Raw genomic sequence first — 56932 nt, 5'->3', positions numbered from 1 at the left:
TGGTTTCGCCTTTGTAGGCATACGGCAGGTCGCGCCTGTCGCGTACCAGCGTAGCACCTCCGCATTGGGGGCATTTCATGTCATTTCTCCTTGAAGGATACGATCAGCACATCATCGACCACGGTCAGCTTGAGATAGAGCACCCCATGCCGTGTCGACGGGCGGTACACGTCCTGCCAGATGCGATGATCGTCATGCGTAGTCATGCTCTTGTAGAAGTCGCGCTTGCCCAGACTGGCCACGATGGCCACCATGCCCATCTCGTCGATACCCATAGCGGCTGCCCCCAGCAGTGCCGACGCCGTCTTGCGCACCCGCCCTTGGCGAACCAATGAATGAACGACTTCCAGCTTGCAGTGAGGCGTGTGCTTTTCCATTTGCATGATAACCATCTTGGTTATGATCGCCAAGCGGGTGATAGCGAAGAGGTTTGAGAAACGGGAGGAAATTCGTTCACCGGGCGAGGCTGATGCCCGATGCGAAGCCGCGATTCTGAAACGCACTCTGTGGTTTTGATGCATACGAATGGAAATGTCGCGCGAAACTCGTTTACTATCGTCGCTCAGCCCATCACTTCCCACACCATGCACCTGAAGCGATCCCGCATCCAGACACCCGCTGCCCTCCCGGCCGCTGGCGCCTGCATGCATGGGCTGAACACCAAAAAACGGCATCTCCGCTGACGGGGATGTCACGTCCCGTCCGGCGGAATGCCTGGCGGGACTGGATCGCAACACACCCTTCTTCCAGACCTCGCCCGGCGCGCTGCCGGTGGAACGGCTTTCTTCAACCGTTTTCCATGAGGTACACATGCACACAAGTTTTACCGGAGTCTGGGTCCCCATCGTCACTCCCTTCGCGCCGGGTGACCCGACCTGCATCGACCACGCCGCACTGGCTCGACTGGCGCAACATCTGGCCGGAGAAGGCATCAGCGGACTGGTCGTCGGCGCCACCACGGGCGAGGGCATCCTGCTGCAGCCAGGTGAACAGGAAGCGTTGCTGGCGACCCTGCGCGCCGCGGTCCCGCAGCTGCTGCTGGTGATGGGCTTGTCGAGCGCGTCCACGCACGACGCGGTACTGCGCGCACGCGCGCTGTCACCGCTGCAGCCTGATGGCTTGTTGGTGACGCCACCGCTTTACGTACGGCCATCCCAGGAAGGCATCCGTCGCCATGTGGAAGCGGTCACGGAGAGCGCGGACCTGCCGGTGCTGGTCTACAACATTCCCTATCGCACCGGCTGCCAGGTCGAGCTGGAGACACTGCAACAACTGGCGCTGGATCCGCGCGTAGTCGGCCTCAAGGAATGCGGCGGCAGCCTGGAGCGCATGCAGCGGCTGGTCAACGAGACCCCGCTGCGTATCCTCTCGGGCGATGACGCGCAGAATTTCATGGCCCTGTGCCTGGGTGCGCACGGCGTCATCGCCGCCTCAGCGCACGTGATGCCGCGCTGGCACGTGCAGATGCAGGCACTGGTCCGTGACAACCAGTGGCAGCAGGCCAGGCATATTGCCGACGCGTTGCAGCCGGTCATCCGCGATCTGTTTGCCGAACTCAGCCCGGCACCCTTGAAGGCCCTGCTGCACGCCGATGGCTGGTGCGCACCAGAGGTCCGCCTGCCCTTCCTGCCGATCAGCGCGGGCTTGCACGCGCGTCTGATGACGCAACGGCAGGCGTTGCTGTCGCATACTTTCTGAACACTGCTCTCAAGGAAAAACACAATGTCATCCATGCCCCTGCAACTCCACGTCGACGCCCAATACACCAGCCCCTACGCCATGTCGGTTTTCGTCACCCTGCGCGAGAAGGACTTGCCCTTCGCGCTGCACACGGTCGATCTAGACGCCGCCGCCCATCACGACCCCGCCTATGCCGCACTCTCCCTGACGGCACGCGTGCCGACCTTGCAGCATGGCGAGCTGGCGCTGTCCGAATCCTCGGCCATCACCGAATACCTGGAAGAGGTCTTCGGCGGGCCGCCGGTCTATCCCGCCCATCTCCCCTCACGCGCACGCGCGCGCCAGGTGCAAGCCTGGTTGCGCAGCGACCTGCTGCCCATCCGCGAAGAGCGCAATACCCAAGTGCTCTTCTATGGCGCGCGCAAGCCGCCCCTGTCGGCACAGGCAGCGGCCGCAGCGCAACGACTGTTCCGTTTCGCCGAAGCGCTGCTGCCCCAGGGAGCGGAGCACCTCTTCGGCCAGTGGTGCATCGCCGATACCGACCTGGCGTTGATGATCAATCGCCTGGCACTGCATGGCGACCCGGTGCCGCCGCGTCTGGCCGCCTATGCCAAGGCACAATGGCAGCGCCCCTCGGTGCAGGAGTGGGTCGCGATGCAGCGCCCGCCGCTGACGGCATGAACGGCATCGGCGATCACTGATCGGTGATCCCAATGAAAAAGGGCGGCGTCCCCAGACGCCGCCCCTTCGAAGCTACCCGCGCGCGAGGGCAATCAGGCGATCGCCTCGGGACGCGGACGGGCAATGGCGAACACCACCGCCACGGCCACCAGGTCGAATGCCGCCAGCAGCACGAACAAGGGACCATAGCCAATCTGTGTGACGAGAATGCCGAAGAGCAGCGTGAACAGCGTCGCGCCCAGGTAGCCGCTCATGCCGGTCAGGCCGGTGGCGGTGGCCACCTGGTTCTTGGTGAAGACGTCGGAAGTGATCGAATACAACGCGCCCGACAGCGTCTGGTGCGCAAAGCCGCCGATGGAAAGCAAGGCGATGGCCACATACGGACTATCAACGAAACCCACGCAGGCCGGACCGATCATGGCAAGGCTACCCACCAGCATCACCAGCTTGCGCGAGGTGAAGAGCGACACATTCAGGTGCTTGTGGAAGAACGGGCTCAGGTAGCCGCCCAGCACGCAACCGATATCGGCCGCCAGGAAAGGCAGCCAGGCGAACATGGCGATTTCCTTGATGTTCATGTGGCGCTCGGTAGCCATGTACAAGGGGATCCAGGCATTGAAGGTCTGCCACGCCGGTTCCGACAGGAAGCGCGGGATGGCGATCGACCAGAAATTCTGGCTGCGCACGATCTTGGTCCAGCTTTCGCGCACGACTTTTTCAGGGGTCTTTTCCTGGCCGTCGAGGATGTAGGCGCGCTCTTCCGGCGAGAGCAGCTTCTGGTCACGCGGGCTCTTGTAGAACAGCATCCACAGGAAAAACCACAACACGCCCAGCACGCCCACCACCACGAAGGACATCTTCCAGCCGCCGTGCAGGATGGTCCATACCACCAGGGGTGGTGCGCACAGCGCGCCGATGGACGAGCCGATGTTGAACCAGCCGATGGCCACCGACCGTTCCTTGGCCGGGAACCATTCGGTGGACGCCTTCACGCCGCCAGGAATGCCGGCTGCCTCGGTCATGCCCAGCAGTGCGCGGAAGAAGGCCAGGCTCTGCCAGCCGGTCGCCAGGGCCGCGGCCGCACACACCAGCGACCAGGCCAGGGCGAAGATGCCGAAACCGATCTTGGTCCCGACCACGTCGAGGATGTAGCCGGCCACCGGCTGCATGACCGCATAGCAGATCTGCCACGCCACCACGATGTAGGAGTACTGCTGGGTACTCATGTCCAGCTCTTTCATCATGGTCGGGGCGGCCACCGATAGCGTGTTGCGGGCCAGGTAATTGACGATCAGGGCCAGGGTGACCAGCGTCACCATGTACCAGCGGATTCCTCTTACGTACTTCATGGCGTCTCCAAAATGGATAGTTCTTCAAAGGGCAGGCAATGCGCGGCCCGTCGCCTGGGGGTGCGGTTGCGCGCCCGCTCTCGCGGTGGATGGCGCACAGCCGGCATCCCCGGGCGGCACGGGGCCGCCTGGTGTCAGGCAGATCGGGAATGCATGCCTGTCTCCAGATGAAGTTTTATTATCTTTTTTATCATTTCATTTATACGATGTCGTATAAGTTAAGCTGCGATTAGTCGGACTAATTCTTCATGCAGGTGGACAACTCTAATGATCGCGGCTCGGGAAGTCAACCGAATTAAATGCAGCTTCCTTCCTGGAAATGGCTTGGCAGGGCGATTTCGGAGGGGCAAGGTGAATCTTCCCGCGCGCCGGACGCCCCAGGCTTGCGCCCCGGCGCAGAACCCTTCATAGTGACCGCAGACGAACTCTTCGGCAGCAGTCATCGTACATGTCAGCATTCAACCCGCCCTCCCCTGATTCTTCACGTCGCGGCCAGCTCAGCCGGTCCGAACACATCTGCAAGCAGATCATCGCTTCCATCCTGCGCGGGGAACTGGGTGAGAACCGCAAGCTGCCCACCGAAGTGGAACTGGCGCAGCGCTACGAGGCTTCCCGCACGACGGTACGGGAAGCGCTCTCGCGCCTGCGTTCGGAAGGCATCGTGGTCTCGCGCCGGGGCTCGGGCAACTATGTGCAGCGGCTGCCCGTCCTGCAAAGCAGCGCGCCGGCGCAGATTGCCAGCATCCCTGACGTGGAGCGCTATTACGCGTTTCGGCAGTGCGTGGAAGTCGGTGCGGCAGGCATTGCGGCCACCGCCCGCGAGGAAGAGGACATCGCCCTGATGCGCCATTGCCTGCAAGCGCTGCGGCGCGCGCAACTGGAAGGACAGACCGGCGTGGAGGAAGACCTGGCGCTGCACATGGCCATCGCCCGGGCCACCCGCAATCCCTTCTTCATCTCCACCATCGAACATGCGCTGGGCCCGATCCGCCAGTGCATGGAACTGGCACAGAACCTGGGTTCACCCCAGGAGGGTGAGCGCATCCAGGTCATCGACGACGAACACCAGGCCATCATCGATGCCATCGCCCAAGGTTCGGCGCCAGACGCCGAGGCGGCCATGCGCGCCCACATCGGGCATGCGCGCCAGCGCATCTTCGAAGGCGGCTGAAGGCGGCACAAGCCGGCAGGTGACGCAACAACGCCGGGCCATGTTGCGCCCGGCGTGGCTGGATCAAAGACGGCTTAAGCGGGATTCTGCACGGCGGCCGGCAGGTCGCGGCCGTGATGCTTCTTGTAGATGGCATTGAGCTTGCCATTCTTCTGGTTGGTCTTGACCCAGTTGTCGATCCACTCCTTCAGGCGCGGCTGGTTCTTGTTGATGGCAATGCCCAGGTCAAACGCCTTCTGTTCGAACTTCATTTCCAGGTTCTTGCCCGGCGCCTTCTTCTGCATTTCCTGCAGGTTCGAAGGCGTGCTGGAGAACACTTCCACCTGGCCCGTGACCATCGAGGTGATGAGGGTTGCATCATCTTCGTAGCGCATGATCTCCGCACCCTTGGCGTTCTGCGTGGTCAGCGTATCGTTGGGCGTGGCGCGGGTGACGCCGATGCGCTTGCCGTTGAGGTCCGCATAGTCCTTGATGGCCATGCTCTTGGGCGCACCGATGATGAGGCTGATCACGGCGTAGGGCGTGGAGAAATCGATGACCTTCAAGCGCTCCGGCGTGATCGACAGCGAACCCACCACGATATCGGCGCGATTCGATTGCAGGGTCGGCACCCGCGCCGCATTGGCCACCTGGATCAGGTCGAGCTGCACGCCCAGGTCCTGCGCCAGCAGGCGCGCAGCATCGACGTCGGAGCCGGCCGGTTGCAGCTTGTCGTCGCTGTAGCCGAACAGCGGCGTACTGGACGTGGTGGCGATGCGGATCTTCCCGGCCTTCTTGATATCGTCGAGCTGGTCGGCGTGCGCGGCATGGGCGGCCAGGCCCAGGACCAGGGCCGCTATGGCGGGGCGTACGAGGTGGCGTAATGGGGTTAGTTGCATTTTGTGTCTCCGTTATTTTAGGAATGGTCAGGTCAGGCAACAGCGTTTGCGCTACAGGTCGGCGGCCAGGAAGGCTTGCAGTTCGGGGGTATGCGGGTGGTCCAGCATGTCGCCGGGACCGACTTCCCAGACTCGGCCCTGGTGCATGTAGATGATGCGGTCGGCCACGCGCTTGGCGAAGTTCATCTCGTGCGTCACCAGCAGCATGGTCATGCCATTGGCGGCCAGGTCTTCCATCACGCGCAGCACTTCGCCGGTCAGTTGCGGGTCCAGTGCCGAGGTCACTTCATCGAACAGCATCACCTTCGGCGACATCGCCAGCGAGCGCGCAATGGCCACGCGCTGCTGCTGCCCGCCGGAGAGCTGCTCGGGATAGGCATTGGCCTTTTCGTCGAGCCCCACCTGCGCCAGCGCGGCCAGGGCCACGCGGCGCGCCTCGGCCTTGTCCTGCTGCTTGACGTGGCGCAGGGCCAGCATGACGTTTTCCAGCACGTTGAGGTGAGGGAACAGGTTGTAGCTCTGGAACACGATGCCGACCTCGCGCCGCAGCTGGTGCAGGTCCACGTGTGGATCATCGACACGGATGCCGGCTACTTCGATGCTGCCGGAGTCGATGGTCTCCAGCCGGTCGATGCAACGCAGTGCCGTGGACTTGCCGGAACCGGAGGCACCGATGATGGCGATCATCTCGCCGCGCGCCACTTCAAAGGACACGCCTTTCAAGACCTGGTTGTCGCCGAAACTCTTGTAGACCTGGTCCAGCCGGACGATGACCGGCTGCGGTTCCGGGGACGCCGCCACGGCGCGCAGATGCGGTCCGGATTCGGGTTTAGCGATGGCTGACATTGAGCTTTCTCTCCATGGATGCGCTCCAGCGCGATAAGGGATAGCAGAGCAGGAAGTAGAACGACCCCACCAGCAGGAACACCAGGAAGGGCTGGAAGATGGAGTTGTTGATGATCTGCCCGGCCCGGGTCAGTTCGACGAAACCGATGACCGAGGCCAGCGAGGTCATCTTGATCAACTGCACCAGGAAGCCGATGGTCGGCGGCAGCGACAGCCGCGTGGCCTGCGGGATGATGACCAGGCGCAGGGTCTGCCAGCGCGTCAGCGACAGGCATTCGGAGGCCTCCCACTGCGGGCGCGGCATGGCTTCCACGCAACCACGCCAGATGTCGCCCAGATAGGCGCTGGCATAGATCATCATCGCCAGCCCGGCCGCCACCAGCGCCGGCAATACCAGCCCATAGACCGACAGTCCGAAATAGACGATGAAGAGCAGGATCAGCAAGGGAATGCCCTGCACGCATTCGATGAAAAGGAGGGCCGGTCGCCGCAGCCAGGCGCGTGGCGAGATGCGCGCCAGCATCACCAGGAATCCGCCGATGCCGCCGAGCACGAAGGCCAGTAGCGACAAGACCAGGGTCCAGCCGATGGACTGCACCATGAAGAAGAAATAGGTCCAGCTGAAGTTGCCCATCACGATGTGCTCCCTTCGATGCGCAGCGCAGCTGCGGTGTTGACGGCTACCGGACGTGCCGCGCCATGCACATACGGCACATGGGCCAGCGGCGCCATCCCTGCCGGATCGCTGGCGGGCAAGCGCGACACCGGACTGCGTCTGCCCTGCGCGGCCGCGCGGCGCAAGGTGCGGCGGCGCTTGAAAATAGTTTCACCGATGGAATAAGCCACCAGCTTGACCAGCACGGCCAGCACCAGGTACAAGGCAGCCACCACGAGATAGGTTTCCAATGAGCGGAAGGTATCGGACTGCACGGTATTGGCGATGGCGGTGAGCATTCCTCGGCAGAAATCTGCGAGGCCATCGCCGAGGCCTGCATCATCAGCAGGAACTGGCTGGTCAGCGCCGGATAGACGCGCTCGATGGCCGGCTGCAGCATCACGTGCCAGCGGATGCGCCAGACCGACAGGCCCAGGCATTCGGCGGCCTCGATCTGTCCGCGCGGGACCGAATCGATGCCGGCGCGGATGATCTCGGCGGCATAGGCGGCGATGTTGATGATCATGGCCAGCACCGCTGCCGCGAAGGTGGGCATGCGGATACCGAGACTGGCCAGGCCGAAATACAGCAGGAAGATCTGCACCAGGAACGGGGTATTGCGCACCACCTCGATGTAGCCGCTGCAGGTGCGGGCTACAAGGCGATTGGGACTGTTCTTGGCAAAGGCGACGAAGATGCCGATGGCTACGCCCACGATGACGGCCAGCGTCGTCATCTTCAGCGTCAGCCAGGCACCGTGCAGGAACACGGGCCAGTACGGCGCCAGTGGCGTGAAGTCGAGAGAGAAGTTCATGGGCTGCCGGGTCCATCAAGGTTTCAGGGAACCGGACATCGGTGCGGCGCGGGCGCGATCCTGCTGCGTGCGAGCGGCCCGGTGTGCCGGGTGCTGCCTTGCTGCGATTCAGGTCAAGCTGTTGCGTGCGGTGCTGCCATGCCGCGCGCTGGAGAAGGGCGTAGCGCGCGGGAAATTCAATGAACTGCGGCGATGGACTACAACGGGACTGCCGCGATGAAACGAGAAAATGCTGTGGACAACTTAAGTTAGTTCGCCAACGGATCAAAGGGTCCGGCGGCCGTGAAGGCACCGCCTTGCAGGGTCGCAACCGGATCATCGGCAGCCGGCTGCGGTTGCGCTTCCACCTTGGCGCGGAAGATCTCCGAACTGTCCTTGGGCGCATAGCCCAGGTGCGCGGCGTGGCGGTTGTCCCACCAGGTCTTGGCGTTGGCCGACATGCCGTAGACGATGGTGTGGCCCACGCCAGGAATGAACAGCGCACGGCGCAGCAGTTGCTCGAAATCGTCCATGCTCATCCAGCTGGCCAGCATGCGGCGGTTGGTCGCTTCCGGGAAGATCGAACCGATGCGGATGCTCACCGTCTCCACCCCATAGCGGTCGAAGTAGAACTGCGCCATGTCTTCGCCATAGGACTTGGACAAGCCGTAGTAGCCGTCGGGACGCTTCATGGCGTGCGCATCGATGCGCTCATCCTGGCCATAGAAACCGGTGACGTGATTGGAGCTGGCGAAGATGACGCGCTTGACGCCATGCCGGCGTGCGGCCTCGTAGATGTGGAAGACGCCCTTGATGTTGGCTTCCAGGATCTCTTCGAAGGGACGCTCCACCGACACGCCACCCAGGTGGATGATGGCCTCGCAGCCCGCCACCATGGCATCGACCGCAGCGCGATCGGCCAGGTCGCAGCCCAGCACTTCTTCATGCGCGGCCGCAGGGCCGGCGGCCTCCATGGCCACAGCCAGATCCGCTACCCGCACATGCTCGGCGAAAGACGCCAGGCGGCCACGCAATTGCCGGCCCACGCCACCGGCAGCGCCGGTCAGCAGGAGGCGGGAAAAACGGGCGGTCTGCCACGCATCACGGTCGGTGTCTGCGCTCATGCGGGCTGTCTCCTGATGGTTGCTCATCGTTGTTGTTGTCGGATCGGGTGCTGCATTCAAAGGCGGTGATGTCGCCGATCGCCCTGCGCCTGCATCGGGTCGGCAGAGCTTGTACGTCGTCGTATCACTTGGCGGATTATTCCCGGCGAGGTACGGCTTGTCAACCGGATTCGGGGGCAATTACGGCGGAGGGATATGAAGCTTCACGTAGGAAATCCTCTCAGGAATCTCACGCGATTTTGCGCTCATTTGACTCCAAAACCACGCCATATTCCATCAAATGAGACAAATATGCGCCAAACGCCGAAATGACTTGGCCGCGAAATTCTTCTCATTTACACTGATTGCCAGAAGGAAAGCAGCCTGTCACCACGTCCCTGCGACGGCCCGGCCGCCAGATCGATGCGCGGCCATTGCGGCAGGTTCCCTTCGTCCATTTCCCCGTCCGCTACGCCGCGCCGCCGGACCCATGACCAAGAAAAGCAAGAGACCCATGCACCCACTGAGCAAACTCAAGATCGGTACGCAATTGCGTATCGGCTTCGGCATCGTGATCGCACTGATGCTGGTATTGATTTCCATCGCGCTGCTGCGCATGCACGCCATTTCCGGCGCGATGCGCTACCAGGACCAGGTGACCGAAACCAGGCTGGAGCCGCTGTATGTGGCCCGCGAGGCGCTGGACCAGACCGGCATGTCCGCGCGCAACGCCTACATCTTCCGTGACGAGGCTGATGCGGCGCGCGAGCTGGCCATCGTCGATGAGCAGAAAGCCCTGTACCTGTCCGCCCTGCGCCAGCTGGAGCCGGCGATGGCCGGCAATGCCCAGTTCGAGAAGGCCAAGGCCGGGCTGCTGGCGATGGCGGAAGAACTGAAGCGCCCGCGCCACTATCGTGAACGCGGCCAGATGGAAGCCTACGGTGAGTTCCTGGTCAAGGAGTGCAGCCCGCTGCGCCGCCAGATCGTGGCCGACATCGACGTGCTGCTCAAGTCCGTACAACGCGAGAACCAGCAAGCCAGTGCTGCGGCCGATGCGCTCTTCGACAGCTCGCTGCGGGGGGTGATCCTGTGTGGTGCCGTGATCCTGGTGGTCTCGATGGCAACGGCGTGGATGATCCGCAGGAGCCTGCTGGGCCAGCTGGGCGGCGAACCGCGCTATGCAGTGGAAATTGCCGGACGCATCGCGCATGGCGAACTCTCCACGCCGGTCGACACCAAGTCGGGTGACCGCACCAGCCTGCTGTATGAAATCCGCGTGATGCGCGACAAGCTGGCCTCGCTGGTCCAGCAGGTGCGCACCGGCACCCATACGATTGCGGGGGCCTCTTCCGAAATCGCCATGGGCAACCAGAACCTGTCGGAGCGTACTGAGCAACAGGCCGAGACCCTGGAGAAAACCGTAGCCGCCATGGAAGAACTCACTGCCGCCGTGCGCCGCAATGCAGACAATGCGCGCCAGGCCAACGAACTGGCCGGCTCGGCCTCCGACATCGCCAGCCAAGGTGGCGCGGTGGTGCAGCAGGTGGTCTCCACCATGGGCCAGATCGATGCGGCCTCGCGCAAGATCGTCGACATCATCGGCGTGATCGACAGCATCGCGTTCCAGACCAACATCCTGGCGTTGAACGCGGCGGTGGAAGCAGCGCGAGCCGGTGAACAGGGCCGCGGCTTTGCCGTGGTGGCCGCGGAAGTCCGTTCACTGGCGCAGCGTTCGGCAGCGGCCGCGCATGAGATCAAGCAGCTCATCGACACTTCGGTGGCCAGCGTGAGCGACGGCAGCCGCCTCGTGCAGCAGGCAGGCGGGACCATGCAGCAAGTGGTGGCCAGCGTGCAGCGCGTGACGGCGGTGGTGGCCGAGATCAGCGATGCCAGCCAGGCGCAGACCGAGGGCATCCTCGCGGTCAATGACGCCATCGCACGGCTGGACGAGAATACCCAGCAGAATGCGGCCCTGGTGGAAGAAGCCGCTGCAGCATCGCAATCGATGAGCCAGCAGGCCGATCACCTGAGCCATCTGGTGGGCGCCTTCAAGCTCAGTGCGGCGCAGATGGAAGCCGACCCGGCTGCCAATGACGACGGCACGCTCACCATCGACATCACGCCGGCACCGCCGCGCATTGCGATGCGCTGAGCACTGCTGCCACCATCAGGACGGACTGTGCGCTGCCGCCCCAGGCTGTGCCGTCTGTTCACTCCAGCCGCCGCCCAAGACCTTGTAGAGCGTGATGCGATTGCTCTGCTCGGTCAGGCGCAGCGAGATCAGCGTCTGCTGTGCGGAGTACAGCGTACGCTGCGCCACCAGCGTGGTGAGATAGCTGTCGATGCCATTCTTGTAGCGCGCCTCGGACAAGCGGAAGGCCTTTTCGCTGGCCGCCGTGGCCCGGCCCTGCGCATCCAGCCGCTGGTCCAGCGTGGCGCGCACGGCCAGCGCATCAGCCACTTCCCGGAAGGCGGTCTGGATCGCCTTCTCGTAATTGGCCACATCGATATCGCGCGTGATCTTGGCCGAATCCAGGCTGGCGCGCAGGCTGCCCGCATTGAAGATGGGCAGGTTGATCGATGGCACGAAACTCCAGCTGCCACTGCCCGCCTTGAACAAGCCGCCCAGGGTACGGCTGGCCGTTCCGCCATCAGCGGTGAGCGAAATGCTGGGGAAGAAGGCCGCGCGCGCCGCACCGATGTCGGCATTGGCGGACTTCAAGGTATGTTCGGCCGCCAGCACATCCGGGCGACGCAGCAATACTTGCGAGGGCAAGCCCGCAGGCGTGGCAGGCAATACGCTGGCGGTGTCCGGCAAACCGGCCGGCAACAGCGCCGCATCCACATCGGCCCCGACCAGCAGGCGCAACGCGTTGATGTCCTGCGCAACCTGGCTGGTATAGCTGGCCACATCGGCGCGTGCCGCTTGCACCGTGGCTTCCTGGCTGGCAAGATCGACTCCGGAGACGGTACCGATATCGTGGCTGCGCTGGCTCAGTTCGAAGGTCCGTGACTGGCTGGCATAGGTGTCCTGCGCCAGCTTCAACAACTCACGGTCGGACGCCAGCGTGAGCCACGCGGTAGCGACTTCGGCCACCAGGCTGATGTGGGTGCTGCGACGCGTCTCGACCTGGTACTGGTAGGTTTCCAATGCTGCATCGGAGAGGTTCTTCAGGCGGCCGAAGAAATCCAGCTCGTAAGCGCTCACTCCCACCGTCACGCTCTGCTGCCGTGACACCGTGGCGCGGCCGCTGGTGGACAACTCGGCCGGCGTGCGGCTGGCCGTGCTGGTGCCCGTGGCGGAGATGGCCGGATAGCGATCGGCATCGGTGATGCGATATTGCGCGCGCGCCTTCTCGATGTTCAAGGCCGCCACCCGCAGGTCGCGGTTGTTCTCCAACGCGGCGGCGATCACCTGCTGCAGGCGGGGATCAAGGAAGAATTCGCGCCAGCCGAGCTGATCGGCATCGATCTCGCCAGCGGCCTTGCCGGCGCTGCCGCCGAGCGGCTTGCCGTCGACCTGCTGGCTCCAGCTGGCCGGCACCGGTGCGGCCGGTTGCGCGTAATCGGGCGCGAGGTTGGCGCAGCCGGCCAGCGCTGCAGCAAGCGCCAGCACCATGGCCGTACGGGTCCAGGGAATCGAAGTCTGTTGTGCGGGCCGGGTCATCACACGCCCTTCTTTTGGTTCGCGTGATCGTCATCCCGGCGTGGCTTCTTCGCCGCGCGTCGATCCAGCCAGGTGCCGATCAGGTAGTAGAACAGGGGCACGAAGAAGATGCCCAGCAAGGTCGCCGACAACATGCCGCCCAGCACGCCCGTACCAATGGCGCGGCGGCTGGCCGAGCCGGCACCGCTGGCCACGGCCAGCGGCAGCACGCCGAACATGAAGGCCAGCGAGGTCATCAGGATGGGGCGCAGGCGCAGCTGCACCGCTTCCAGGGTCGCGTCCCGCAGGCTCTTTCCGGACTCGTGCAATTGCTTGGCGAATTCCACGATGAGGATCGCGTTCTTGGCCGACAGGCCCACGGTGGTCAGCAGCCCCACCTGGAAATACACGTCGTTGGACATGCCGAAAATGCCCGTCAGCAGCACCGTCCCGACGATGCCCAGCGGCACCGCCAGGATCACCGCGAAGGGCACCGACCAGCTCTCATAGAGGGCGGCCAGGCAGAGGAACACGAAGAGGATGGAAATCGCATACAGCATCGGCGCCTGGTTGCCCGAGAGCCGCTCCTGGTAGGACGAACCGGTCCACTCGAAACCGATGCCGGCCGGCAGTTGCGCCACCAGCTTTTCCACTTCGGCCATGGCCGTGCCCGAGCTCACGCCCGCTGCCGGTTCACCGACGATCTCGAAGGAAGATACGCCGTTGTAACGCTCCAGCAGCGACGGGCCATAGGTCCACTTGCTGCTCATGAAGGCCGAGAAAGGCACCATCTGGCTGGCCGAGTTGCGCACGTACCAGCGGTTCAGGTCTTCGGCCTGCATGCGGAAGGCGGAGTCGCCCTGCACATAGACCTTCTTGACGCGTCCGTTGCTGAGGAAGTCATTGACGTAAGTGCCGCCCATGGCCGTGGCCAAGGTGGCATTGATGTCGGAGGTGGCAATCGACAGCGCATCGGCCTTGCGGTCATCGATGGCCACGCGCAATTGCGGCGTGTCGTCCAAGCCGGTGGTGCGCACGTTGGCCAGCAGCGCGTTGCTGCGCGCCAGTTGCAGGAACTGGTCACGCGCCTTCAACAGCGCATCGTGGCCCACACCGCCCACATCCTTCAATTCCAGGTCGAAGCCGGAACTCTGTCCCAGGCCGCGCACCGCAGGCGGGTTCATCAGGAACACGCGCGCGCCGCGGATCTTGGACAAGTCTGCGTTGGCCATGCGCACCAGTTCGGAAGCCGACTGCCCGGTACCGGTACGCTGGTCCCACTCCTTCAAGCGGATGAAGGCACGCGCACCGTTCTGGCTGTTGCCGCCCACACCGGCACCGACGATGGCCAGTACCGATTCGACCGACTCGGGCTTGTTCATGAAGTATTCCTGCACGGTCTTCACGACGGTCGCGGTCTGCTCGGCGGTTGCGCCCGTGGGCAACTGGATCTGGGCCATCAGCACGCCCTGGTCTTCTTCCGGCAGGAAGGACGTGGGCAGGCGCATGAACAGCACCGCCATCGCCACGGCGATCAGCGCATACATCAGCAGACCGCGCTTGCCGCGCTTGAGCAGGCCACCGACACCGCCCTGGTAGCGGGTGGCGTTGCGGTCAAAGGTGAGGTTGAACCAGGTAAAGAATTTTCCTTGCTGCACGTGGCCACTCGCATGCGGCTTGAGCAGCGTGGCGCACAGGGCCGGCGTCAGGGTCAGCGCCACCATCACCGACAAGGCCATGGCCGAGACGATGGTGATGGAGAACTGGCGATAGATCACGCCGGTCGATCCGCCGAAGAAGGCCATCGGGATGAACACCGCCGACAGCACCATGGCGATACCCACCAGCGCACCGGTGATTTCCTGCATGGACTTGCGCGTGGCTTCCTTGGGACTGAGCTTCTCTTCGCTCATCAAACGCTCGACGTTCTCCACCACCACGATGGCATCGTCCACCAGCAAGCCGATGGCCAGCACCATCCCGAACATGGTCAGGGTGTTGATGGAATAGCCGAACATGGCCAGGATGCCGAAGGTCCCCAGCAGCACCACCGGCACCGTGATGGCCGGAATGAAGGTGGCGCGGATGTTCTGCAGGAACAGGTACATGATCAGCACCACCAGCACGATGGCTTCGATCAGGGTCTTGACCACTTCTTCCAAGGACACGCGCACGAAGGGCGTGGTGTCGTAGGCGATGTTGGTCTTGAGCTTCATGGAGGCCGGGAAGTAGGGCTCCAGCTCAGCCATCTTCTTCTTGACCGCATCCGCCGTGGCCAGTGCATTGGCGCCGGTGGCCAGCTGGATCGCCAGCGCCGAGGACGGCTTGCCGTTCTGCTGCGAGGCCACCTGGTAGCTCTCGCCACCCAGCTCCACGCGGGCCACGTCAGAGAGTTTCACCACCGAACCATCGGCGGAAGACTTGACGATGATGTTGCGGAATTCATCCGGCGTGGTCAGCTTGCTGCGCGCCGTGATGGTGGCGTTGATCTGCTGCCCCGGTTGCGCCGGCAATGCGCCGATCTCGCCGGCCGACACTTCGGTGTTCTGCGCTTCGAGCGCACTGGTGACATCGGACGGCATCAGCGCGTACTTCTGCAGCTTGGCCGGATCGATCCAGATGCGCATCGCGTAATTGGTGCCGAAGGCGGTCACGTCGCCCACGCCTTCCACGCGGCTGATCTGATCGGTCAGCGTGCTGCTGATGAAGTCGCCGATGTCGATGCTGGTGATGCGCGGATCATCCGAGGTCAGCGACAGCACCATGAGGATGTCGGTCGACGCCTTGGTGACGGTCACGCCATTGTTCTGCACCGCCTGCGGCAGGCGTGCCGTGACCTGCTGCAGCTTGTTCTGCACCTGCATCTGGGCCACGTCCGGATTGGTACCGGCGGTGAAGGTCAGCGCCACCGTGGCGCTGCCGGCCGAACTGGAGCTGGCCGACATGTATTGCAGGTTGTCCAGGCCCTTCATCTGCTGCTCGATGACCTGGGTCACCGAGTCTTCCAGGGTCTTGGCCGAGGCACCGGTGTAGGTGGCCTTGATGTTGACCTTGGGAGGCGCGATGTCCGGATACTGCTCCAGCGACAGCGAGCGGATCGACATCATCCCGCCCAGCATGATGATGATGGCGATGACCCACGCGAAGATGGGCCGGTCGATAAAGAAACGTGCCATGTGTGCCTCGCTTACTTCGCCGGGGCGCTGGTGGCCGGGGCAGCGGCCGGGTCGGCATCACCGCCCAGCGAGGGATCGGCGGCCGCCGCAGCGGCTTCACGCGCCAGGTCCTTTTGCAGGCTGTCCGTGATGTCGATGGCGCGCGGTGTGTCGCCGGTGCGTACCTTCTGCAAGCCATCGACGATGAGCTTGTCGCCTTGCTGCAAGCCCTTGCTGACCCACCAGTTGTTGCCCACGGCGCGTGCCACAGTCACCAGGCGCTGCTGAACCTTGCCGTCGGCACCCAACACCAGGGCGGTGGCCGCGCCGGTCTGGTCGCGGCTGACGGCCTTCTGCGGCACCAGCAGCGCGTGTTCATCCACGCCTTCTTCCAGCACCGCACGCACGTAGGCGCCGGGCAGCAGCACCCCGTCCGGATTCGGTACCACCGCGCGCAGCGTGATCATGCCGGTGCCGGTATCGACCGACAGGCCCGTGAATTCGAGCTTGCCGGTGCGCTCATAGGTGGAGCCGTCTTCCAGCAGGATCTTGACCTGGGCGGCATTGTCACCGCTCCTTTTGATCTGGCCGCTGGCCAGTTCGCGGCGCAGGCGCAGCAGGTCCACGGTGGATTGCGTCACGTCGACGTAGATCGGATCGATCTGTTGCACCGTGGTCAGTGCGGTGGTCTGGCTGGCCGTCACCAGCGCGCCGGGGGTGACGCTGGATTTTTCGATGCGGCCCGAAATGGGCGAGAGGATCTTCGTGTGCTGCAGGTTGATGGCCGCCGTCTGCACGGCGGCCTTCTGCACTTCCACGTCGGCCTGGTTCTGGCGCAACGTACTCTGGGCGTCGTCGTTGTCCTGCTTGGAGACGGCGTCGATCTTGTTCAGCTCGGCATAACGGTCGGCCTTCAGCTTCGAGGAAGCCAGCGTGGCCTGTGCCTTGAGCAGGGAAGCCTTGGCACTGTCGTAGGCGGCCTGGTAGCTGGCCGGATCGATCTGGTACAGCGGCTGGCCGGCCTTGACGTTGCTGCCTTCCTTGAACAGGCGCTTCTGGATGATGCCGCCGACCTGCGGACGGATATCGGCCGCCAGGTAGGCCGTGGTGCGGCCGGGCAGCTCGGTGGTCAGCGCCTGGTGCTGGGCTTTGACGACGATGTAGCCGACTTCGGACTGGGCGGCAGGCTTGGGCTGGTCGCCGGATTTGGAGCAGGCGCCAAGGACGGCCACCAGCACCAGCGACAGCGCCAGGCGGGCTGCGGTGGAGGAACTGCGCCCCGGACGGCGGGCAAGGATGAGGATTTCGTGCATGATCGGGTGGCTTTCTGCCCGTCCGCCAGCCGCCACGGGCGCGGGTTCCGGGCGCAATGAGCTATCGGACCTGCGATTATCGGCAACAAATGTGAGGGAAAAATGAGCAAGCGCGGCAGTATGTCCGCCCTGCAACAGCGCGCGTCACATCGGCCCCTGATGCGCCACCACCGGCCCCGTTCTTGATAAGCTCTGGCCTGATTCCACCGACCGCCTGCTGCATCCCATGTCCATCGCCCACTCGATCGCCGAGCTGACCGACCGCTTCTTCTATCGCGCCAACATTCGCCTGAAGCTCTTCTATGCGATGCTGGCGCTGATCGTGGTGGTGATCGCAGCCATCAATGGCGCGGGGCATTACATCTTCAACCGCGACTTCCTCGGCTATCTCAACGAGCAGGCCCAGCAGCGCATGGAAGACATGGTGCCGCGCCTGGAGCAGGCCTATCGCGAGCACGGCAACTGGGAGTTCCTGCGCGACAATCCGCGCGCCTGGTTCGAATTGATGAAGCCGGCCATCGTCGAACATGGCGGTGCAGTACGCGCTTCAGGCCCCACCTTCACCCCCTCCGACCTGACCGGTGCAACCCTGCGCTTTTCGCTGCTTGATGCCCGCCGCCAATTGGTGATCGGCTATCCCGCGGTCGGTCCTGATGCGCGGCTGAGCCCGCTGCTGCAGGATGACGTCATCGTCGGCTGGGTCGCGCAGACGCCCTTCGAGAGCGTCATCGGCTCCATCGACCTGCGGTTCCAGCAAAGCCAGTTCCTGGCGCAGATCATCATTGCGGTGGTAGCCGTGATGCTGGCCGCCTTCCTGGTGGTGCGCATCTCGGGGGTGCTGACCCGTCCCCTCACCCGCGTGGCGCGTGCCACGCACCGGCTGGCCGGCGGCGATTACGCGATCCGGGTGGAAGTGGAATCGGGCGACGAAGTGGGCATGCTGGCCCAGGACTTCAACCAGCTGGCCATGACCCTGGAACGCAACGAGAAACTGCGGCGCGAGTTCATGGCTGATGTCTCGCATGAATTGCGCACCCCCTTGGGCATCCTCAACGGCCAGCTCGAAGCCCTGGAAGATGGCGTACTGCAGCCCGATGCGCAAACGCTGCGCTCGCTCAAGAGCGAGGTGGAGCATCTCAACAAGCTGGTCGGCGACCTCTACGATCTGTCGCTGGCCGATGCCGGTGCCCTCACCTATCGCCGCACCGACATCGACCTGGCGCCGCTGCTGCGCGACAGCGCGGCGATCTATGCCGAGCGCTTCAGCCAGCGCGGCATGACGCTGAGCTGCACCCTGCCCGCCGCCATGCCGGTGCATGCCGACGCAGCGCGTCTTCAGCAACTGTTCAACAACCTCTTCGAAAACAGCCTGCGCTACACCGACAGCGGGGGCCGCCTGCAGGTGCATGCGCAACTGCTGCAACAGCACTGGCACCTGGTCTTCGATGACAGCGAACCGGGCGTGCCCCCTGAGGTGATGGCGCGCCTGTTCGAGCGCTTCTTCCGGGTCGAGGCCTCGCGCAACCGCGCCAGTGGCGGCGCCGGGCTGGGCCTGGCGATCTGCCGCCGCATCGTTGATGCGCACCAGGGGACCATCGGGGCCACGGCATCCCCCCTGGGCGGACTGCGGGTCGCGGTGGTGCTGCCGGCCCGCCTGGACGATGAGGGAGACATGGCATGAGCGGGCCCAACGAAGATTTCCTGTTCACTGCGCCCGAGCGGGCCGACATCCTCATCGTCGAGGACGAGCCCAAGCTGGCTGAACTGCTGCAGAAATACCTGGCCGTGGCCGGCTATGACTCACGCCATGTGGCGCGCGGGGATGCGGCGCTGGATGCAGTCCGGGCGCAGCGGCCGGACCTGATCCTGCTCGACATCATGTTGCCGGGGATGGATGGGTGGGAAATCTGCCGCCAGTTGCGCACCTTCTCGGACGTGCCGGTACTGATGCTGACGGCCCGCGCCGAGGAAGAAGACCGCCTGCGCGGCCTGGAGCTGGGGGCCGATGACTACATCGGCAAGACACCGTTTTCGCCGCGCGAGATCGTGGCACGGGTCAAGTCCATGCTCAGGCGCAATGCATCCGTACAGCGTTCAGCACAAGCGGAACCGCCGCCGCAGGGCAGCTCGCCGCTGGTCATCGACGAGACCCGCCACCAGGCCAGCGTACGCGGCGAGCCGCTCAACCTGACGCCGCTGGAACTGCGGCTGCTCAAGACCTTCGCCGCCGCGCCGGGCCAGGTGTTTTCGCGGGAACAGCTGCTCAATCACCTGCACGATGACGACCGCCCGGTCACCGATCGCGCCATCGACACCCACATCAAGAACCTGCGCCGCAAGCTCGAACCCTGCTTCCCCGGACACAATGCCATCCAGGCGGTGTATGGCGTGGGTTATTGCTTCGCGTTTCCACCGGAATGAAAGACACCCTCCATTCATTCCGGATTGGAATGAATGGAGGGTGCGGCATATACGGTATATATGGACGGCGTAACCATGAATTACGTTCGGCGGAGCCTGCTGAAGCACGCCCCGCCGAACCCGCCTCAACGCTGGATCTTGAACACACTCACCACCTGCGACAAGCGCCCGGCCTGATCCTGCAAGGACTGCGCGGCGGCGGCGGCTTCTTCGACCAGCGCCGCATTCTGCTGGGTCACTTCATCCATCTGGGTGATGGCGCGGTTGATTTCCTCGATGCCGGTGCTCTGCTCGCTGCTGGCCGCGCTGATCTCGGCCACCACGTCGGTGACGCGCTTGACGCTGGCCACCACCTCGCTCATGGTGGCACCCGCACGCTCGACCAGCTCGCTGCCGGCACCGACCTTCTGTACCGAGTCGTCGATGAGCTGCTTGATCTCCTTGGCAGCAGACGCCGAACGCTGCGCCAGCGAACGCACTTCCGAGGCCACCACCGCAAAGCCGCGTCCCTGCTCGCCGGCACGGGCCGCTTCCACGGCGGCATTCAAGGCCAGGATGTTGGTCTGGAAGGCGATGCCGTCGATCACCGTGATGATGTCGGCAATGCGGTTCGAGCTCTCGGTGATGCCTTCCATGGTCTGCACCACCTGGCCCACCACTTCACCGCCCTGGCTGGCCACGTCCGAGGCCGAGGCGGCCAGCTGGTTGGCCTGGCGCGCGTTGTCGGCGTTCTGCTTGACGGTGGCCGTCAGTTCTTCCATGGCCGAGGCGGTTTCTTCCAGGGAGCCGGCCTGCTCTTCGGTGCGCGAGGACAGGTCCAGGTTGCCGGTGGCGATCTCCTGCGAGGCCGTGGTGATGGCATCGGTGCCATAGCGCACCTCGCTGACGATCTTGTGCAGGCTGTCGTTCATGGCGCGCAGGGAATGCATGAGCATGCCGGTTTCATCCTTGCTGTCGGAACGGATGTCCACCGTCAGGTCACCCTGTGCCACGCGCTCGGCCACGCTCACCGCCTCATTGAGCGGACGCGACACCGCGCGTGCCACTGCCAGCGCCAGCCCGAAGGCGATCACCACGATGGCGGCCAGCAGGCCGATGATCCAGGCACGCGCAGCATTGAAGACATCGGTGGCAGCCTGGTCCGAGCGCGTGCTGCCGGCGTCGTTGATCTTGATGATCTCGTCCATGCTTTCCAGCATGCTGCGGAAGGTCTTGTTGGAGTCGCCCTTGAAGATCGCGCGCGCTTCTTCTTCCTTGCCCTCACCGGAAATCTCGGCGAGCTTCTTGTCGATCTCCAGGTAGGTGGCGAAGCTCTTGGAGAACTTTTCGTAGGCCAGCTTCTCTTCCGATTCCGAAATCTGCGCTTCGTAGGTGGCGCGCTGCTTGGCCAGGATGTCCAGGCGCGACTTGATGGCCTTGAGCGCATCTTCACGCTCGGCCGGAGTGGCTGCCGTGATCATCTGCAACTCGGAAATGCGCATGCGCGGCAGCGAGGCCTGGATCGACTGCGCCGCCTTGATCGTGGGCAGCCAGTTGGTGGCCATGTCGGTGGAGGCCTGGTTCACCGCCTTCAACTCGCGAATCGCAAACACGCCGAGAATGACCGTCAGGATGATGACGGCCGCAAAGGAAAGAATGAGCTTCTTGGCGATCTTCAGGTTGTTGAACCAGTTCATGTCTGCCTCGTTGTTCTGCTGGTGATGGATTCCACCAGCGATTCTAGGCAGGTCAGGAAGCGGCCATAACGCCGATTACACGGGCGTTTACGGGGCAATTGCCCGCTTCCTGCCCGAAGCTGACAAGCCAGACAGAAAAGGCATCGGTCACGGTGCAAACTGGTCAGGCCACCTGATCACTACCTCTCTTCAGGCGATAAAGTTTTCGATTGCACAAGAGGCGTTTGCTCACGGCGCTCATGCCAGTCCCCGCCCAGCGCCTTGATCAGGAACACCGACACCAGCAGCCGCTGCCCCATCAATTGCGCGGCCTGGCGTTCGCTGTTGAGCAGGGCCTGCTGGGCGGTGATGACATCGAGATAAGGCGTGGCACCGCCTTCGTAACGGCTGGTGGCGATCTCCAGTACGCGGCGGGCACTGGCAATGGCCGATTGCGATTGCCGCCAGGCGCGGTCCAGTGAAGCGATACCGGTGATGCCGTCTTCCACTTCCTGCATCGCGGTCAGCACGGTGCGGCGATAGGTCGCCACGGTGGCGTTGTAGCCGGCCTGGGTGAAGTCCACACCGGCGCGCAGGCGACCGGCATCGAACAGGCTCTGCGAGGCCGACACGCCCAGCGACCACAGCACGCTGGGGGCATTGAAGAGCGTGGCCCAGTTGCGGCTGTCCACGCCATAACCGGGCTGCAGCATGAAACTGGGGTAGAAGGCTGCGCTGGCCACCCCGATCTGCGCATTGGCCGCGGCCATGGAGCGCTCTGCGGCAGCCACGTCCGGGCGGCGCTCCAGCACGTCCGACGGGATGCCCAGCGGAATGTCGGGCAGCGCGATGGGCGCCAGCGACGGCGGCAGGCTGAAGGCGGGCGCCGGCGTGCCGGTCAGCGTGGCGATGGCATGCTCGTATTGCGCACGCTGGCGGCCCAGCAGGTCCACCTGGGTCAACGTGTTGTCCAGCAGGGCTTGCTGCTGGGCCACGTCCAGCCCTGAGGTCGCCCCCAGGTCGTGGCGCGAAGTGGCCAGATCCAGCGCCTTGCGCTGCAGCGCGATGGCACGCCTGACCACGTCCAGCTCGATGTCCAGCTCGCGCAGGTTGAAGTAATTGCTGGCCAGTTCAGCCGTCAGCAGCAGGCGGGTATTTTCCAGGTCCGCCGCCGATTGCTGGGCCGAGGCCGTGGCCGCTTCTACCGAACGCCGCACGCGTCCGAAGAAGTCCAGTTCGTAACTGACATTCAAGCCCAGCGCGAAATCGTTTTGTACGGTCGAGAAGTTGGGCGAGTTGTAGTTGGTCAGTGGCCTGTTGGCCGAGATGCGGGCGCGTGCCGCACGCGTATTGATCCCCAGCTGGGGCAACTGCGCCGCGCCCGCCACATCGAGCTGCGCACGCGCCTGCGCCAGCCGCGCACTGGCGATGGCCAGCGTCTGGTTGCCGGCCAGGGCCTGCTGTTGCAGGGCATTGAGTTGCGCATCGTTGAAGCGCTCCCACCACGGGCCCCGCGGGGCGGCATCCTGCGGCTGCATGGCGCGCCACGGGGCTTCCGGGGTCCAGGCGGCGGGCATGTCGACCTGCGGCCGCACGTAGTCGGGACCGCTGGCGCAGGCGGCCAGCAACACGGCGGCGGCCAAGGCGATAGCGATGCTGTGGCGGCGCGGCAGGCTCATGAGGCGGCCTTCTTGTCGGCGGCCTTGTCCTTGGGCTGCTCCAGTGTGGGCTCGACCTGGTCGCCTTCAGCCAACGAATCGGAAGGATTGAGGATCAGTTTTTCATCGCCCTTCAAGCCCTCCAGCACTTCCACCGTCAGGCCGAAATTGCGCCCCAGCCTGACCTTCTTCAGGCGCACCTTGTTCTGTTCATCCACGGCCGCCACCAGCGAGCCATCACGCCGGAACATCAGCGTATCGGCCGCGACCAGCAGCGTGCCGCTGGGCTTCAACGGCAGCTCCACCTGCACGAAGGCACCAGGCAGCAGCGCGTTGTCGGCATTGGAGAGCGTGACCTCGATCTGCATCGAGCGCGTGGCAGCATCGATGGAGCCAGCGGTGCGTGCCACCTTGCCCTCGAACTTGCGTCCCCGCAGTTCGGACTGGGTCACCGTCACCTGCTGGCCCGTCTTGACCAGGTTGGCGTAGGCTTGCGGCACATTGACGTAGACCCGCAGCGGATCGGTCTGCGACAGCACGAACAGCGCACGGCCCGCGCCCGGGTCGATCAGGTCGCCCACATCCACATTGCGGCGCGTGATGATGCCCGAGAACGGTGCCACGATGCGCTTGAACCCTTCCACCTGGCGCAGCCGCTCGACGTTGGCGTCGGCCGCCGCCAGGTTGGAACTGGCCTGGGCAAAGGCGCTGCGGCGTTCATCGAGTTCCTGCTGGGAGACGGCGTCCTTCTTGCGCAGGGCTTCCCAGCGCGCCATCGAACTCCTTGCCAGCTCCATGCTGGAGGCCGCTTGTTGGCGTGCGGCCAGGGCTTGCGAGAGTTGCTGGTCGATCTCAGGCGTATCGAGTTCGGCCAGCAGTTCGCCCTTCTTCACTTCCGATCCGATGTCCTTGGTCCAGCGCTTGAGGTAGCCGCCCGAGCGTGCCGAGATGGGCGACTGCACGAAGCCCTGCAGGCTGCCCGGCAGGGCCAGCGTCTGGCCATCGGCGCTGCTGCGTGCCGGCGCTACCCGCACGAAGATCTTGGCGCGTTCAGCGGTGCCGGCCTCCAGCGCACGGGCGTTGGCCGCGCGGCTGATGAGGGTGCGCGCGGCACCGGCGGCCAGCAATACCAGCACCACGACCAGCACCAGCCGGGCGCGTTTCATCATCTGCTGGCGCTGTTGCGGCTCGCCCTCGCCGAGAGGGTGGATGCCGAGTTCGGAATGACGGTCATGCGACATGGTTCAAGACTCCTGATGCGCGGGCCCGCCCGCCAGATGACGTCGCCTTTCGGCGCGGCGGGCCAGCCGCTGATGCACACCGGCGAACACCACCGGCACGAAGAACAAGGTCGATACGGTGGCCAGCAGCAGGCCCCCGATCACGGCGCGCCCCAGCGGCGCGTTCTGCTCGGCCCCCTCGCCCAGGCCCAGGGCCATGGGGATCATGCCGATGATCATCGCCAGCGCGGTCATGAGCACCGGACGGATACGGGTGGAACCCGCTTCCAGGGCGGAGGCCAGCGGGGTCGCGCCCTCCTCGCGGCGCTGCCGGGCAAAGGCGACGATGAGGATGCTGTTGGCGGTGGCCACCCCCATGGTCATGATCGCGCCCGTCAAGGCCGGTACCGACAGCGTGGTGCCGGTAATGAAGAGCATCCACGCAATCCCCGCCAGGGCCGCCGGCAAGGCGGCGATGATGATGGCTGCATCGATCCACGACTGGAAGTTCACCACCACCAGCAGGTAGACCAGCACGATGGCCATGGCCAGGCCCACGCCCAGGCCGATGAAGGAGGACTGCATGGTCTCCACCTGGCCACGGATGACCACCTGGCTGCCGCGCGCCAGCTTGGGCTTGATCTCCTCCACCAATTTGGCGACCTTGCCGGCCACGCTGGCCAGGTCGGTGCCCTGCACGCCGACATAGACATCGATGGCCGGCGAGATGTTGTAGCGCGAGGCCACCGCCATCTGGCGTCCGGCATGCACGTCGACCAGGTTGCCCAGCAGCTGCGGCGGAGTGGTGGCGTTGGCACCGGCACCGACCGGGATGTTGAGCAGGGCATCGAGCGAATCGACCTGGTATTGCGGCGACTGCACCGCGATGCTGTAGACCACGCCATTGTTGGGATTGAGCCAGAAGGCCGGCTGTGTCTGGGAGCTGCCGGACAAGGCAATGAGCAGGTTCTGCCCGACGTTGGCCGCCGACAGGCCGAACTGCTGCAGGCGCGTGCGATCCATGCGCAGGTCCAGCGAGGGACCATCCAGGCGCTGGTGCACGTGGGCGTCGACCGCGCCCGGAATCTGGCGGATCTGCTTGGTCAGTTCGGCGGCCAGGCGCGCATTGGCTTCCATGTTGGGGCCGGTGAACTGCACGTCGATGGCCGCTGGCAGGCCGAAGTTGAGGATCTGGGTGACGATGTCGGCCGGCTGGAAGAAGAATTCGATGCCCGGGAAACGGCGCGGCAACTGTTCGCGCAACAGCGATACCAGTTCCTCGGTGGGACGATGGCCCTCCTTCAAGGCCATCAGGATCTCGCCATCGAGCGTGCCGATGGTGCCGGCGTTGCTGTAGGAGAGGTTGATGCCGGAGTTGGGCACGCCCAGGTTGTCGAGGATGGTCTCCAGCTCGGAGGCCGGGATCAGCGAGCGGATGACGCGCTCGACCTCATCGGCGGCGCGCGCGGTTTCCTCGATACGGGTACCGGTCGGCATGCGCATGTGCAGGCGGATCTGGCCGCCATCCACGTTGGGGAAGAAATCACGCCCGAGGAAAGGATAGAGCAGGCAGGACAGCAGGCAGAACCCCAGGAAGCCCAGCGCGAAACGGCGACGGTGCGCCAGCAGCGAAGACAGCACCAGCGTATAGCCATGGCGCACGCGCTCGAAGCGGTTGTCGAAGGCGCGATAGAGCCGCTGCAGCAGGCTCGCCTTGGCGCTGTCGACCTGGCCGTGACTGCCCATGAGCAGCATCACCAGGGTCGGCACCAGGGTGCGCGAGAGCAGGTAGGAAGCGGCCATGGCGAACACCACCGCTTCGGCCAGCGGGACGAACAGGAAGCGCGCCACGCCCGAGAGGAAGAACATCGGCACGAACACGATGCAGATGCACAGCGTCGCCACGAAAGCCGGTACGCCGATCTCGCCGGCCCCGACGATGATGGCGTCATGCAGCGGCTTGCCCAGGTGCAGGTGGCGCTCGATGTTCTCGATGGTGACGATGGCCTGGTCCACCAGGATGCCCACCGACAGCGCCAGGCCGCCCAGGGTCATGAGGTTGAGCGTCTCGCCCAGCGCGGCCAGCATCAGGATGGCCGCCATGATGGACAGCGGGATGGTCAGCCCGATGATGAGCGTGCTGCGCCAGTTGCCCAGGAACAGCAGCACCATGGCGGCCGTCAGCCCGGCGGCGATGAGCGCCTCGCTGATGACGCCGGTGACGGCTGCTTTCACGAACAGCGACTGGTCGAACAGCGGCGTAATCTTGATGTCGTCCGGCAGGGTCTGGGCGGCGGTGGGCAGCAACTTGCGCAGGTTGTCCACGATGTCCAGGGTGGAGGCGCCGCCATTCTTGAGGATGGACAGCAGCACGCCGCGCGCGCCATCCTGGCGCACCACGTTGGTCTGCGGCGAGAAGCCGTCGCGCACGTTGGCCACGTCCTTGAGGTAGATCGTGGCGCCGTTGGCGGTGCGCACCGGCAGTTCATTCAAGCCGGCCACCGCCTCCGGCGAGCCGTTGATCTTCACCGAATATTCGGTGCCCCCGAACTTGGCCGTACCGGAGGGCAGGATCAGGTTCTGGGTGTTGATGGCGTTGACCACGTCGATGGGAGAGAGGCCGCGCGACTGCAGCGCAGGCGTATCGAGGTCGACCGAGATCAGGCGCGTCTTGCCGCCATAGGGAAAGGGCACGGCCACGCCGGGGATGGTGATGAGCTGCGGGCGCAGCGTCTGCACGGCGGCATCGAAGACGGTTTGCTCGGGCAGCGTGGGCGAGGACAGCGCCAGTTGCATCACCGGGATGCTCGAGGCCGAATACTTGATCACCAGTGGCGGCGTGATGCCCGGCGGCAGCTGGCGCAACTGCGACTGCACCGAGGCCACCACCTGGGCGATGGCGGTCTGGATGTTGGCCTTGGGCTGGAAAAACACCTTGATCACGGCCACCCCGGCCAGGGATTGCGACTCGATGTGTTCGATGTCGCTCACCACCGTGGTCAGCCCGCGCTCGTTCTGGGCGGCGATGCGCTGGCCCATTTCCTGGGCCGACAGGCCGTTGTAGTTCCAGATCACGGAGACCACCGGGATATTGATCTCGGGGAAGATGTCGGTGGCCATGTTCTTCAGCGTCAACGGCGTGGCCAGCACGATGAGCAAGGCCATCACGATGAAGGTGTACGGGCGGCGCAAGGCCAGCGCGACCATGTTCATGAACTGCTATCCCTGTGAAACGGGCAGGCCGGACCAGGCGTGCTGTGGCTCACCCATGCCCGCGACCGGCATCCCGTGCGATGCCTGCCGTCCTCTCCCGCAATGCTGTAGTTCGTGTTGCGCGGCCTGGCGTGCTTCCCCGGTGCCCCGACCGCGTTGCCTGAATTGCGCCGTCCTGTTCCCTGTCCTGCGGCCCCGGTGTTGTTCTTCTGGGACCGTACGGCGTGGCTATTGTAACGGCCCCGCAGGCCGCGTGCAGGGGGCATTGCGACAAATCGCTTTCTGACAGAAATGTCAGCGAAACGCTTCTCGCGGGCTGCAAACCCAACCGGAAAAATGTCCATATGGCGGCGCCGGCAGGAATGCAGTCGCTATGGCACACTGCCCTTCCCTTCCGCTTTTTCTGCATCATGGAATTCCTGCGCCAGCGCATCGAAGCCAACGTCCTCGCCATCAGCCGTGGCCCCGGCAGTGCCGATTTCCTGCAGCCACCGGGCGATCCCGGCCTGTTCGGTCCGGACTCGGCGGCGTGGCAGGTCCACAGCGATTTCACCGCCATGCTCACCGGCGGCGTCGCTGCATTGCTGCTGCAGATGCTGCATCCCCTGCCCCTGGCCGGCGTGTGGGACCACTCCAACTTCCAGGCTGACATGCTGGGCCGCCTGCGCCGCACCGCGCAGTTCGTGGCCGGCACCACCTTCGGCAGCCGGGGGGACGCCGAGCGCCTGATCGACCGCGTCAAACGGATTCATCTTGGCATCACCGGCGTGGCACCTGACGGACGCCCTTATGCGGCCAGCGATCCGGACCTGCTCACCTGGGTCCACGTGGCCGAGGTGCACTGCTTCCTGCAGGGCTATCTGCGCTATCGCCGTCCGGATTTCCCGGCGGCGCGCCAGGACCAGTACCTGGATGAGATCGCCTGCGTGGCTGAAGCGCTGGGCGCACGCGCGGTCCCGCGTTCAAGGGCGGCCATCGCCGGTTATATCGAGCGCATGCGGCCGCAATTGCGCTGCGACGATCGCACCCGCGCGACCTTGCAACTGGTCTTGAATGCGCCTGCTCCCAACGCGGTAGCACAACCGTGGACACGACTGATGATGCGTGGTGGTGTGGACCTGCTGCCGCCCTGGGCGCAGGAGATGCTGGGCGTGACCCCGCGCGGACCGCTACGGCGCGAACTGCTGCGGCGTTCGGTATGGGTGGCCGCGCAGCCGATCCGCTGGGCCATGCGCAACGGCTCCATCCACCTGGCACGCAGGCGCATGGGCTTGCCGCCGCAGCCCTGACCATCCTTCAGGAAAACAGACCCAGGCTGTCATCGGTGGCGATAGCCACCGCGCCTGCCGCCGCCGCTACGGGGGCCAGGTCGGTGGCATCGCGCTGACTGCGGCTGCCCGCTGCTTCGCTGCGGCCTTCCGGGCCACTGGTGTCGCCCCTGCCATCACCGCCGTTGTCCCAATCCCCGCTGGCACCGCCGCCGTCGAACTGCCCCTGGAAGGCGTCCGGATCGGGACTGCGCTCACTGAGGTCGCGCAACAGGCTCACGCCCTGGCTGGACGTCGTGAAGCTGAACAGGGCGGCATGGTCTTGCTCATCGCGACGCTGCGCGCGGCGTCGCGTCACCGGCTGCACTGCCGGCAGTTGCGCCAGCAGCGCACGCAGCTGGGTCCAGCGGGCTTCCTCCATCCCGCTACCGCTGTGCAGCGACTGCCGGATCAGACGCACCAGGGCCACCAGCGCACGAGACGCGGTCAGCAGTGCGCGCCGTTGCTCATCCAAACGATCCAGCTCCGCCCGCAAGGCCGCGAGCTGGCCATGGCGCTTGCGGTCGATGTGACGGGTCAGGCGCACGCGCATCAGGGCCAGCGCTTCGCGATAGGCGGGACCGGCCAGCCACGCCATCCAGCCGAACCACACGAAGCGGCGCTGATGGCTGGCGAAGCTGTCCAGGATGAGTTCATCGACGAAGTCGGGGACTTCCCGCTGCAGGCGCGCCAGCGTGGAGCGCGAGATGGCCGGCAGCAATTGTTTTTCCACTAGCCGGATGCGATAGCGGCGGCGTTGGCGATCGGCGATCTCGATATCGTGCCGGGTCTTCTTCAGGCGCGGCGTGAGCGCGGCATCGGCCTGTTCAAGAATCGGCAGGGCTGCGCGCAATTCGGCGCGCTGGGCGTCGGTCAAGGCAGGGATGCTCATGCGGCCAGCTCCTCGCCGTCTTCATGACGGCTGGCAAAGTAACGCGCGAAATAGTCGCGCAGGCCCGGCTTGTCCATCGTCGCGGCCCATTCCAGCGGCTGACCGGGGTGGATGGCGAGGTCGTTCCAGGGGTCGTAGCCGAGGTCGGTAATGTCGTGCATGCGCAGGAAATAGCGGCGATTGACCGCATCGCCATGCCACAGGTGGCGGATGTGGCCGGGTACCACGCCCAGGCTGCCGCGTACCTCTTCGTGGAAGCGCGCGCTCCATGCGCGCAGGTGTGCCAGTTGGCGCGGCTCATGCTTGAGCGCATTGCGGATGCAGAAATTGCAGTCGTTGAAGATGGCATGCGCCATGAAATGATCGGCGCTGCCGGAGATCGCAGCTTCGTAGAGGCCCACGCGATCAAAGATCTGGCGATGCATGGCCCAGCCGTAGCCGGTGTGGCCATGCAGGTCGTAGCGTCCGGCATCCAGCGTGGCGGGATCCCTGGCCATCACGCTGGCAAAGGATTGGCAGAGGTCCGGCGTGGCACCGGCATGACCGTGACGATCCAGCCGCGTGCAGGTCTCGAAGAGCTGCACCACCCGATGCCGTTGCAGCGCCTGCACCAGGTCGGCCGGCCAGCGCGGATTGTCGAACAGGATGTCGCAATCGATCCAGGCGACGTAGCGGCAGTTCGCAGGTAGCCAGGACGCGCCGAGGTTGAGCAGTCTTTCCTTTTGCCACAGCAGGGTTTCGGCGCGTATCTGGATGACGTCCAGGCTGGGCGGCAGGTCGAAGGGCGCATCACCAAAGGCACATTCCACGGTCAGGCAGGCGACGCCGGCCTGGCGCATGCCCAACATGAACAGGTCGTAATTGCGGCGCCGGCTGGCATAGCCGGCCGGATTGAAATAAGTAGTGATGACGAACAGCTCGGACATGGCGCGGCGCTCTTGTTGTCGTTATGGCTAGGGCCTGTTCACGTTCGCGGATTGAATGTGAACAGGCCCCAATGCAGACGCTGATGCGTCTGGCGCCTAGACCGCGCTTATTGCTGGAAAGTTCGCAGATAGGCCAAGATGTCGTCGATCTGCTTGTCGCTGCCGATACCCCAGAACCGCATCTTGTTGCCCGGTACCACATCGCTGGGGGCCTTGAGGAAAGCGCGCAATTTGTCTTCGGTCCAGGTGAAACCGGCCGCGGACATCGCCGGGGAATACTTGAAGTCAGCGGTGGAACCGGCCTTGCGCCCGATCACGTTGGTCAGTTGCGGACCGAAACCGGCGCGCGCCGAAGGGCCTACTGCGTGACAGCTGGCGCATTTGGCGAAGGCGGCGCGGCCGGCAAGCGGGTCTCCGGTGGCAGCTTGCACAAATGCGGGCAGAACGCACAACAAAAGCGCAATCGGGGTAAGCACTCTCATAAAACGCTCGGTGATCAACTCGTTCGCACCATCATGAGGATAGAAATTCAAATGTCCGGTGACCATGGCGCTGCAAGAGATCGAAAAGAGATATGGTCTCCACGTTCAGAACACGCGCGGCGTCGGGCAATTTGATACTTTTTCTGCTCAACGGATTGGGTACCTCGTTGGTCACGACGGTACAGTCGCCCTGTTGTGCAGCGTATGCAATCAGCCAGGCATCTGCCGATTCCGCGTCAAGGAATTTATCCAATGCACCCTGCAAGAAGTCTCCGGCGATTGCCCAGCGGCTCAATTCAGCCCACTTGCCCGCGCTCGCAGTACTGGGCAAGAAAAAATCATCGAGCTCGGGCCGATGTGCCCACGCATAAAGAACATCGGTTTTCTTGCCGTTGAGCAGTTCATTCTTGACCTTGTCGATACTGAAAAAGCGTCCTGCCGTATGCCCCAGCTGAACCCAATCCCAAAAGCCCTGACAAAAGCTCGGCCGATAGTAAATATTTTTTGCGCCGATCAGAACGTCGGAATCAAGAAGATATCTTTTACTGTTTGGCATGGAAGGTCAGAACATTGTTCGGATTCGTGTTGAGCAGATTACCGGCATCGCGCAGCCCAAGCCTTCCATTGGCGGCCAACGAAGAAACCAGCGCGGTCAATTTCCTGCTGTTCCTGATGGGCAAGGTCGCATAGAAGTCACCTCCGCCGCCCTCGATTTTTTTCTTCTTGGCAGCAGCAAGAGTCAGTCGGTAAATTTCGTCGTGCGTATCAAGGGAGATGAGACGCAAATCAAGAGCTCGGCGCGCAACGACAAATCGACTCAGTTTGAAGTGCTTGCGCAAACGATCGATGCGCTCCATCTCTTCGTCGTTGAGCTCATTCCAGGCCGCGATAAACGTTTTTTCCGGCAACAGGAATTCTGCCGCGATCTGATTGCAAAACCTTTCTTGACGGTGATCGCTGGCGGCAGCCACATCAGAAATGACAGACTCGCCTATCCAAAGATGGGCCAACTCATGCGCCAGCGTAAAAACGGTGGCGGCAGGTGCATCAGTACCATTGATAAAGATGACAGGTGCAAACTTGTCAGCGACAACAAAGCCGCGAAACTCGCTAACCGACAAGACGCGTCTGGTATTGTTTCCAACAATTCCATTACGGAAGATCAAAACCCCAGCTGCCTCTGCCTGGCGGGCAATCAGATTGAACAAATCCTGGGACGTGCGCTGCGCCTGAATTTGCGTATCAGACACCTGCAGCGCTTGGCGCATGTTGCCGGCGATGGTGGCCGCGCTGGCTTTGCTTTTGGCATAGCGTCCAACAAAGGCCAGCGGCGCAGCATGTTCGCCTTGCAGATAATCGCGATACCACGCCTGCTTGAATTGGATGTCATTAAAGACATCGAAGAAATCTCGGCTCAAAGGAGTAGACACAGCCGATGTCCGGAAATCGGCAAGCGGCTGTTTTCTTGGCTCTGGCGGACGATCAAGGAACAGATAGCCAAAGGGAATCCCTGCCACTTGGGAAAACTTGAGTGCTTGGGGTGCGGTCAGCTCGCCACGTTCGATGACCTCGGCTTTCTTGCTGGAAATCTTCTGCGCGAGTTCCCCCAGGCTGCTGCCAACCTGGCTGGCAGCCCATTCGAGGGTCTCGACGGAGAGTTTCAAGGTTTCCATGATGAGTTTCAAAGCTTAGCAGCTGAACGGAACGTGCAATGTCCAGATGAGGCAAGGCTTGGGCGGCTATTTTAGCCAATCAGGATGCAATTCACAGCCGCCCGGTCAGCACGGAAAGATGGCGCGGGAATAAATAGCCGTCAAGACGCCCGAAGGGAAGGCACATCCAGCTTGAATCGCCAAGGCTCACTTTGACACAGACCCGGCCACCATCGCTGACGCCGCTACACCATGCTCACGCCTCTCCGCCAGCACACCCCACACCACCAGTGCCAGCAAGGCAATCGCGGTCAGGGCCGCAAAGGCCGCGCCATACCCGTAATGCTTGGCCACCACGCCGGCCAGCGCCGGACTCAGGGCCGCACCGATGGACTGGATCGTGGTCACCGCGCCAAGGCCGATGTTGATGTGGCCGCTGCCCTGCAGGATGCGCGCCACCGAGCCCGGCAAGGCCACCCCCAGCAAACCCGCGCCCACGCCATCGAGCATCTGCACCGGCAGCAGCGCCCAGGGCGAATCCCAGACCCCGGCCACCAGGCCGCGCACCGGCAAGGCCAGCAGTGCCACGGTGATGAGCAGCCAGTAGCCCTTGCGGTCGGCGAAACGGCCCGCCAACAGCGCCGTGGGAATCATCACCAGTTGCGCCACGATCACGGTGAGCGCCGTGTAGAGCGCCGGATCGGCATGGCCGCGCGAGACCACCGACTGGCTCAGCAAGGGCAGCATGGCGGCATTGCCCAGGTGGAACAGCATCATCGCCAGCGCCAGCAACATCAGCGGACGCGACCCGGCCAGCACGCGCCAGGTGGACACCTGCGGCTGGTCGGCGCTGCGTTGGGGATCCAGGCCGCGGGCGACATCGTGGTCGATGTCCTCGGGACGGATGCGCGACAGGCACAGCAGCGACGCCACCGCCATCACCGCCATGAGCACGAACACTGCCGGCAAGCCCCAGAAATAGCCGAGCGCCCCGGCCAGTGCCGCCGAGAAGACGTTGCCGCCGTGGTTCCAGGCCTCATTGTTTCCCAGCTGCGAAGGCAGGCCCTGCTGGCCGACGATGCCCAGCGTGAGGCCGGCAATGGCCGGTCCGATGATGGCCCCGACGATGCCGGTACCAACCTGCGACACCGCCGTGATGGTGAAGCTGGGCGAGACCAGCAGCAGCAGCGAGCCCGCCACCACCAGTACCGATCCGATCCCGACCACCAGCCGCTTGGCGCGCACCGCATCGGTCAACGCGCCGGCAGGCGTGGTGGCCAGCATGCCGGCGATGCCGCCCAGCGTCATCACGTAGCCGATGTCGTCCGCGGCCCAGCCGTGGCCCATCAGGAAGACCCCGAGGAAAGGACCGAGCCCGTCGCGCACATCGGCCAGGAAGAAGTTCAGCCTGGACAGCCAGGCGATCGAGCCCGCTTTGGCGTTCATCCGATGGGCCCCTTGAAGATGAAGAAGGCGCCCAGGCAGATGCAGCCGAAGCCGACCAGGTGATTGATGGTGAATTGTTCGCCCAGGTACAGCACCGAGAAGATCGAGAACACCACCAGCGTGATGACCTCCTGCATGGTCTTCAGTTCGGCGGCGTTGTAGACGGAGTGGCCGATGCGGTTGGCGGGCACGGCGAAGCAGTATTCGGCCAGGGCGATGCCCCAGCTGACCAGGATCACCAGGTACAGCGGCCGGTTCTCGAACTTGAGGTGGCCGTACCAGGCAAAGGTCATGAAGACATTGGAGATGATCAGGAAGACGATGGGAAGGATTTTCGGCGACATGGTTCTTTTTCTTTATCAGGTGGATGAAATGACACGCGGGAAATCGGGCAGGCCGGCCGCCTGCCCTTGCCGCAAGCCCTTATCGGACGCGGCTGTACAAGGGTTGCAGGGAATCCGCGCTGGCACCGACATCGATGGCCTCGATGGCGGTCCCCATACTGTTGCGGGTCCCCAAGCCATTGGCAGCAAACGGCGCGCCAGGTTCCAGGGGGGTGCGCAGGCTGTCAGGGGCGAAGCGCACGATGCTGCCGTCATCCAGGATGACGCCATTGGCTTCGCCGCGCGGGCCGGTCAGGACCATGGCGATCTTGCCCCGTACCGAGAGCTGGCGCAATTGGGCAGCGCGCAGGTGGGGCGGCAGCGGCGGATTGGCATCGAAAGCGGGCGGACGGTCGATCACGGTCTGGCCGCTGGCCAGGTTGACGATGGCATCGGCCTTGATCACGCCGGCCGCTTCACCCTGGCCGAAGACGCGCACCGACTGGCCCGGCTTGACCGCGTTCTGCAGCGTCTGCGACAGGTGCGGCGGGAACTTGACCACGGTGCGTTCGCCCACCATCAGGCCATCGACCTCGCCATAGGGATTGATCAGCAAGCGGCTCACGCGGCCTTCGGTGATGGGGGCCTGGGCGGTCATGGCGGCATCGTAAGTGGCGGGCGGAGCCGGGGGTGCCAGCGGGCCGGCCGCCGGAGCTGCCCCCGGCGGCGGGGCCGGCGGCAAGGCCTGGGCTTGCGTGGCCATCATGGAACCCAACAGGGCCAGGGCCGAGATCGCGGCCAGCGAACGGGGGAGGAAAGTGGAACGGTTCATGACAACTCCTTTGGGGTGAGAGGGGCACACCCTCTTTTGCAAACCCCGTGCCTGCCATGAATCCTTTTTAAATCAATGACTTGCAGATTCCGTCCGGCGGACATGTGTCCGTTCCCGTGACACCTTGTCGTCCGCTGGCGGACACCGTCCGCGTCGCCCTCACATGTCTTCGCCCAGCACGGCCTTTCCCTGGCTGCTCAACAACTGGCCGAAGCGCTCGCCTGTCCACTGCGCGGTACTCCCCAGCGGGCGGCCGGGCAGCCACAGCATCTGCACCGACAACAGCGGCAAGGCCAGCGCCGGACAGCGCAGCGGCACCAGCGCCTTGGCGTGATCGAAATATTCCGCGACGTTGACCGGCAGGATGGCCCAACCCAGGTTGTCGGCCACCATCTCCGCGATGCTGTAGTGATTGTCGGAGCGCCACAGTTTTGGGCTATAGACCGGTTCTTCGACGCCATCGGCCTGCAGGATCAGTTGCCGGTATTGCGCCAGGTCGGTCTTGCGCAGGCGCTCGCGCGCGGCCAGCGGATGGCGCGGCGAGACGAAGATGCCTTGTGCCACGGAACCGATATGGCGCTGGTCGAAGCCGCTGGCCACGCGTCCCCGGTCGAAGTGAAAACCGATGTCGGCACGGCGCTGCTGCACGGCCGCCACCACTTCGCTCGGGGTGCCATCGAGCAGGGTCAGTTCCAGCGCCGGCGCGCGCGCCGACAATTCCCGCAGCAGCACGCGCAGGGCGGCATAGGGCAAAGCTTCGTCCAGCACCATGGTCAGGCTGGCTTCATCGCCTGCCGAAAAGGAGCGGGTGCGTTCTTCCAGCGCATCGGCCTGGCGCAGCACTTCGCGCGCTTCCTGCAGCATGGCCGCGCCAACCTCGGTGAGGCCGGCCTTGTGGGCCGAGCGGTCAAAGAGCGTGACGCCAAGATCGACTTCCAGGAGCGCGATGGCCGTACTGACCGCCGATTGGGCCCGGCCCAGGTGACGTGCGGCAGCGCTGATGGAGCCCTGTTCGGCTGCAGCGACGAACTGGCGCAGTTGATCGAGATTCCATTGCATGCGGCGCTCCATCTGAATGATCGATAGACCTTATCTTGGTCGATCTGTCCTGACGGTGGATCATACCGGTTTTCCCACAAGGAGATCCCATGCAGAAATCACATGACCCGATCCGGACCGTGCGCCTGCGTCCGCTGGAGCGCGAAGACCTGCGCTTCGTCCACCACCTGAACAACAATGCGACGGTGATGCGCTACTGGTTCGAAGAACCCTACGAAACCTTCGCCGAACTCTCGGCCCTGTTCGAGGCCCATATCCACGAGCAGAACGAGCGCCGCTTCATCATCGATGCCGATGGCGACAGCAGCGGCCTGGTGGAACTGGTGGAGATCAACACCGTCCACCGCAGTGCCGAATTCCAGATCATCATCGCGCCTGCCTGCCAGGGGCAAGGGCTGGCCGTGCAGGCGACGCGGCTGGCGCTGGACTATGGGTTCTCGGTGCTGAACCTGCACAAGATCTACCTCATCGTCGACCGCGAAAACGAGAAGGCTGTGCATGTCTACACCAAGGCGGGCTTCCGGCCGGAGGGTGTGCTCAAGGAGGAATTCTTCATGAACGGCCAGTACCGCGACGTGATCCGCATGGGCATCTTCCAGCGCGACCACCTGGGCCGCATGCAGGCCGCACCGGCGCAGGAACACGCTGCGCCCGCCACCGTGGAGACGGCGGTGCATTGAACCGCGCTCGTTGAATTCAATGAGTGCGTCGAATTGATTTATCCACAGGAGAATCCAGCATGTCCGCTTACCTGACCCTGGCGGTGGCCATCGTGGCCGAGGTGATTGCCACCACCGCCCTCAAATCCTCACAGGGATTCACGCGCCTGTTGCCGGGCATCATCGTGGTGCTGGGCTATGGGGTGTCCTTCTATTGCCTGTCGCTGACCCTGCGCACCATGCCGACCAGCGTGGCGTACGCGATCTGGTCCGGCGTGGGGCTGGTGCTCATCACGCTGGCCGCCTGGCTGATCCATCAGCAGCGGCTGGACTGGCCGGCCGTGGCCGGCATCGCGCTCATCGTCGTCGGGGTGATGGTGATCAACCTGTTCTCGGCCAGCGCGGCGCACTAGCGCATCTCAAGAAGGATCAAGCAAGAAGGATCAAGGCGAATCAAGCGCGCACTTCACGCCGCATCGACTGCGGTGCCACGCCAAAGCCGCGCAGGAAGACTTCACGCATGTGGCGACGATCCCGGAAACCGGTCTCGCGCGCCACCACTTCCAGCGGATGGCGGCTCTGCTCGATCATCAAGCGTGCCGCTTCCAGCCGCAGCCCCTCGATGGCCTTGGCCGGGGATTGCCCGGTCTCGGCCGTGAACACGCGGGTGAACTGACGCGCACTCAGGTTGGCCTGCTCGGCCAGTTCTTCCACCGTCAGCGCGCGCTTGAGATGGCGGCGCGCATAGTTCAGCGCATCCTGGATACGATCGGTCTTGGGTGCCAGGGCCAGCATTTCCGAATGCTGCGACTGGCCGCCGGCGCGATGCTGGTGCATCACCAGCTTGTGCGCCACGCTGCGCGCCACTTCCTCGCCCAGGTCCTTGCCCACCATGGCCAGCGCCAGGTCCAGCCCGGCGGTCATGCCGGCCGACGTCCACAGCGGACCATCGACGATGTAGATGCGGTCGTCTTCCACCTGGATGTCGGGAAAGCGCGCACGCATGGCCGTGGCATACGCCCAGTGCGTGGTGGCACGACGGCGGGCCAGGAGGCCGGACTCGGCCAGCACGAAGCCGCCGGTACAGATACCGGCAATGCGCCTGGCCTTCTTCGCCGCGCGCTGCAGGAAGGCGCGCTCCTCCTGGCTGGCTGGCGACTCCAGCGGATTGCCCACGCCGCAGACGACCCAGGTATCGATGGTGGCCGTGGCAGCCGCCTTGGTGGTATCCACGCGCATGCCCAGGGAAGACATGACCTCGCCCCCTGCAACCGAGTAGTTGTGCATGCGGTAGAAGTCGTGTCCCACGACCTTGTTGGCGTATTCAAAGACGGACTGGGTGGCCAGGCCCATGACCTGGAAGCCTTCGGTGAGCAGGTAGCCGATGTGGTGCATGTCCGGACTCCGTAACGATGTCTTAAAACACTACCATATACGTCATTCCGGAAGTCCGCAAGCGGCCTAAGATTCACTCCATCGACAACCCACACCGAAGGAGAACATCATGAACCAGCCGCAAACCCAAGTCCATTCGCCAATCCATCGTGGCACTGCGCTCGTCACCGGCGCCTCGTCCGGCATCGGCGCCATCTACGCCGACCGCCTGGCCCGCCTGGGCTACGACCTGATCCTGGTGGCCCGCAACCGCGAGCGCCTCAACACCCTGGCCGCGCGCATCACCAACGAGACCGCCCGCAACGTCGAAGTGCTGGAAGCCGATCTCGGCCAGGCCGCGTCGCTGGCCCAGGTGGAAGAAAAACTGCGCAGCGATGCCAGCATCACGCTGCTGGTCAACAACGCCGGCATCGGTACCCACACGCCGTTACTGCAAAGCAAGGTCGAGCACATGACCGACATGATCGCCCTCAACGTCACTGCGCCGACCCGCCTGACCTATGCCGCCGTGCCTGGTTTCGTGGCCCGTGGCCGGGGTGCGGTGATCAACATCTCCTCCATCGTGGCCGTGGCGCCGGAAGTGCTCAATGGCGTCTACGGCGGCAGCAAGGCCTTCGTGCTGGCCTTCTCGCAATCGCTGCACCATGAACTGGGCGCCCAGGGGGTACAGGTGCAGGCCGTGCTGCCGGGTGCCACCGCCACCGACTTCTGGGCCATCGGCGGCCTGCCGCTGGAACACCTGGACCCGGCCATCGTGATGTCGGCCGAGCAGATGGTCGATGCCGCCCTGGTCGGCTTCGAGCGCGGCGAACTGGTCACCATCCCCTCGCTGCATGACGAAGCGGCCTGGACCCGCTTCGAAGGCGCGCGCCAGCAGATGGCAACCCAGCTCTCCGCCAACACCCCGGCGCCGCGCTACGTCCGTACCGAACTGCACTGAGCGGCAGGCAAGGCCCCGGATCCCGTTCTTTTTGTCCTGATATGAAACCTGCCGCCACGGCCCCCTGCGGGCGGGCCTGTGCGGCCCCACTCTACTGACCTAGTGAAGGAAATACCATGAAACTGACCGACAACACCATCTTCATCACCGGCGGCACCTCCGGCATCGGCCGCGCACTGGCCGAAGCCTTCCACAAACTGGGCAACCAGGTCATCATCGGCGGCCGCCGCAAGGCACTGCTGGACGAAGTGACCGCCGCCAACCCGGGCATGCAGGCCATCGAGTTCGACGTCTCCAGCCTGGACAGCATCGACGCTGCCGCCGCCACGATCAAGGCGCGCTTCCCCACGCTGAACGTGCTCATCAACAATGCCGGCATCATGCCCTTCGACGACGCCGGCGGCACCATCGACGACCAGGTCAGCCGCAGCATCCTCGACACCAACCTGCTCGGCCCGATCCGCCTGACTTCGGCCCTGATCGACCTGCTCAAGGCCCAGCCGCGCGCCACCATCATCCACAACACGTCGGTGCTGGCCTATGTCCCGCTGGCCGTGACCGCCGTCTATTCGGCCAGCAAGGCGGCGCTGCATTCGTATGCGATGTCGCAGCGTTTCATGCTCCGCGAGACCTCGGTTCGGGTGCAGGAGATCGCTCCGCCCTGGGTCGATACCGACCTGGTCAAGAAGAGCGGCGACCCGCGTGCCATGCCGCTGGATGCCTTCATCGCCGAAACCATGGCCAAGCTGGTCAGCGATGATGAAGAGATCATCGTCGAGTCCGTCAAGCCGCTGCGCGACAACCCCGGTGCCAATGAACACGCGCTGGTCAACGGCTTCAACGCGGCGCTGATCGCCAATCCCATTCCGGTCTGATCGTCTTGCGGTGCGCTGCCATGCAGCGCACCGCATCGTACCTATCGTCGAGGACAGCATGACATCCACGTCCCTGGGCCCGGCTTCCGCGCCCCCTGCATCGTCTTCCCCATCGGGCTCGCTGCTGACGGCCGGCTTCCTGGCCCTGGGCACCTTCGCCATCGGCACCGAAGGCTTCATGATCGCGCCGCTGCTGCCGCGCATGGCGGCCGATTTCGGCATGAGCGTCTCCACCGTGGCCAGCCTGGTGATCGTCTTCACGCTGGTACTGGCCATCAGTTCGCCCATCACCACGGTGCTCTCGGCCCACCTCAACCGGCGCCAGGTACTCATCGGCGCCATGGGCATCTTCACCGCGGCCAATGTGCTGGCGGCGTTCTCCACCGGCTTTGGCAGCCTGCTGGCCTCGCGCCTGCTCATGGCCGTGGCCGCCGGACTTTATACGCCCAATGCCAGCGCGCTGGCCGGCGCCATCGTCAAACCCGAACAACGCGGACGGGCACTGGCCATCGTCAGCGGCGGCATGACCATCGCGATTGCGCTGGGCTTGCCGCTGGGCTCGGTGGTCGGGCATGCCTTCGGCTGGCGCGCCACCTTTGGTGCCGTGGCCGTGATGGGCGCGGTGGCCGTAGCCGGCATCTGGATGGGAGTGAACCGCCAGGCCGGGGGACATCTCCATGTCGCCGGCCTGCGCGAGCGGCTGGGTGTGGTCGGGCAGGCGCAGATCCGGCGCCTGCTGGGCATCACGCTGTTCTGGTCGGTCGGTGCGTATGCGGCCTATCCCTACATTGCACCTTACCTGGCGCACACGCTGTCATTCGCCGAACGCGGCATTGGCCTCACCGTCAGCCTGTGGGGCGCTGCTGCCGCCGCCGGCGTGACGGTGGGCGGCCATCTCAACGACCGCTTCGGCTCACGCCGCGTGGTGCGGCTGTCGCTGCTGCTGCTGACACTGGCGTTCTGGACCTTGGGTGCGGCCACACTGCTGGCGCCGCATACTGCGCTGGTACCGGTGCTGGTGGCCGTGGCGGTGTGGGGCTTTGCGGTGTGGGCCTTCTTCCCGGCGCAGATGGCGCGGCTCATCGCAGCAGGTCCGCCGGCGCAGGCACCGGTGGCGCTGTCGCTCAATACGTCGACCATGTACCTGGGATTTTCGCTGGGCAGCGCTGTCGGCGCCGGCATCCTGGCCGGTGGATGGATCGCGGGCATCGGCCTGTTCGCCGGCTGCTGCGCACTGACCGGGCTGCTGCTGGAAGGACGCACGAACGCCCCGCATTGAGTCGCGCAGTAAACCAGCCCCGCCGTGCTGGAATATCCAATACAAAGCCGCGTGGACATGCAAGGCTCGGGCCCTGCAGAGCTCCAGTACGGCCGCCAGCAGCAGCAGGCGGCCAATGCCTCATCGCTACACAAAGCACGTTCCGGACAGGATGGCGGGGGCCATCCCGGCGGGACGGCCGATGTCCGGACAATTTATACAACAGGGGAAAATGATGAACAGTGCACATGAGAAACAAAAATCGCTCAGCGTCGCCGTACGACTGGGACTGAGCTTTGCCCTGGTACTGGCGATGATGCTGGTGCTGACGGTGGTGAGCATCAGCAAGGTCAATGCCATCGAGGGCAGTCTCACCACGGTGAGCGAAAACAACAACGTCAAGCAACGCTATGCCATCAACTTCCGTGGCAGCGTCCACGACCGCGCCATCGCCCTGCGCGACCTGACCCTGGTGGCCGACAGCGAGCTCAAGGAGGTGGTGGCGCTGATCAATCGCCTCGATGCCGACTACCAGCAGTCGGCCAAGCCCCTCGATGCGATCTTCTCCACCCAGGGTGCCCACGCCCCCAATGCGAACGAGCGCGCGGCCCTGGCCCGGATCAAGGCGGTCGAAGCCCGCACCATGCCGCTGGTGGCGCGCATCATCGCCTTGCGCACCAGCGGTGATACCGATGGCGCACGCCGGCTCATGCTGGCCGAGGCCAAGCCGGCCTTCATCGACTGGCTGGCGGCGGTCAACGCCTTCATCGACCTGCAGGAAAGCATGAGCCAGGCCGAGTCGACCAAGGCACGCTCGACGGCACGCGGCTTCCAGGCCTTCATGCTGGTGCTGTTGGCCGCGGCCATGGCCGCCGGCGCGCTACTGGCCATGCTGATCACCCGCAGCATCGGCCGCGCCCTGGGCGCCGAGCCGGACGAAGTCAAGCAGCTGGCCCTGGCGGTCGATCGCGGCGAGCTGTACCACACGGTGGCCCTGCGGCGCGTCGAGTCCGGCCGGCGCCAGAGCATCATGGCCGCGCTCGCCGAGATGAGCGGCAACCTGCGCAGCACCGTCAGCGAAGTGCGCGATGCCGCTGCCGGGGTGGCCAGCATCAGCGCCCAGATCGCCGCCGCCAATGGCGACCTGTCAGCCCGCACTGAAGACCAGGCCGCCTCGCTGGAAGAAACCGCTTCGGCCATGGAGCAGCTCACCGCCACCGTCAAGCAGAACGACGGCCATGCCCGCGAAGCCAACCAGCTGGCGCGCAATGCCTCCGACATCGCCAAGCAGGGCGGCGCCATCGTCGAGGAAGTGGTCGATACCATGGCGGCCATCAATACCTCCTCGCGCAAGATCGTCGACATCATCGGCGTGATCGACGGCATCGCCTTCCAGACCAACATCCTGGCCCTGAATGCGGCAGTGGAAGCGGCCCGTGCCGGCGAACAGGGACGCGGCTTTGCGGTGGTGGCCACCGAAGTGCGCAACCTGGCCCAGCGCAGCGCCGCCGCCGCCAAGGAAATCAAGCAGCTCATCGATGCCTCGGTCAACAACGTCGAGAACGGCACGCGCCTGGTGGAGCGCGCCGGCGAGACCATGGAGCAGATCGTGGCGAGCGTGCAGCAGGTCACCGACGTGATGGGCGAGATTTCCTCCGCCAGCCATGAACAGAGCCTGGGCATCGAAGAAGTCCACAAGGCCATCGCCCTGATGGACCAGGTCACGCAACAGAACGCCGCCCTGGTGGAACAAGCCGGTGCCGCCGTGGGCAGCCTGCAGGACCAGGCGCTGCACCTGACCCAGGCCGTTGGCGTGTTCCAACTGGCCCCGCCCTCGGGCCTGGCGGCCGCCCCGTCGGCCACGCAGGAAGTGCCCGCCGCGCCTGCCACGCCCGTGCTCGCGCTGGTCCCGCCGGCTGCACCGCGCCTGGCCGATGTGCGGGAGCATGCCCATGGCTGAAGACAACATCGCCCTGGCGGCCCGGCCCAACGACGAACTGCAGCGCCTGGCCGCACTGCACGCCCTGCACCTGCTCGATACCGGCGCCTCCGAAGACCTGGACAACATCACGCGGCTCTGCCATACGCTGTTTGCGGCCAGCGGCGCTTATGTCTCGCTCATCGATGCACAGCGGCAATGGGTCAAGTCGCAAAGCGGCCCCGACATGTGCGCGCCCTCGCGCGAGCAGTCCTTCTGCGACCATACCGTCAGCCAGCGTGCGCTGATGGTGGTCGAGGATGCCGCCGCCGATGCCCGCTTTGCCGACAATCCGCTGGTTTCAGGCCCGCCCTACATCCGCTTCTACGCCGGGGCGCCGCTGCTCACGCCGGAGGGCCACGCCATTGGCGCGCTATGCGTGACCGATACCCGGCCGCGCAGCTTTGATGCTTCCCAGCGCCAGCAACTGCGGCAACTGGCTGCCCTGGCCATGTCGCAGATGCTGCTGCGGCGTGCCATCGGCCGGGTCGATCCGCTCACCGCCATGCCCAACAAGTACCAGCTGCGCGAGGATCTGGTCTCGCTGGCACCGGTCGATGCACCGGGCCAGCAGACGCCTGCGGGCCATCGCGCGCTGGCCTACATCGACATGCCCGACGCCCATACCTCCTTCGAGATCGCCAGCGTGCTGGGCTCGCGCATCCATGACGAACTGATACGCAAGGTCGGGCAGCGGCTGCAGACCCTGCTCAAGGGCCAGGCCGACGTCTATCACATCAGTGACGGGCGTTTCGCGCTGCTCTCCCACGCGGGCAAGGCCGATACCCTGGGGCCGCACCTGCGCAGCATGACGGCGGCGCTGGAAGAGCCGGTCGACAGCATGGCCGTTCCGCTGAACCTGCCCAGCTATGGCGGCATCGTCCGCGTGGAGCAGACCCGCGAGAGCCTGCGCGACGCCCCGCGCAAGGCGGTGGCCGCGCTGCACGAGGCGCTGGCAAGGCGCCAGCGCTGGTCCGACTATGACGCCCAGGCCGATGAGCTGCACCAGCGGCGTTTCCGCCTGCTCAATGACATCCCGGATGCGCTCCTGCCCAATCAGGCCCAGGGACGCGGACTGACGCTGGCCTACCAGCCCAAGCTGGACTTGCGCAGCAACCGCTATCACGGCGGCGAAGCACTGCTGCGCTGGCAGCACCACGAACTGGGACCGATCTCGCCGGCGGAATTCATCCCGCTGGTGGAGCGCACCGCCCTCATCCGCCCCGTGTCGGCGTGGGTCATCGCGGCAGCCCTGCAACAGATGGCGGCATGGCAGGACCAGGGCATGCCGGTCAAACTCGCCATCAACCTGGCCGCGCCCAATTTCGAGGAGGCCGACCTGATCAAGCGGCTTGAAGCGGCTTGCCGCGACACCGGGATCGACCCGTCCATGATCGAGATCGAATGCACCGAAGGCTTGTGGATGCACAGCCCGGCGGTGCTCAAGCTGCTGCACGAGATCCGCGCGCTGGGCATGGGCCTGGCGCTGGATGACTTCGGCACCGGCTACAGCAATTTCGCCTACCTGCAGCAGGTTCCGGCCTCGGTGGTCAAGATCGACCAGTCACTGGTGCGCCATCTCGACACCAGTCCGCGTGACCGCCGCATCGTGCAGTCGCTGATCGCCCTGGCCAAGGAGCTGGAGTACCACATCGTGGCCGAAGGCGTGGAGACGGCGCAGACGCTGTCGCTGCTGCGCGAATGGGGCGTGGACGAAGCGCAGGGTTACTACATGGCCCGCCGCTGAGCCCGGAGGCCTTCGCCGCACACCTGCGCGCGGCCTGATGCGTGAGGACGCGGGGCGGCGTCAGCCGTTGCCCGTTTCGCCCAGCTTGCGATAAAGCTGCTGGCGCGAGATGCCCAGCCGGCGCGCGGCTTCGGCACGGTTGCCGTTGGCCGCGGCCAGCGCACGCTGCAGCATCACGCGTTCGACTTGCGCCACGGCCACGGCCAGCTCGCCATCCCAATCGATGGACAGCTCACCGGCACTGTCGGCGACGTTGCGGTCGGCCAGTGCGATGTCTTCGGCTTCGATGCAAGCGCCGTGGCTCATCACGGCGGCACGTTCCATGGTGTTGCGCAGTTCGCGCACATTGCCCGGCCAGGTGTGCTGCAACAGGCGCCGCGCGGCGGCGGGGCTGATGCGCTTGGGAGCATCGCCGCCCTGCTGGCGCAGGAAGTGTTCGGCAATGGCCAGGATGTCGCCGGGGCGCTCGCGCAGCGCAGGCACCTTGATCGGCAGGACCTGCAGGCGATACCACAGGTCCTCGCGGAAACGTCCCGCGCTGATTTCCTGCGGAAGGTCGCGGTGCGTGGCGGCGATCACGCGGACATCCACCTTGACGGCCTGCTGGCCACCGACCGGCGTCAGTTCGCGTTCCTGCAGCACGCGCAGGATCTTGGCCTGGGTCGGCAAGGCCATGTCGCCGATCTCGTCCAGGAACAGCGTGCCGCCATGCGCTTCCTGGAACCGGCCCAGGCGCGGCGCGGTGGCGCCGCTGAAGGCGCCCTTGACGTGGCCGAACAATTCGCTCTCGATGAGCTCCGCCGGAATGGCCGCGCAATTGATGGCCACGAAGGGACGTGCGGCGCGCAGGCCATTGCGATGCAGGGCGCGCGCCACCAGCTCCTTGCCGGTGCCGGTCTCGCCCAGGATCAGTACGGTGGCGTCACTGGTGGCAGCGCGCCCGATCTGCTTGAAGACCTGGCGCATGGCCTCGCTGTCGCCCACCAATGCATTGCGTTCGCCGCCGCTTGCATCCTGCGTGCCGCTGGTATCTGCCGTTCCGGCCGTACTCTGGCGCAGTGCGCGTTCCAGCGTCTCCACCAAGGCCGCACGCGGCACCGGTTTGGTGAGGTGATCGAAGGCCCCCAGGCGGATGGCCTCGATGGTGTTGTCGCCGCTGGCGTAGGCGGTCAGCATGATGCAGGGGATGGCGGCGATGGCCGGGGCGCGCTGCAGGAAGACCAGGCCATCTTCGTCGGGCATGCGCAGGTCGACGATGGCCGCATCGACCGCATGTGCTGCCAGCAGGGTCAGGCCGGCAGCGGTACTGCCGGCTTCCAGCACCTCGTGGCCGAGGTCGCCGACGGTCTCGGCGAGGCTGCCGCGAAAGGCAGCATCGTCATCGACGATCAGGATGCGCGCCATGGCAACTCCATCTCAAAACGGGCGCCGCGTTCGCTGGCGGCCAGGTGGATGACACCGCCATGCGCATGCACGATCTCGCGCACCAGCACCAGGCCCAGGCCGGTGCCGCCGCTGCGCTGGCTGACGAAAGGATCAAAGAGGCTATCACGCAAGTCGGCCGGCACGCCCGGGCCATCGTCGGCTACCCACAGCAGCAGCCGCCCGTCCTCGCGCCGCCTTGCCCCCAATTCGATGTGGCCGCCGGCCGTGCAATGGGCCAGTGCATTGAGCAGCAGGTTGTCCACGGCGCGGGCCAGTTGCACCGGGTCCAGTGCGCTGGTGGTGAGCGTGCCGTCAAAGCTGGCGATATCGATGGCCGAAGCCAATTGCACCTGCTGGCGCTCGGCCAGTTCGGCATGGGCTTGGCAGCGGGCCTCGATCCAGCTCGCCAGGTCGACGCACTCGCGCTGTACCTGGAACGGTTGTGCCAGTGCCAGCAGGCTGGCCACCAGCGCATCGAGCCGTTCGGTCTGGCTGACCACCATTTCCAGCGCGCCGGTCACGCGCGTCTCGCGCACCTGGGCCGGGGCGGCCAGGGCATTTTCGGCCTTCATGCGCATGGCGCCGATGGGATTGCGGATCTCATGGGCCATGCCGGCCGCCACCCGGCCCAGCGTGGCCAGCCGCTCCGCATGCGCCAGCTGGCTGGCCAGGCGCTCGGACTGGCTACGCCAGCGCGTGAGCGTAGCCCCCAGCCACACGCCGCTGATGATGACGAAGGCCAGCAGCAGGGCGCTGGCCACCAGCAACTGGTTGAGCACGGTGGCACTCATCACCGGCACGCGCTTGAGCGTCCACGCCGCCAGCGCCACCTTGCCCGGCGGTACCGGGCAGGCGGCGAACACCACCGCCTCGCGCAGGCCGGGGCGCACGTCGGTGACGGTGGTGGCGCCATCGAGGGCGCGCTGCGCGGTCGAGACGATGCGTTCCATTTCCGCACCCGGCGGATCGCGCTTGATGCCACTGCCGTCATAGGTCGGGAAGGCATAGGCCACCACATCCCGCTGAGGATGCCAGAAACCGCCCTCCACCCCGGCCTGGTCGCGCAGGGACAGGTCGATCACCGCCTGCATGAGCGAACTGCCCGGCAAGCCATCGGCATCGGCGGCGCTGCGGGCCGTACCGCTGTTGGTGCCGAGCGCATGGGCCAGGCCGGCGCTCATGGTGGCGCAGCTCACCGCCGCCTGGGCGGTGGCCTGGCTGATCTGCGAAGACGCGCCCTGGCGGCTCAACTGCAGCAGCAGGAAAGCGAGGATGAGCGCGATCAGGGCGATGAAGGCCCACAGGATGGCCAGGTCGCGCTGGATGGTGTTCTTGATCTTCAGGGGGCCTCCGGGCTGGGCGCGGGTCTGGATGGTGCAGTTGCCGTGGTGAGCTTGCGATTGCGGGTACGGCGCTCGCATTTAATCACGAAGCACGGCCACTGTTGAATCATCTGACAGGAATGCGCGCCGGCAGGTTCAGGTATTTGTTGCAAGACAATCACGTTGCCGGCGATCAAGATGGAAGGCGGTTTTGCTTTATGCGTTAATTGCGCCTGGGGATTTGCGGGGGGAACAAAAATCGAGCAGTTGAAGAAATACCTGGTGGTGGTGTTGGGCATCGCCATGCTGATGGTGGTGGCCATGTGTGCCAGCACGCTCTATCAAAGCTATCGCCAGACTCGTCTTTCGGCGGTGGCCAATGCCGGCAACGTGACCCTGATCTCCCAGCGCGCCATTTCGCGCAACCTCGAGGTCCTGTCGCTGGCGCTGGATACGCTGGCCTACCGCTATCAGCACCCGATCAGCGGGCGCCGGCTGGATGATGCCCAGCGCTATGCCTATCTGTTCGGCAGCGCGGCCAGCGTCAGCCACATTTCCGTCATGGCCGTGCTCGGCCCCAAGGGTGAAGTACTGGCCAGTTCGCGCCGGCGTGCGGGCGAACCCGCGCCCAACTATGGCGACCGTGCCTATTTCACGGCGCACCGCGATTCGGCCAACGTCGGCCTGTACGTGTCGCGGCCGATCCAGGCCAACCTGGGCAATGAGTTGCGGGTGGTGGTGCTGTCCAAGCGCCTGTTCAATGACGATGGCAGCTTTGGCGGCATCGTCGTGATGGCCCTGGACCTGGCCTATTTCCGTGAACTGTTCGAAGGGCTGTCACTGGGGGCCAATGGCGTCATCTCGCTGTATTCCGATGATGGCGTGGCCTATATGCGGGTGCCTTACCGGGAGGACGTGATCGGCCGCGATCTCTCCGGCAGCGCCAATTTCCAGCGCATCCAGAACGCCTTGCAGCACGAGGAAGGCAGTTTCTTCGCGCGCGCCAACAGTGATGGCGTGGAACGGCTCTATACCTTCCGCCGCATTCCCGATTCTCCGCTGATCGTCTTTGTGGGCTATGCGCAGGAGGCGATCTTCAAGAGCTGGCGCAAGACCTTGTACGCGGTCATCCTTTCGCTGTTCATCTTCGCTTTGCTCTCGGCCTACCTGCTCTCGCACGTGCGCCAGGAACTGCGCCGCCGCGTGGCCATTGAAAAGCGCCTGGAAGAACTGGCACTGACCGACGGGCTGACCGGCCTGCTCAATCGCCGCGCCCTCGACGAGGCCCTGCAGGCCACATGGGAGCGCTGCCGGCGCAATCTCAATTCGACCTTCTCGGTGCTGTTCATCGATGTGGATTACTTCAAGCTCTACAACGACAGCTACGGTCACAAGCTGGGCGATGAGGTCCTGCGGGAAGTGGCGCAGGCCATCGCGGAAAACCTGCCACGCAATACCGACTGTGCAGGCCGCTACGGCGGCGAAGAGTTTGTGGTGCTGCTGGAACTGACTGACGAACAGGGCGCCCATCTGATGGCCCAGCGCCTGTGCGATGCGGTCTACAGCCGCCTGATCGTGCACGCCACCAGCCCGCTGCGCGTGGTCACCATCAGCGTGGGCGTGGCCCACCCTGCAGCGCGAACACCATCGCCGCGTGGAAGACGTGCTCAATGCGGCCGATGCGGCCCTGTACCGCGCCAAGCGGGATGGGCGCAATGCGGTGCGGGTCAGCGGCGCGCATTGAAGCTGCAGCAGCGCGACGCGGCGAAAAACGAAAGGGCGCCATTTTCATGGCGCCCTTCGTTCATTCCGGCACGGCAAGGCTTGCCGCGCCGATATACCTGACGATCAGACCTCGCTCACATCCAGCGGCGCTTCGGTCTTCTCGATCACTTCTTCCTTGGTCACGCCGGAGGCCAGTTCGATCAGCTTCAGGCCGCCCGGGGTCACATCGATCACGCCCAGGTCAGTGATGATGCGGTTGACCACGCCCACGCCGGTCAGCGGCAGGTTGCAGTCATTGAGGATCTTCTTCGAGGTGCTGCCATCCTTGGCCTTGGCCACATGTTCCATCAGCACCACCACACGGCCCACACCGGCCACCAGGTCCATCGCACCGCCCATGCCCTTGACCATCTTGCCGGGGATCATCCAGTTGGCCAGGTCGCCCTTGGCCGAGACCTGCATCGCCCCCAGGATGGCGATATTGATCTTGCCGCCACGGATCATGCCGAAGGAGTCCGCCGAGCTGAAGAAGGACGAACCGGGAATGGTCGTCACGGTCTGCTTGCCGGCGTTGATCAGGTCGGGGTCGACCTGGTCTTCGGTGGGGAAGGGGCCGATGCCCAGCAAGCCGTTCTCGGATTGCAGCCACACTTCGATATCGCCCGGAACGTGGTTGGCCACCAGGGTCGGCAAGCCGATGCCCAGGTTCACGTAGAAGCCGTCCTGCAGTTCCTTGGCTGCGCGCGCAGCCATTTCATCTCTGGTCCATGCCATTTTCTGTGTCTCCTTATGCGCGCACGGTGCGTTGTTCGATGCGCTTCTCGGGCGTGGCATTGACCACGATGCGATGCACGAAGATGCCGGGGGTGTGGATCTGGTCCGGGTCGAGCTGGCCGACTTCCACCAGTTCTTCCACTTCCACCACGGTGACCTTGCCGGCCATGGCCACGTTGGGGTTGAAGTTGCGCGCGGTCTTGTTGAAGACCAGGTTGCCGGCCTTGTCGGCCTTGTGCGCCTTCACCAGCGACACGTCGGCCACCAGCGAGCGTTCCATCACGTAGCGCTCGCCGTCGAACTCGCGCACTTCCTTGCCTTCGGCCACCAGCGTGCCCACACCGGTCTTGGTGAAGAATGCGGGGATGCCGGCGCCACCGGCGCGCAGCTTCTCGGCCAGGGTACCTTGCGGGGTGAATTCCAGTTCCAGTTCGCCGGCCAGGTACTGGCGCTCGAATTCCTTGTTCTCGCCCACGTAGGAGGCGATCATCTTCTTGATCTGGCGGGTGGTCAGCAACTGGCCCAGGCCGAAACCATCGACACCGGCGTTGTTGGAAATGGCGGTCAGGTTCTGCACGCCCGAATCACGCAGGGCGGCGATCAACGCCTCGGGGATGCCACACAGGCCAAAGCCGCCGACCGCAATGGTCTGGCCGTCCTTGACGATGTCGTTCAACGCGGTGGCCGCGTCTGGATACACTTTGTTCACGAGTCTCCTTTCGGCTCTTGTCTTGCGAGCAGGGTTGCAAGCGGGCCGGCGGACATGCCGGCGTCAACAGGGATGGGCGCAGGGGCTTCTCTTGCGCAACGCCCGAAGACGCCGCCGGGCCCCGTTCGGCTCCAAATAGCGCCAATTATCATAGGGCAGCTGAAATAGGCCATACAATACGGTAAAAATACCTGGCGCAATGCAGCATGGTACCGTCAGCCAGACGGTCCCGCCAGTTGCGAGGGACCAGCCAACCAGTGCAGCAACTCATGACCCAGCCACTTCCCATCGATTTCGAACAGGTTTTCATGCACGCGCCCATCGGCATGTGCGTCTCGCACAACCGCGTGATCCAGCAAGCCAACCAGGCCATGGCCAACATGTTCGGCTACGAGGTCGATGCCCTGCGCCAGACCTCCTTCCAGGAAATCTACCCCACCGCCGACGAATTCGAGCGCACCGGCCTGCGCCTGGTGCCGATCCTCAACGAAAAGGGCTTTTATTCGGACGAGCGCATCATGAAGCGCTCCAACGATGAAATGTTCTGGTGCCATGTCACCGGCCATGCGCTCAATCGCGACAACCCGCACGCGGCCGGCATCTGGACCTTCGAGGATGTCAGTGCGAAACGTCCCATCGCCCCCGGCCTGACCCCGCGCGAACGCGAGATCGCCGCATTGCTGGTGGAAGGCAAGACCAGCAAGCTCATCGCCCGCCAGGTCGAACTGAGCCCGCGCACGGTGGAGATGCATCGCGCCCGCCTGATGCGCAAGTTCGCCGCCTCCACCTCCTCCGAGCTGGTGCACAAGCTGCTGAGCATCACGCCCTGATCACCCCGGCTCAGAACGGCAGGTCCGCAAAACGCTGCGCCAGGAAATCCAGCATCGTGCGCAAGGTCGCCGGCATGTGCTTGCGTGAGGCATACACGCCATACATGCCCAGCTGCAAGGGTTCGTACTCCGGCAGCAATTGCACCAGCTGGCCGCTGGCCACCAGGGGCGCCACCGTATAGGCCGGCATGTGCCCGATACCGACACCGGCCAGCACCGCCTGCAACAACACCGTCACCTCGTTGGCGCTGATGGTGCCACCCACCGCCACACTCTGCGTCTGCGTCTTGGTCTTGGTGGCGGCAGCGCCCTTGCCCGCCCTGGCTTTTTTCTTCTTCGGATCGAATTGCCACAGGCTGCGCCCCACATAGGAATGCGTCAGGCAATTGTGCAAGGCCAGGTCCTCCACCTTGCGCGGCGTGCCATGGCGCGCAAGGTAATCCGGGGTGGCGCAGATGACCGAGTGGCAGACGCCCAGCGGACGCGCAATCAGGTTGGGCTCCAGCCGGTTGGTCATGCGGATGGCCAGGTCGATGCGTTCTTCCACCAGGTTGACGGTGCGGTCCAGCGCCAGCAGGTCCACCGCCACGCCCGGGTAGCGGCGGCCATAGTCGACCACGGCCTGGATCAGCTGGGTCTGCGCAAAGGAGGTACTGGCGGTGATGCGCAGCAGCCCGCGCGGCGTTTCATCGGGCGCATCGAGGGCATGGCGCATGTCCTCGGAATACTCCAGCATCCGGCGGCAGCGCGGCAGCAATTCATTGCCGGCGGGGGTGAGCGAGAGCCGCCGCGTGGTCCGGTGCAGCAGCCGCGCACCGACCCAGTCTTCCAGCTCGGCCACGTAGCGCGACACCACTGGCCGCGACAAGTCCAGCTGCTCGGCCGCCGCTGACAGGCTGCCGCCATCCACCACCGTCACGAAGACCTGCATGGCCATCAGGCGATCCATGGGAGCCCCTTTTGATTTGAACGATTTCAGAAACAAACTGTGATCAATTATGCTGTTTTTCGAAATCAAAAGCGATCCTATGATGGCGCTTCCTGACACCCATCCACCTCTTTCCGGAGTCGCCATGTTTTCCACCCATCGCCTGCTGCGCCCCCTGCTGGCCATCGCTGCCACCGGCCTGCTGGCCTTCTCGGGCGCGGCCGTCCAGGCCGCCGCACCGCTCAAGCTCGACATCTACAATCCCGGCAAGCAAGCCATCTTCCCGGTCAGTTCGGTGCTGGTCACGGGTGAGCGCGAAGCGATCCTGGTCGATGCGCAATTCGGCCAGCGTGAAGCGCAGCAGGTCGCGGAAAAGATCCGCGCCAGCGGCAAGAAACTGACCACCATCTACATCAGCCACGGCGACCCGGATTACTACTTCGGCCTGGAGGCCCTGCACGCCGCCTATCCCGAAGCCAGGATCGTGGCCACCGCGCCAACCGTGCAACACATCAAGGAAACGGCTGCCGGCAAGCTGGCTTATTGGGGCCCGAAGCTGGGGGACAACGCTCCCCGCGCCACCATCACGCCCGAAGTGCTCAAGGGCAAGACGCTGACGCTGGAAGGCCGCAAGCTGGAAATCGTCGGCCTGGACGGTCCGCAGCCGGGTCGCAGCTTCGTCTGGATTCCATCGCTCAAGGCAGTCGTCGGCGGCGTGGTCGTGGCCGGCAACATCCACGTATGGGTGGCGGATACGCAAACCATGAAGTCGCGCCTGGACTGGCTCGGTACGCTGGGCCGCATCGAGAAGCTCAAGCCGGCCATCGTCGTGCCCGGTCACTATGCCGCCGGTGCGCCGCTGGACATCGCCTCGGTGCGCTTCACCCGCGACTACCTGAAGGCCTTCGACCAGGAAGCCGCCAAGGCCGCCGATGGCAATGCCCTGATCGCCGCCATGAAGCAGCGCTACCCGGACCTGGGCGATACCGGCTCGCTGGAGCTGTCGGCCAAGGTCATCAAGGGCGAAATGAAGTGGCCCTGATCTGAGCGGAACTGCATTGATCCGAAGTTGTTTGTCCTCCCTCCCCACCCGAAAGGAAACATCATGAAAATCGCACTCATCGGCGCCTCCGGCAATGTCGGCACCCGCATCGTGGACGAAGCACTGCGCCGTGGCCACAACCTCATCGCCATCGCCCGCGACGCCGGCAAGATCGCCCAGCGTACCGGCGTGACCGCCGTCTCGGCCGACGTCAAGGACACCGCTGCGCTGGCCGCTGCCATCAAGGGCGCTGACGTCGTCATTTCCAGCGGCCGCTTCACGGCCTTTGGAGCGGCCGACCTGCTGCCGGCCGTGAAGGCAGCGGGCGTCAAGCGCCTGGCGGTGGTGGGCGGTGCCGGCAGCCTGGAAATCGCACCGGGCAAGGCGCTCATCGATACCCCGGAATTCCCCGCCGAGTACATGCCGGAGGCCTCCGGTGGCCGTGACTTCCTCCATGCCCTGCGTGAAGAGAGCGAACTGGAATGGACCTTCCTGTCGCCTTCGGCAATGTTCATCGCCGGTGAACGCACCGGCCAGTTCCGCCTGGGCCAGGATGCACTGCTGGTCGGTGCCGATGGCAAGAGCTGGATCTCCTACGAGGACTACGCCGTGGCCCTGCTGGACGAGCTGGAACAGCCGAAGCACGTGCGTGCCCGTTTCACGGTAGGCTACTGATTCACTATGCGTACCGGGCCTGACGGTGCAGAAAACGTCAGGCCCTGTGCCGATTCATTCAAGAGGAAATTGCATCATGACCACCCCCGCTGCCCCGCACGACACCGTGCTTCACTACATCCACGATCCGCTGTGCGGCTGGTGCTATGGCGCTGCGCCCTTGGTGGCGGCAGCCCGTGCGGTGCTACCGGTGCAGGCGCATGGAGGCGGCATGATGGCCGGCCGCAATCGTCGCCGCGTCGATGCCCAGCTGCGCGATTACGTGATGCCGCACGATCACCGCATCGCGCAGATGACCGGACAAGCATTCGGGGAACCCTACTTCAACGGTTTGCTGCGCGATACCGACGCGGTCTTCGACTCGGCTCCGCCGACTGCGGCCGTGCTGGCGGTACAGGCGCTCAAGGGCGAGTCCGCCGGACTGGACATGCTGGCAGCGATACAGCGTGCGCATTACCAGCAAGGCCGGCGCATTTCCGACATGGCGACGCTGGTCGAACTGGCGCACACGCTGGGCATCGAGCCCGCTGCCTTCACTGGCGAAATGCAGCGGATCGAACAGGAAGAGCTGGCCAATCATATCGAGGCCAGCCGTGAACTGCTCAACTATGTAGGCGGACGCGGCTTCCCGACTTTCGTACTGCAGCGGGGCGATACGCTGGAAGTGCTCGATACCGGGCGCTGGCTGGGGCAGCCGGAAGAGTGGGCAAATTATCTTCGTGAAGTAGCGGCCGCGAGTTCCTCACCGGTGGGCGCATCGGAGAGCGCAGCAGCGCAATGTGATCTGCAAACCGGCCAGTGCGGCTAACCTGCCATTCCCCCGTCCCCCGACAAAACCTGCCGCGCGCAAGGCTGCGCGGCAGTGTTCTTCTATCTCTCCGGCCCCTCCCCTGTTCGTCGATCCGCCATGTCATGGCGCAGTCGCACCCTGCTTCTGCATTCGTCCGGTCTCATGCCGGCACACATCCCTGCTTCACGCAGCCTGTTCATTGAGCGGTTTTTCTGAAGACTGCCGTTAAATTTAGGGTGCTAATCAAACGCATGCGTTTGCTCTACAGTGTGCGGTTTTCCCGGGGAAGGCGGCCTACGCCCTTGGGAGAGGAACAGCATCGTTTGTCCTCATCCTTCGTTCGCGGCGGGCGGCGTTCCCACAGGAATCGCCCAACTCCACTGAATCAAGACCCGCACTACCCGACTTTGCCTGTGGCTTCAGAACGCCACATTGCCCACCCTTGCCTGCATCGGGCGGCGTCGGGAATGCACCACGAATAACTGCAAGTGTTCATTGGAGTGTGTATGGATTTCACCCGTCTGACAGTGTCTTCGCGCCTCAAATTCGGCTTTGGTGGCGTGCTGGTTCTCATGCTTCTGATCGTCGGCATCTCCCTGAAAAAGCTCGACGATGTGAACCAGCAACTGCTGTCCATCACTGAAGTCAACAATGTGGAGATCCTTCATCTCTCGACCATGCGCGCTGCGGCCTATGAACAGTCGCTCGCCTCGCGCGGGATCGGCCTGGCGACGACTCCGGACGACCTGAAACTCAACGCCGACAACCTGCAGCGGCAGATGGGCGTTTATGTGCAAGCGGAAGCCGCACTGGCCAAGCTGTTTGCAGAACTGGAAGAAACCACCGAGGCCGAAAGGAAATCCCTCGTCGCAATCCAGAAGATGAGCAAGGAAATCCTGCCCGTCGTCTCTGGCCTGGTTGAGTTGGCCAAGGCGCAAAGAACTGAAGAAATCAAACCTGTCCTGGACGGTCCGCTGGGCAAGATGCAGGCAGAACGACGCAAAGCGCTGGCCGAGCTGACCGCGCTCGAGGACAAGCTCAACGACGATGCCAAGAACGAGGCGCTGGCCGTCTATGCGACGGCGCGCAAGCTGCTGGTGGCCCTCGGCGTGCTGGCCTTGGCAAGCGGCCTGGTGGCTGCCGTGCTCATCACCAGAAGCATACTGCGCCAGCTGGGTGGAGAACCGGCAGTGGCCGCTGCGCTGGCGGCGCGGATCGCGCAAGGTGACCTGCGCAGCGAGGTGGATGCCGACAGCCGTCTTTCCAATAGCCTGATGATGTCGATGAAAAGCATGAACGCTGGCTTGCGCGAGATCGTGCGAGAAGTCCGCTCCGGCACGGATGCCATTGCGACGGCCAGCAGCCAGATCGCCGCGGGCAATCTCGATCTTTCCTCGCGCACCGAAGAGCAAGCCAGTTCGCTGGAAGAAACAGCCTCGGCCATGGAACAGCTGACGGCGACGGTGCAACAGAACGCCGACAGCGCCAGCGAGGCCAACCGGCT

The 56932-nt window shown here is 64.5% G+C and carries 49 protein-coding genes and 1 pseudogene (2 of these 50 only partly in view); 20 read left to right on the top strand and 30 right to left on the bottom strand.

Going from position 1 to position 56932, the window contains the following annotated elements; all coding sequences use genetic code 11:
• Positions 1-79 carry the 5' portion of a type II TA system antitoxin MqsA family protein gene (locus CEJ45_RS13060; RefSeq protein WP_088755521.1) on the bottom strand. It extends 404 nt beyond the left edge of the window, so the window shows 79 of its 483 coding nt (coding positions 1-79); it begins with the start codon at positions 77-79; its stop codon lies off the left edge, out of view.
• Between the two features lies 1 nt (position 80).
• Entirely contained in the window at positions 81-377 is a 297-nt protein-coding gene (locus CEJ45_RS13055) for a type II toxin-antitoxin system MqsR family toxin (protein ID WP_034331747.1), read from the bottom strand.
• A 433-nt stretch (positions 378-810) separates the two neighbouring features.
• Between CEJ45_RS13055 and dapA the strand changes: the two genes are divergently transcribed.
• Together dapA and yfcF are read left to right on the top strand one after the other, a co-directional pair.
• A complete protein-coding gene (gene dapA, locus CEJ45_RS13050) occupies positions 811-1698 on the top strand; it encodes a 4-hydroxy-tetrahydrodipicolinate synthase (protein WP_088755520.1) in 888 nt (295 codons plus the stop codon).
• Between the two features lie 24 nt (positions 1699-1722).
• Positions 1723-2361, top strand: a complete 639-nt coding sequence (gene yfcF / locus CEJ45_RS13045; protein WP_088755519.1) for a glutathione transferase — start codon at positions 1723-1725, stop codon at positions 2359-2361.
• A 92-nt stretch (positions 2362-2453) separates the two neighbouring features.
• On the opposite strand, the gene CEJ45_RS13040 is transcribed toward yfcF, so the two are convergent.
• Positions 2454-3710 carry an MFS transporter gene (locus tag CEJ45_RS13040; protein WP_088755518.1) on the bottom strand — a complete coding sequence of 419 codons (1257 nt, stop codon included), beginning with the start codon at positions 3708-3710 and terminating at the stop codon, positions 2454-2456.
• Between the two features lie 448 nt (positions 3711-4158).
• On the opposite strand from CEJ45_RS13040, the gene CEJ45_RS13035 reads away from it, so the two are divergent.
• Positions 4159-4881 (top strand): FadR/GntR family transcriptional regulator, encoded by a 723-nt coding sequence (locus CEJ45_RS13035; RefSeq protein WP_088755517.1) that lies wholly within the window; start codon positions 4159-4161, stop codon positions 4879-4881.
• 74 nt (positions 4882-4955) lie between these two features.
• On the opposite strand, the gene CEJ45_RS13030 is transcribed toward CEJ45_RS13035, so the two are convergent.
• The 5 genes and pseudogenes from CEJ45_RS13030 to CEJ45_RS13010 form a co-directional block, all read right to left on the bottom strand.
• Positions 4956-5759 carry a transporter substrate-binding domain-containing protein gene (locus CEJ45_RS13030; RefSeq protein ID WP_088755516.1) on the bottom strand — a complete coding sequence of 268 codons (804 nt, stop codon included), beginning with the start codon at positions 5757-5759 and terminating at the stop codon, positions 4956-4958.
• Between the two features lie 51 nt (positions 5760-5810).
• Positions 5811-6605, bottom strand: coding sequence for an amino acid ABC transporter ATP-binding protein (locus CEJ45_RS13025; RefSeq protein WP_088755515.1), 795 nt, complete (start codon positions 6603-6605; stop codon positions 5811-5813).
• Positions 6589-7242, bottom strand: coding sequence for an amino acid ABC transporter permease (locus CEJ45_RS13020; protein WP_088755514.1), 654 nt, complete (start codon positions 7240-7242; stop codon positions 6589-6591). The genes CEJ45_RS13025 and CEJ45_RS13020 overlap by 17 nt, the downstream gene beginning before the upstream one ends.
• Positions 7239-8074: pseudogene (locus CEJ45_RS13015) on the bottom strand (amino acid ABC transporter permease). Before CEJ45_RS13015 ends, CEJ45_RS13020 begins: the two are co-directional and overlap by 4 nt.
• 248 nt (positions 8075-8322) lie before the next feature.
• Positions 8323-9177, bottom strand: coding sequence for an NAD-dependent epimerase/dehydratase family protein (locus CEJ45_RS13010; RefSeq protein ID WP_088755513.1), 855 nt, complete (start codon positions 9175-9177; stop codon positions 8323-8325).
• A gap of 493 nt (positions 9178-9670) precedes the next feature.
• On the opposite strand from CEJ45_RS13010, the gene CEJ45_RS13005 reads away from it, so the two are divergent.
• Positions 9671-11308 (top strand): methyl-accepting chemotaxis protein, encoded by a 1638-nt coding sequence (locus CEJ45_RS13005; protein ID WP_088755512.1) that lies wholly within the window; start codon positions 9671-9673, stop codon positions 11306-11308.
• A 15-nt stretch (positions 11309-11323) separates the two neighbouring features.
• Here CEJ45_RS13005 and CEJ45_RS13000 read toward each other — a convergent pair whose 3' ends face one another.
• From CEJ45_RS13000 to CEJ45_RS12990, 3 genes are read right to left on the bottom strand one after another with little or no spacing between them, the layout of a single operon-like run.
• Positions 11324-12823, bottom strand: coding sequence for an efflux transporter outer membrane subunit (locus tag CEJ45_RS13000; RefSeq protein ID WP_088755511.1), 1500 nt, complete (start codon positions 12821-12823; stop codon positions 11324-11326).
• Positions 12823-15978 carry an efflux RND transporter permease subunit gene (locus CEJ45_RS12995; protein ID WP_088755510.1) on the bottom strand — a complete coding sequence of 1052 codons (3156 nt, stop codon included), beginning with the start codon at positions 15976-15978 and terminating at the stop codon, positions 12823-12825. The genes CEJ45_RS13000 and CEJ45_RS12995 overlap by 1 nt, the downstream gene beginning before the upstream one ends.
• A gap of 11 nt (positions 15979-15989) precedes the next feature.
• Entirely contained in the window at positions 15990-17270 is a 1281-nt protein-coding gene (locus CEJ45_RS12990) for an efflux RND transporter periplasmic adaptor subunit (protein WP_241517335.1), read from the bottom strand.
• 226 nt (positions 17271-17496) lie between these two features.
• Here CEJ45_RS12990 and CEJ45_RS12985 point away from each other — a divergent pair, with 226 nt between their 5' ends.
• Both CEJ45_RS12985 and CEJ45_RS12980 read left to right on the top strand, forming a co-directional pair.
• Entirely contained in the window at positions 17497-18951 is a 1455-nt protein-coding gene (locus CEJ45_RS12985) for an ATP-binding protein (RefSeq protein ID WP_088755509.1), read from the top strand.
• The gene (locus CEJ45_RS12980) at positions 18948-19691 is read left to right on the top strand and encodes a response regulator (protein WP_088755508.1); all 744 of its coding nucleotides are present in this window, start codon (positions 18948-18950) and stop codon (positions 19689-19691) included. Before CEJ45_RS12985 ends, CEJ45_RS12980 begins: the two co-directional genes overlap by 4 nt.
• Positions 19692-19816: 125 nt before the next feature.
• Here the strand turns inward: CEJ45_RS12980 and CEJ45_RS12975 are convergent, their stop codons facing one another.
• The 4 genes from CEJ45_RS12975 to CEJ45_RS12960 all read right to left on the bottom strand — a co-directional run bounded on the left by CEJ45_RS12975 (position 19817) and on the right by CEJ45_RS12960 (position 27437).
• A complete protein-coding gene (locus CEJ45_RS12975; protein WP_088755507.1) occupies positions 19817-21367 on the bottom strand; it encodes a methyl-accepting chemotaxis protein in 1551 nt (516 codons plus the stop codon).
• A 179-nt stretch (positions 21368-21546) separates the two neighbouring features.
• Positions 21547-23025, bottom strand: a complete 1479-nt coding sequence (locus CEJ45_RS12970) for an efflux transporter outer membrane subunit (RefSeq protein ID WP_088755506.1) — start codon at positions 23023-23025, stop codon at positions 21547-21549.
• Positions 23022-24245 (bottom strand): efflux RND transporter periplasmic adaptor subunit, encoded by a 1224-nt coding sequence (locus tag CEJ45_RS12965; protein ID WP_088755505.1) that lies wholly within the window; start codon positions 24243-24245, stop codon positions 23022-23024. Before CEJ45_RS12965 ends, CEJ45_RS12970 begins: the two co-directional genes overlap by 4 nt.
• 3 nt (positions 24246-24248) lie before the next feature.
• Positions 24249-27437: an efflux RND transporter permease subunit gene (locus tag CEJ45_RS12960; protein ID WP_088755504.1), complete on the bottom strand. Its 3189-nt coding sequence runs from the start codon at positions 27435-27437 to the stop codon at positions 24249-24251.
• Between the two features lie 410 nt (positions 27438-27847).
• Here CEJ45_RS12960 and CEJ45_RS12955 point away from each other — a divergent pair, with 410 nt between their 5' ends.
• Positions 27848-28726 carry an oxygenase MpaB family protein gene (locus tag CEJ45_RS12955; RefSeq protein WP_088755579.1) on the top strand — a complete coding sequence of 293 codons (879 nt, stop codon included), beginning with the start codon at positions 27848-27850 and terminating at the stop codon, positions 28724-28726.
• Positions 28727-28733: 7 nt separating this feature from the next.
• Here the strand turns inward: CEJ45_RS12955 and CEJ45_RS12950 are convergent, their stop codons facing one another.
• The 9 genes from CEJ45_RS12950 to CEJ45_RS12910 all read right to left on the bottom strand — a co-directional run bounded on the left by CEJ45_RS12950 (position 28734) and on the right by CEJ45_RS12910 (position 36356).
• Positions 28734-29636, bottom strand: a complete 903-nt coding sequence (locus tag CEJ45_RS12950; RefSeq protein ID WP_088755503.1) for a hypothetical protein — start codon at positions 29634-29636, stop codon at positions 28734-28736.
• Positions 29633-30562 (bottom strand): hypothetical protein, encoded by a 930-nt coding sequence (locus tag CEJ45_RS12945; RefSeq protein ID WP_088755502.1) that lies wholly within the window; start codon positions 30560-30562, stop codon positions 29633-29635. Before CEJ45_RS12945 ends, CEJ45_RS12950 begins: the two co-directional genes overlap by 4 nt.
• 107 nt (positions 30563-30669) lie before the next feature.
• Positions 30670-31044 (bottom strand): c-type cytochrome, encoded by a 375-nt coding sequence (locus tag CEJ45_RS12940; RefSeq protein ID WP_187697676.1) that lies wholly within the window; start codon positions 31042-31044, stop codon positions 30670-30672.
• A gap of 31 nt (positions 31045-31075) precedes the next feature.
• Positions 31076-31600, bottom strand: coding sequence for a DUF4411 family protein (locus tag CEJ45_RS12935; protein ID WP_088755500.1), 525 nt, complete (start codon positions 31598-31600; stop codon positions 31076-31078).
• Positions 31587-32717 carry an ImmA/IrrE family metallo-endopeptidase gene (locus CEJ45_RS12930; RefSeq protein ID WP_141106998.1) on the bottom strand — a complete coding sequence of 377 codons (1131 nt, stop codon included), beginning with the start codon at positions 32715-32717 and terminating at the stop codon, positions 31587-31589. The genes CEJ45_RS12935 and CEJ45_RS12930 overlap by 14 nt, the downstream gene beginning before the upstream one ends.
• A 186-nt stretch (positions 32718-32903) precedes the next feature.
• Positions 32904-34142, bottom strand: a complete 1239-nt coding sequence (locus CEJ45_RS12925; RefSeq protein ID WP_088755498.1) for an MFS transporter — start codon at positions 34140-34142, stop codon at positions 32904-32906.
• Positions 34139-34486, bottom strand: a complete 348-nt coding sequence (locus CEJ45_RS12920) for a DMT family protein (RefSeq protein ID WP_034335429.1) — start codon at positions 34484-34486, stop codon at positions 34139-34141. Before CEJ45_RS12920 ends, CEJ45_RS12925 begins: the two co-directional genes overlap by 4 nt.
• A 79-nt stretch (positions 34487-34565) precedes the next feature.
• On the bottom strand, positions 34566-35297 hold the full coding sequence (locus CEJ45_RS12915; RefSeq protein ID WP_088755497.1) for a hypothetical protein: 732 nt from the start codon (positions 35295-35297) through the stop codon (positions 34566-34568).
• A 159-nt stretch (positions 35298-35456) separates the two neighbouring features.
• A complete protein-coding gene (locus CEJ45_RS12910) occupies positions 35457-36356 on the bottom strand; it encodes a LysR family transcriptional regulator (RefSeq protein WP_088755578.1) in 900 nt (299 codons plus the stop codon).
• Positions 36357-36445: 89 nt separating this feature from the next.
• Between CEJ45_RS12910 and speG the strand changes: the two genes are divergently transcribed.
• Both speG and CEJ45_RS12900 read left to right on the top strand, forming a co-directional pair.
• On the top strand, positions 36446-37036 hold the full coding sequence (gene speG, locus CEJ45_RS12905) for a spermidine N1-acetyltransferase (RefSeq protein ID WP_088755496.1): 591 nt from the start codon (positions 36446-36448) through the stop codon (positions 37034-37036).
• Between the two features lie 59 nt (positions 37037-37095).
• Positions 37096-37428 (top strand): DMT family transporter, encoded by a 333-nt coding sequence (locus CEJ45_RS12900; protein WP_088755495.1) that lies wholly within the window; start codon positions 37096-37098, stop codon positions 37426-37428.
• 40 nt (positions 37429-37468) lie between these two features.
• Here the strand turns inward: CEJ45_RS12900 and CEJ45_RS12895 are convergent, their stop codons facing one another.
• On the bottom strand, positions 37469-38410 hold the full coding sequence (locus CEJ45_RS12895; protein ID WP_088755494.1) for a GlxA family transcriptional regulator: 942 nt from the start codon (positions 38408-38410) through the stop codon (positions 37469-37471).
• A 109-nt stretch (positions 38411-38519) separates the two neighbouring features.
• On the opposite strand from CEJ45_RS12895, the gene CEJ45_RS12890 reads away from it, so the two are divergent.
• The 5 genes from CEJ45_RS12890 to CEJ45_RS12870 all read left to right on the top strand — a co-directional run bounded on the left by CEJ45_RS12890 (position 38520) and on the right by CEJ45_RS12870 (position 45208).
• A complete protein-coding gene (locus CEJ45_RS12890) occupies positions 38520-39350 on the top strand; it encodes an SDR family NAD(P)-dependent oxidoreductase (RefSeq protein ID WP_088755493.1) in 831 nt (276 codons plus the stop codon).
• Positions 39351-39466: 116 nt separating this feature from the next.
• Entirely contained in the window at positions 39467-40225 is a 759-nt protein-coding gene (locus tag CEJ45_RS12885; protein ID WP_088755492.1) for an SDR family oxidoreductase, read from the top strand.
• Positions 40226-40283: 58 nt separating this feature from the next.
• Positions 40284-41504, top strand: coding sequence for an MFS transporter (locus CEJ45_RS12880; RefSeq protein WP_088755491.1), 1221 nt, complete (start codon positions 40284-40286; stop codon positions 41502-41504).
• A gap of 214 nt (positions 41505-41718) precedes the next feature.
• Positions 41719-43443 carry a methyl-accepting chemotaxis protein gene (locus CEJ45_RS12875; protein ID WP_088755577.1) on the top strand — a complete coding sequence of 575 codons (1725 nt, stop codon included), beginning with the start codon at positions 41719-41721 and terminating at the stop codon, positions 43441-43443.
• Positions 43436-45208 (top strand): sensor domain-containing phosphodiesterase, encoded by a 1773-nt coding sequence (locus CEJ45_RS12870; RefSeq protein ID WP_241517334.1) that lies wholly within the window; start codon positions 43436-43438, stop codon positions 45206-45208. The genes CEJ45_RS12875 and CEJ45_RS12870 overlap by 8 nt, the downstream gene beginning before the upstream one ends.
• Before the next feature lie 60 nt (positions 45209-45268).
• On the opposite strand, the gene CEJ45_RS12865 is transcribed toward CEJ45_RS12870, so the two are convergent.
• Together CEJ45_RS12865 and CEJ45_RS12860 are read right to left on the bottom strand one after the other, a co-directional pair.
• Positions 45269-46612 (bottom strand): sigma-54-dependent transcriptional regulator, encoded by a 1344-nt coding sequence (locus CEJ45_RS12865; RefSeq protein WP_088755490.1) that lies wholly within the window; start codon positions 46610-46612, stop codon positions 45269-45271.
• Positions 46597-48054: a sensor histidine kinase gene (locus CEJ45_RS12860; RefSeq protein WP_088755489.1), complete on the bottom strand. Its 1458-nt coding sequence runs from the start codon at positions 48052-48054 to the stop codon at positions 46597-46599. The genes CEJ45_RS12865 and CEJ45_RS12860 overlap by 16 nt, the downstream gene beginning before the upstream one ends.
• Before the next feature lie 168 nt (positions 48055-48222).
• On the opposite strand from CEJ45_RS12860, the gene CEJ45_RS12855 reads away from it, so the two are divergent.
• A complete protein-coding gene (locus CEJ45_RS12855) occupies positions 48223-49800 on the top strand; it encodes a sensor domain-containing diguanylate cyclase (RefSeq protein ID WP_420913292.1) in 1578 nt (525 codons plus the stop codon).
• Between the two features lie 3 nt (positions 49801-49803).
• Here CEJ45_RS12855 and CEJ45_RS12850 read toward each other — a convergent pair whose 3' ends face one another.
• Together CEJ45_RS12850 and CEJ45_RS12845 are read right to left on the bottom strand one after the other, a co-directional pair.
• Positions 49804-50454 (bottom strand): 3-oxoacid CoA-transferase subunit B, encoded by a 651-nt coding sequence (locus tag CEJ45_RS12850; RefSeq protein WP_088755488.1) that lies wholly within the window; start codon positions 50452-50454, stop codon positions 49804-49806.
• A 13-nt stretch (positions 50455-50467) separates the two neighbouring features.
• Positions 50468-51163: a CoA transferase subunit A gene (locus tag CEJ45_RS12845; protein WP_088755487.1), complete on the bottom strand. Its 696-nt coding sequence runs from the start codon at positions 51161-51163 to the stop codon at positions 50468-50470.
• Positions 51164-51432: 269 nt separating this feature from the next.
• Here CEJ45_RS12845 and CEJ45_RS12840 point away from each other — a divergent pair, with 269 nt between their 5' ends.
• A complete protein-coding gene (locus CEJ45_RS12840) occupies positions 51433-51993 on the top strand; it encodes a PAS and helix-turn-helix domain-containing protein (RefSeq protein WP_088755486.1) in 561 nt (186 codons plus the stop codon).
• A 10-nt stretch (positions 51994-52003) separates the two neighbouring features.
• Here CEJ45_RS12840 and CEJ45_RS12835 read toward each other — a convergent pair whose 3' ends face one another.
• The gene (locus CEJ45_RS12835; protein WP_088755485.1) at positions 52004-52942 is read right to left on the bottom strand and encodes a LysR family transcriptional regulator; all 939 of its coding nucleotides are present in this window, start codon (positions 52940-52942) and stop codon (positions 52004-52006) included.
• Positions 52943-53066: 124 nt separating this feature from the next.
• On the opposite strand from CEJ45_RS12835, the gene CEJ45_RS12830 reads away from it, so the two are divergent.
• The 4 genes from CEJ45_RS12830 to CEJ45_RS12815 all read left to right on the top strand — a co-directional run.
• On the top strand, positions 53067-53963 hold the full coding sequence (locus CEJ45_RS12830) for an MBL fold metallo-hydrolase (protein ID WP_088755484.1): 897 nt from the start codon (positions 53067-53069) through the stop codon (positions 53961-53963).
• Positions 53964-54026: 63 nt separating this feature from the next.
• Entirely contained in the window at positions 54027-54638 is a 612-nt protein-coding gene (locus CEJ45_RS12825) for an NAD(P)-dependent oxidoreductase (RefSeq protein WP_088755483.1), read from the top strand.
• 76 nt (positions 54639-54714) lie between these two features.
• Positions 54715-55446, top strand: a complete 732-nt coding sequence (locus tag CEJ45_RS12820; RefSeq protein WP_088755482.1) for a DsbA family protein — start codon at positions 54715-54717, stop codon at positions 55444-55446.
• Positions 55447-55934: 488 nt separating this feature from the next.
• A protein-coding gene (locus tag CEJ45_RS12815) for a methyl-accepting chemotaxis protein (RefSeq protein ID WP_088755481.1) crosses the window boundary here: on the top strand, positions 55935-56932 show its 5' portion. It continues 571 nt past the right edge of the window; the window shows 998 of its 1569 coding nt (coding positions 1-998); its start codon is at positions 55935-55937; the stop codon falls past the right edge of the window.

It is taken from the genome of Herbaspirillum aquaticum (assembly GCF_002213425.1).
GTDB lineage: Bacteria > Pseudomonadota > Gammaproteobacteria > Burkholderiales > Burkholderiaceae_D > Herbaspirillum > Herbaspirillum aquaticum.
This window is presented reverse-complemented; position numbering and strand designations above follow the sequence as displayed.

What these genes read in the sequence shown, in the direction of transcription:
- CEJ45_RS13055 (WP_034331747.1), bottom strand. Translation starts at nt 377, where the DNA reads ATGGAAAAGCACACGCCTCACTGCAAGCTGGAAGTCGTTCATTCATTG.
- dapA (WP_088755520.1), top strand. Translation starts at nt 811, where the DNA reads ATGCACACAAGTTTTACCGGAGTCTGGGTCCCCATCGTCACTCCCTTC.
- yfcF (WP_088755519.1), top strand. Translation starts at nt 1,723, where the DNA reads ATGTCATCCATGCCCCTGCAACTCCACGTCGACGCCCAATACACCAGC.
- CEJ45_RS13040 (WP_088755518.1), bottom strand. Translation starts at nt 3,710, where the DNA reads ATGAAGTACGTAAGAGGAATCCGCTGGTACATGGTGACGCTGGTCACC.
- CEJ45_RS13035 (WP_088755517.1), top strand. Translation starts at nt 4,159, where the DNA reads ATGTCAGCATTCAACCCGCCCTCCCCTGATTCTTCACGTCGCGGCCAG.
- CEJ45_RS13030 (WP_088755516.1), bottom strand. Translation starts at nt 5,759, where the DNA reads ATGCAACTAACCCCATTACGCCACCTCGTACGCCCCGCCATAGCGGCC.
- CEJ45_RS13025 (WP_088755515.1), bottom strand. Translation starts at nt 6,605, where the DNA reads ATGTCAGCCATCGCTAAACCCGAATCCGGACCGCATCTGCGCGCCGTG.
- CEJ45_RS13010 (WP_088755513.1), bottom strand. Translation starts at nt 9,177, where the DNA reads ATGAGCGCAGACACCGACCGTGATGCGTGGCAGACCGCCCGTTTTTCC.
- CEJ45_RS13005 (WP_088755512.1), top strand. Translation starts at nt 9,671, where the DNA reads ATGCACCCACTGAGCAAACTCAAGATCGGTACGCAATTGCGTATCGGC.
- CEJ45_RS13000 (WP_088755511.1), bottom strand. Translation starts at nt 12,823, where the DNA reads ATGACCCGGCCCGCACAACAGACTTCGATTCCCTGGACCCGTACGGCC.
- CEJ45_RS12995 (WP_088755510.1), bottom strand. Translation starts at nt 15,978, where the DNA reads ATGGCACGTTTCTTTATCGACCGGCCCATCTTCGCGTGGGTCATCGCC.
- CEJ45_RS12990 (WP_241517335.1), bottom strand. Translation starts at nt 17,270, where the DNA reads ATGCACGAAATCCTCATCCTTGCCCGCCGTCCGGGGCGCAGTTCCTCC.
- CEJ45_RS12985 (WP_088755509.1), top strand. Translation starts at nt 17,497, where the DNA reads ATGTCCATCGCCCACTCGATCGCCGAGCTGACCGACCGCTTCTTCTAT.
- CEJ45_RS12980 (WP_088755508.1), top strand. Translation starts at nt 18,948, where the DNA reads ATGAGCGGGCCCAACGAAGATTTCCTGTTCACTGCGCCCGAGCGGGCC.
- CEJ45_RS12975 (WP_088755507.1), bottom strand. Translation starts at nt 21,367, where the DNA reads ATGAACTGGTTCAACAACCTGAAGATCGCCAAGAAGCTCATTCTTTCC.
- CEJ45_RS12970 (WP_088755506.1), bottom strand. Translation starts at nt 23,025, where the DNA reads ATGAGCCTGCCGCGCCGCCACAGCATCGCTATCGCCTTGGCCGCCGCC.
- CEJ45_RS12965 (WP_088755505.1), bottom strand. Translation starts at nt 24,245, where the DNA reads ATGTCGCATGACCGTCATTCCGAACTCGGCATCCACCCTCTCGGCGAG.
- CEJ45_RS12960 (WP_088755504.1), bottom strand. Translation starts at nt 27,437, where the DNA reads ATGAACATGGTCGCGCTGGCCTTGCGCCGCCCGTACACCTTCATCGTG.
- CEJ45_RS12955 (WP_088755579.1), top strand. Translation starts at nt 27,848, where the DNA reads ATGGAATTCCTGCGCCAGCGCATCGAAGCCAACGTCCTCGCCATCAGC.
- CEJ45_RS12950 (WP_088755503.1), bottom strand. Translation starts at nt 29,636, where the DNA reads ATGAGCATCCCTGCCTTGACCGACGCCCAGCGCGCCGAATTGCGCGCA.
- CEJ45_RS12945 (WP_088755502.1), bottom strand. Translation starts at nt 30,562, where the DNA reads ATGTCCGAGCTGTTCGTCATCACTACTTATTTCAATCCGGCCGGCTAT.
- CEJ45_RS12940 (WP_187697676.1), bottom strand. Translation starts at nt 31,044, where the DNA reads ATGAGAGTGCTTACCCCGATTGCGCTTTTGTTGTGCGTTCTGCCCGCA.
- CEJ45_RS12935 (WP_088755500.1), bottom strand. Translation starts at nt 31,600, where the DNA reads ATGCCAAACAGTAAAAGATATCTTCTTGATTCCGACGTTCTGATCGGC.
- CEJ45_RS12930 (WP_141106998.1), bottom strand. Translation starts at nt 32,717, where the DNA reads ATGGAAACCTTGAAACTCTCCGTCGAGACCCTCGAATGGGCTGCCAGC.
- CEJ45_RS12925 (WP_088755498.1), bottom strand. Translation starts at nt 34,142, where the DNA reads ATGAACGCCAAAGCGGGCTCGATCGCCTGGCTGTCCAGGCTGAACTTC.
- CEJ45_RS12920 (WP_034335429.1), bottom strand. Translation starts at nt 34,486, where the DNA reads ATGTCGCCGAAAATCCTTCCCATCGTCTTCCTGATCATCTCCAATGTC.
- CEJ45_RS12915 (WP_088755497.1), bottom strand. Translation starts at nt 35,297, where the DNA reads ATGAACCGTTCCACTTTCCTCCCCCGTTCGCTGGCCGCGATCTCGGCC.
- CEJ45_RS12910 (WP_088755578.1), bottom strand. Translation starts at nt 36,356, where the DNA reads ATGCAATGGAATCTCGATCAACTGCGCCAGTTCGTCGCTGCAGCCGAA.
- speG (WP_088755496.1), top strand. Translation starts at nt 36,446, where the DNA reads ATGCAGAAATCACATGACCCGATCCGGACCGTGCGCCTGCGTCCGCTG.
- CEJ45_RS12900 (WP_088755495.1), top strand. Translation starts at nt 37,096, where the DNA reads ATGTCCGCTTACCTGACCCTGGCGGTGGCCATCGTGGCCGAGGTGATT.
- CEJ45_RS12895 (WP_088755494.1), bottom strand. Translation starts at nt 38,410, where the DNA reads ATGCACCACATCGGCTACCTGCTCACCGAAGGCTTCCAGGTCATGGGC.
- CEJ45_RS12890 (WP_088755493.1), top strand. Translation starts at nt 38,520, where the DNA reads ATGAACCAGCCGCAAACCCAAGTCCATTCGCCAATCCATCGTGGCACT.
- CEJ45_RS12885 (WP_088755492.1), top strand. Translation starts at nt 39,467, where the DNA reads ATGAAACTGACCGACAACACCATCTTCATCACCGGCGGCACCTCCGGC.
- CEJ45_RS12880 (WP_088755491.1), top strand. Translation starts at nt 40,284, where the DNA reads ATGACATCCACGTCCCTGGGCCCGGCTTCCGCGCCCCCTGCATCGTCT.
- CEJ45_RS12875 (WP_088755577.1), top strand. Translation starts at nt 41,719, where the DNA reads ATGAACAGTGCACATGAGAAACAAAAATCGCTCAGCGTCGCCGTACGA.
- CEJ45_RS12870 (WP_241517334.1), top strand. Translation starts at nt 43,436, where the DNA reads ATGGCTGAAGACAACATCGCCCTGGCGGCCCGGCCCAACGACGAACTG.
- CEJ45_RS12865 (WP_088755490.1), bottom strand. Translation starts at nt 46,612, where the DNA reads ATGGCGCGCATCCTGATCGTCGATGACGATGCTGCCTTTCGCGGCAGC.
- CEJ45_RS12860 (WP_088755489.1), bottom strand. Translation starts at nt 48,054, where the DNA reads ATGCGAGCGCCGTACCCGCAATCGCAAGCTCACCACGGCAACTGCACC.
- CEJ45_RS12850 (WP_088755488.1), bottom strand. Translation starts at nt 50,454, where the DNA reads ATGGCATGGACCAGAGATGAAATGGCTGCGCGCGCAGCCAAGGAACTG.
- CEJ45_RS12840 (WP_088755486.1), top strand. Translation starts at nt 51,433, where the DNA reads ATGACCCAGCCACTTCCCATCGATTTCGAACAGGTTTTCATGCACGCG.
- CEJ45_RS12835 (WP_088755485.1), bottom strand. Translation starts at nt 52,942, where the DNA reads ATGGATCGCCTGATGGCCATGCAGGTCTTCGTGACGGTGGTGGATGGC.
- CEJ45_RS12830 (WP_088755484.1), top strand. Translation starts at nt 53,067, where the DNA reads ATGTTTTCCACCCATCGCCTGCTGCGCCCCCTGCTGGCCATCGCTGCC.
- CEJ45_RS12825 (WP_088755483.1), top strand. Translation starts at nt 54,027, where the DNA reads ATGAAAATCGCACTCATCGGCGCCTCCGGCAATGTCGGCACCCGCATC.
- CEJ45_RS12820 (WP_088755482.1), top strand. Translation starts at nt 54,715, where the DNA reads ATGACCACCCCCGCTGCCCCGCACGACACCGTGCTTCACTACATCCAC.